This is a genomic window from Halomonas sp., from assembly GCF_034520545.1.
Taxonomy (GTDB): Bacteria; Pseudomonadota; Gammaproteobacteria; order Pseudomonadales; family Halomonadaceae; genus Halomonas.
In genome coordinates, this window is sequence record NZ_JAXHNN010000010.1 from 1,022,728 (window position 1) to 1,078,607 (window position 55,880).

The window sequence follows — 55,880 nt, forward strand, 5'->3', positions numbered from 1 at the left end:
GGTCCATCAGGGTCAGCGCCATCATCGCCTCGGCAATGGGCGTGGCACGGATGCCCACGCAGGGGTCGTGGCGCCCCTTGGTGACCACCTCCACCGGGTTGCCATGGACATCGATGCTGCGCCCCGGGGTAGTGATGCTGGAGGTGGGCTTGAGTGCCAGGTGGGCGATAATCGTCTGACCGCTGGAGATGCCCCCCAGCACCCCACCGGCATGATTCGAGAGAAAACCCTGGGGCGTCATCTCGTCGCGATGCTCGCTGCCACGGCTTGCCACGGCGGCGAAGCCGTCGCCGATCTCCACGCCCTTCACCGCGTTGATGCTCATCAGGCCGTGGGCCAGCTCCGCATCCAGACGGTCGAAAACCGGCTCGCCCAGTCCCGGCGGCACCCCCTCGGCGACCACGCTGATCCTTGCCCCTACCGAGTCCTGGTCTCGGCGCAGCTGGTCCATGAAAGTCTCGAGCTCTGCCACACGGCCCGGGTCGGGGCAGAAAAAGGGATTCTCGTCCACGGCCTCCCACTGCTTGAAGTCGATATCGATGGGACCGAGCTGGCTCATGTAGCCGCGAACGGTGATCCCCTGCGCGGCGAGGTACTTCTTGGCGATGGCCCCGGCCGCCACCCGCATGGCGGTCTCCCGTGCACTGGAGCGCCCGCCACCGCGATAGTCGCGAATCCCGTACTTATGGTGGTAGCTATAGTCGGCGTGGGCTGGGCGGAACTGGTCCTTGATCTTCGAATAGTCCTTGGAGCGCTGATCGGTGTTCTCGATCATCAAGCCGATGGTCGTCCCTGTGGTCACACCCTCGAAGACGCCGGAGAGGATTCTCACCCGGTCGGGCTCGCGCCGCTGGGTGGTATGGCGGGAAGTGCCGGGGCGACGGCGATCCAGGTCGTGCTGCAGATCCGCCTCGGTCAGCGGCAGTCCCGGCGGGCAGCCATCGACGATGGCCCCCAGTGCGGGGCCGTGGCTCTCGCCGAAGGTGGTGAGGGTGAACAGCTTGCCGAAGGTGTTGCCGGACATGGGCGCTCCTCCTGGGACGGGAGATGAGAATCAGGCGAAGGACGCCGCATGGGCGTCGAGTTCTGCGGCGGTCAGGGCAAACACACCCTGGCCACCGCGCTCGAATTCGAGCCACAGGAAGGGCACCTCGGGGAAGGCAGCCTCCAGGTGATGATCGGAGTTGCCGACCTCGACGATCAATACGCCCTCAGCGGTGAGATGCTCGCGGGCCTCGGCGAGGATGCGGCGCACGATGTCCAACCCATTCGCACCGGCACCCAGCGCCAATGCCGGCTCGTGGTGGAACTCGGCGGGCATGGTGGTCAGGTCGCGGGTATCCACGTAAGGGGGGTTGGAGACGACCAGGTCATAGCGTCTCCCGGCGAGCCCCGCGAAGAGATCGGATTCCACGGCACGCACCCGCTCGCCCACATCATGGCGCGAGATGTTCTGGCGGGCTACGGCCAGGGCCTCGGGGCTGATATCGGCCAGGTCGACCTCGCAGCCGGGCAGATGCAGTGCCGTGGCGATGCCGATGCAGCCCGAGCCTGCGCAGAGGTCGAGCACCCGAGCCGGCGGCTCGAGGGGGAACCAGGCGGCGAAGCCATGCTCGATCAGTTCGGCGATGGGGGACCGGGGAATCAACACCCGCTCGTCGACGCTGAAGGGGACACCGGCGAAGAAGGCCTCGCCCAGCAGGTAGGGGAGCGGGCGGCGGGTCTCGATACGAGCGCGCACCAGGGCCACGATGCGGGTGCGCTCCATGGGCAGCAGCCGTGCCTCGAGTACCGCCGGGTCGACGTTCCAGGGCAGATGCAGGGCGCCGAGGGTCAGTGCCACGGCCTCGTCCCAGGCGGAATCGGTGCCGTGGCCGAAGAAAAGGCCCGCCAGATGGAACTCGCTGGCAGCCCAGCGCAAGCAATCGAGCAGGGTGACCAGGCCATCGGCAAGGGCCTCATCACTCATGACGAGGGTGGAGGAAGATGCATCAGCGAGAAAATCAGCCACAGGACATCCTGGAGTCGGGGAGCTCAGTTAACACAAGTGCCGATTGTAACCGGACCCGCGGTTCACAGCCACGGCAGGGAGGGTATACTGGCACTTTGCTTCACAAGCCGAATGCCCCATGAGCCGTAATCGCCACCCTCCCGACGAGGACGAGATCAGCACCTTTCGCCAGGCCTTGCGAAACGCTGGTGTCCGCCCGATCGCCCGCAACCGGGCGGACCCCGGACGTCGGCGCCGGGTAGACCCCGCCGAGGCTGCGCGAAGAGCCGCCGCGACTGCGGCTACCGATGATCTCGCGGCGGTCGGTCGCACCTCGGACGGTAGGGTGGAGCCCGTACGGCCCTCCGAATTTCTCGACTTCGCACTGCCCGACCTGCCCTGGCGAACGCGTCAGCAGCTCAAGCGCGGAGCCATCGGTTGGGAGGCAGGACTCGACCTGCATGGGCATACCCTCGAAGAGGCCCGCGAGGAACTGGAGGCCTTCCTGCGTGATGCCGCAAGCCGCCGGCGACGCTGCGTGCTGATCGTGCATGGCAAGGCCTGGGGTACCACCAGCGACTATCCGATGATCAAGAGCCACGTGAATGCCTGGTTGCGGGAGTGGCCCAGCGTGCTGGCCTTCTGCTCGGCAACCACGACCGATGGCGGCACCGGGGCGGTCTATGTACTGCTAAGGCGGCGCGGCGGTCGAGCCTGACATTGCTCAGGATGCACGCTCCTCTTCTTCCCCTTCTTCCCCTTCTTCCCCTTCTTCCCCTTCCTGACCTTTCTTGGCCGGCGCCTTCACGCGGATGGAAGGCCCTCCCCCGCCGGGTCTGACACGTCCCTCGAAGCGGTCCAGCGCCTCTTCGGCCAGATGCCTGCCGAGGCTGATAAGCGCCTTGGCACGGTGGAACTCGTAGGCATCACAGACCGTCTTGGGCACCTCTATGAGTACATCCGGCGGATAACCCGCCACCTTGTACTTGGCCAGGGCCGCCTGGGTGATATCGAAGGAGGCCAGCACCATGTCCATCCGCCCCCACTCGCGACGACCACCTTCCATGGCCTCTTCCACCTCGCTCTTGTCGGCGCTGCCGCTCTCGTTTTTGCCATCGGATCCAACGAAGAGCCGTCGGGTGGCCCCGCGAACCTTGTCAATCCAGTTGGCGAAGCCGGTACCACCATCGTCCCGGGATTCCTCCCGCGCCTGCTCCTCGGCAGCTTCTTCGGGGGGCAGCAGCTCCTCCAGGGTTACCGGGCGCGGGGTATGGGCGGTGGCATTCACCGCCAGCACGAAATCTGCCTGGGCCGCCACTGTCGGGATGATCGGCAGCGGGTTGAGTAACCCGCCGTCCACCAGTACCTGGTCACCGCGATGCACCGGGGTGATCACCCCGGGTATGGCAATGGACGCGCGAATCGCCTCGAGCAGCGGTCCATCCTGGAACCACACCTCGCGCTGGCGGGTGATATCGGTGGCCACAGTGGTCACGGGAATTTCCAGATCCTCGATGCGGGTATCGCCGATCAGGTTCTCGAGCTTGTCCATGATCTTGCTGGCCTTCATGGCCCCCATGGGATTCCAGGTGACATCGACCAGCTTGAGCACGTCGAAATAGTCCAGCTGGCAGACCCAGTCACGGTACGCGGCCAGCTTACCTGCCGCGTAGACGCCGCCTACCAGGGCGCCCATGGAACAGCCGGAGATCGCCACCACTCGGTAGCCCCGTGCCTCGAGCTCCTCGATCACCCCGATATGGGCATAGCCCCGTGCTCCCCCGCTGCCAAGCACCAGCGCCACGCGCTTGCCTTGTGTGTCCTCGGCTTCCCCTTGCTGGCTCATCACCCGCTCCCCCTCTTGACTCCCATGATCAGTTTTCATGCCACCTCACGATAGTCTCCGCCACCACGGCGGCAACCGATGGCTCCAGGTGCAGGTGGTGCCCGCCCGGCAGCACGCAACGGGTCAACCTCGTCACCGCCGCCCGGGCATGGCGTGCCCGAGCTCGCTCTCCCAGAATGCCGGTTTTCCCTTCCACCAGCAGCACCGGGCAACGGATCGCCTTCAGCATGGCCCCCACCTGTTCGGGAGCGAGCCGCACCAGGGACGGGCGCAGCAGGCGTGCATCGGTACGCAACTGCACATGACCATCGGGTAACGCTTCTAGGTTGCGTGACACCAGCGGGCGCGCCGTTTCGGCATCAATGGGCGTCGCCCCACCTGCCACCCGGGCCGCCACGGCGGTCTCACTATCAGGATAACGCGGTGCCGGCGAGAGGGGGCGTCGATCGGCGAGAAGACCCTTGCGCAGTTGGGCAGGCGCCTCCCCGGCCTCGGTGGTCAGGGCCCCCAGGCCGTCTATCAGTATTAGTGTCTCGACGCGCTCCGGCAGCGCAGCGGCCGTCAGGCAGGCCACGCCGGCTCCCATGGAGTGGGCCAAAAGCGTCACCCGCGTGAGACCCAGGTGGTCGCAAGCATCGATGAGATCGTGACAGTAGTCCCACAACGCATAGTCGCCGCGACGGTGGTGGGACAGGCCATGGCCGGCGAAGTCGATGGCCACCACTCGGATGCCGAGCGCCGCGACCAGTCGGGGCGCCAGGCGCGAAAAACTGGCGGCATTGTCCAGCCAGCCGTGCAGCGCCAGCCAGGTTGGGGCCTGCTCATCGCCCCAGGCCAGCGCCGCCAGGCGACCTCCGGCCAATCGCAGGGGTCGGGGTTCACTCATGCTGGCGACTCCAGCAGGTCATCGAGCATGGCCAGCAGGGCCGAGCGAGTCTGATCGGGAAACTCCATAGGGAACATGTGTCCGCCGGGGGTCTCCGCCACGCTAACGCACCGCCGTGCCAACTGGCGACGTCGCCGCGGCGTGAGCAGGTCGGATTCGGTACCGGCCAGAACCCCCAGCGGCACCCTGACCCGACCGGGCAGGTCGCCAAGATGGTCCGGCAGGTGGCGAAATATCTGCACCTCGATATCGGGGTCGTAGAGCAGTACCACGCTACCGTCATCCAGCTCCCGGGTACCGCCGTCCACGTAGTCGTGCAGGGCGGCCTCGGTGAAGCGCCGGAAGAGCCCCCGCCGACGCAGATAGTGGAACATGGCCTCCTGGCTGGGCCAGCTGTCACGACGCCCCAGGGTTCTGCCGGCTGGAGTGATGTGATCGGCCAGCCCCAGGCGCTTGGCCGCCTTCATGACCCAGGCCGACAGGCCCAGCATCAGCGGTGGGTCGAGCATCACCACGCAGCGGAACCGCTCGGGAGAGTACTCGGCGGCCATGGCCATCAGTACGCCACCCATCGAGTGGCCCACCCCGACTACCGGGGCCGGGAGGCGGGCCAGGTGGTCGAGCAATTCGTCGCGCAACGCTAGCCAATTGTGGCCAACGGGAAAGTCGGGGTGATGGCCCAGACGATCCAGCGGATGCAGGTCGAACCGCTCGGCCAGCGGCGCCAGAAAGCTGCGGTAGCTCTGCCCCGGGAAGCCGTTGGCGTGGGCGAAGACGAGGGGAATGGGTGAGGCGTGGTCGGATCTGCTCATGAACTCTTCCGGCTGGCGGGCACCTGGCCGGCACCCTTCTGGCGATAGCAGGCTAACGGGATTATCATGATCCGCCAAGTCGCCCGGCGCCGACAGGCCAATCGACAGGAGCCCCTCGTGGAAGACCCCCGACAGCCCCCTCGTGATACCCGCACCCGCAACCGTATTTTCCTGGTAACCGTAATAGCCGCCATCGTTGTCGGCTTCTGGCTGACGCGCTAGGCGACCCCCATGGAGCTCTCCGCCCTCTTCCTGCAGACCCTGGAGACCACCCTGCCGGTCTTCGCCATGGTATTCATCGGCCTCGGTCTGAAGCGCGCCGGCTGGATCGATCAGGCCTTCGTCGCCACCGCGTCGATGCTGGTCTTCAAGGCCACCCTGCCGACGCTGATCTTTCTCAGCATCATCCGTGCCGACCTGGCGGCCACCCTCAACCCGGCGCTGCTCGGCTTCTTCGCCCTGGCGACCCTGGGCAGCTTCCTGTTCAGCTGGGGCTGGGCGATCCTGCGCGTGCCTCGTGAGGAGCGCGGCGTCTACGTCCAGGGCGCCTTCCGCGGCAACTGTGGCATCGTCGGCCTGGCACTCGCCGCCGGCATGTACGGTGACTACGGGCTATCCGCCGGCGGCATGCTGCTGGGGGTGGTGATCCTCACCTACAACGCCTTCTCGGTGATCGCCCTGGCCAGCTACCAGGAAGGCCGGCGTACCGACTGGCGCAGCATCCTTTGGAATATCATCACCAATCCGCTGATACTCGCCGTGGTCGCTGCCGTGCCAGTGGCCGCCGTGGGGTTGCTCCTGCCCGGGTGGCTGATGACATCCGGCGACTATTTTGCCTCGCTAACCCTGCCGCTGGCCCTGATCTGCGTCGGTGCCACCCTGTCGCTGGGCGAGATCCGCGACTCGGGCCGGCTGGCGGTCAGTGCCAGCCTGATGAAGATGGTCACCCTGCCAGCCTTGGCCACCGGCGCCGCCTGGGGAGTCGGCTTCGAGGGACGCGAACTCGGGGTGCTGTTCCTGTTCTTCGCCAGTCCCACCGCCGCCGCCGCTTTCGTGATGGCCAAGGCGATGGGCGGAAATGCCGCCCTCACAGCCAACATCATCGCCCTGACCACCTTGATGGCCAGTCTGACCATCACCCTGGGGGCCTTCGGGCTCAGGGCCGCCGGGCTTATCTAGGCTCGGTTGGTCTAAGCCCGGCTGGACTCGTGAACCCGCGAAGCCGGGCACAGCCTGCCGCCCACACCTCGGACTCGAGCTCGGCCACGGCGGCCGTGGGGAAGCCGGGCCCACGATCGCCACGCCCTTCCACCAGCAGGCCGGCGAGAGCCGCGACCAGCGGCATATGGCTGATCAGCATCAGGGGGTGTCCCTCCGGCTGCTCCAGCAGCCACTCCACCACCCCTTCGGGCGGCTCGTCGGGGGTGATGATCGGCAGGGGCTCGATCACAAGCCCCAGGGGCTCGGCGATCCGCACCGCCGTCTGTCGAGCCCGCACATAGGGACTGGCCAGCAGTCGCAGGCGAGTGAGGTCCCGGTCCTCGCGGGCAGCGAGCCAGCGGCCCATGCACCGCGCCTCCTCTTGCCCGCGCGCAGTCAGCTCCCGCTCGTGGTCAGGGCGGCCGGGTGCGGCCTCGCCGTGACGCATGATCAGCAGCCGCTCAGTCATGACGGTCGCCTCCGTCGCGGCGGTCCTGCTGCACATCCTTGCGCGGCAACACGAATTCCACGTCGCTGCTCTGCTCACCGAGCATCAACAGCCGTGCCATGTCCCGGGCCGGCACACCCTTGAACAGCACCTGATAGAGACCCTCGGCCAGCGGCATGTAGACGCCGTCCTCGTGGGCCTTGTCGCGCACCAGGCGCACGGTGTTGACCCCCTCGGCAACCTGGCCCAGTGACTCCACCGCCTCGTCCAGGGTCTTGCCCTCACCCAGGGCCTGGCCCACCCGATAATTGCGCGAGAGCGCCGAGGAACAGGTGACGATCAAGTCGCCCACTCCGGCCAGTCCCAGGAATGTCATGGGGTTGGCCCCCTGGTCCACCGCGAAGCGACTCATCTCGGCCAGCGCCCGGGTCATCAGCATGCTGCGGGTGTTCTCGCCCATGCCCAGCGCCGCCGCCATACCGGCGGCAATGGCGTAGATGTTCTTGAGCGAACCGCCCAGTTCCACACCATAGCGGTCATTGCTGGCATAGACCCGGAAGTAGTCGCAGCCCAGCGCGGTCTGAACGAAAGTGCGGGTCTGCGGATCGTCGCTGGCGATCACCGTGGCGGTAAGCTGCTTGTCGGCGACCTCCGCGGCCAGGTTCGGTCCCGAGATCACGCCGATATGTGGAAAGCCGGTCTCCTCCTCGAGGATCTGGCTCATCAACTTGAAGCCCTCCTCCTGGATGCCCTTGGTGGTGCTGACCAGTATCTGCCGTTCATGCAGATAGGGCCGTGCCTGGCGCACCACCTCGCGGAAGGCCTTTGAGGGGATGGCCACCAGCACCAGCTCGGCGCCCTCGAGGACCTCGGCCATCTCGGTGGAGGCCACCACCGCGGCATTGATGGCGTAGTCGGGCAGGTAGCGGCCGTTACGGTGCTCGCGGGTGATCTGCGCCGCCAGACGGGCATCGCGCATCCACTGGCGCACCTGGGCCCCGTTGTCGGCCGCGATACTGGCCAGGGCAGTACCGAAGCTGCCACCGCCCAGCACCGCCACTCGCAGGGATTCTTCAGGCATGATCGTCTCTGAAATTGGAAGCCGTCAGAAGAGTGTAACGAATAACGCCCCTGACGAATAACGCCCCTAAAAAGGGGCGTTGTAGAAGGGGCTGAAACGCCCCAGCCCACGAGAGTGGGCTGGAGCTTAGCCTTCAGTCGAGCAGATGCAGCAGGGAATCGATGCTTTCCCGAGCATCACCGTAGAACATCCGGGTGTTCTCCTTGTAGAACAGCGGGTTCTCGATACCCGAGTAGCCGGTTCCCTGACCACGCTTGCAGACGAAGACCTGCTTGGCCTCCCAGACCTTGAGCACCGGCATGCCGGCGATCGGGCTGTTGGGGTCTTCCTCGGCGGCCGGGTTGACGATGTCATTGGAGCCGATGACGATCACCACGTCGGTGGTGGGGAAGTCGTCGTTGATCTCGTCCATTTCCAGCACGATGTCGTAGGGCACCTTGGCCTCGGCCAGCAGCACGTTCATGTGCCCCGGCAGGCGACCCGCCACCGGGTGGATACCGAAACGCACCTCCTTGCCCGCGGCACGCAGCTTGCGGACCAGGTCGCTAACGGCATTCTGCGCCTGGGCCACCGCCATGCCATAACCGGGCACGATGATCAAGCTGTCGGCGTCATTGAGGGCACTGGCCACGCCGCCGGCATCGATGGAGACCTGCTCGCCTTCCATCTCGGCCGCTTCCCCGGTGCTCTTGGTTCCGAAGCCACCCAAGATGACGCTGATGAAGTTACGATTCATCGCCTTGCACATGATGTACGACAGGATGGCACCGGAGGAGCCCACCAGGGCACCGGTCACGATCAGCAGGTCATTGGAGAGCGTAAAGCCGATGGCCGCCGCCGCCCAACCCGAATAGCTGTTGAGCATCGACACCACCACCGGCATGTCGGCGCCGCCGATGCCCATGATCAGGTGGTAGCCGATGAAGAAGGCCAGCGCCGCCAACACTACCAGGGTCCAGAAGCCGGCTCCCATCAGGTAGGCGATGGCCAACAGCAGACTCAGACCTGCGGCACCTGCATTGAGCAGATGCCCACCCGGGAGCTGCTTGGACTTGCCGTCGACCTTTCCGGCGAGCTTGCCGAAAGCAATCACCGAACCGGTGAAGGTCACCGCCCCGATAAAGATGGCAAAGACCACCTCGATCTGGAGGACGGTCAACTCATCCGGCGCCTTGGTCGCGACCAGGGCGGCGAAGGCCGAAAACTGCTCGGTCGCTCCTTCCACGGCCTGAACGGCCAGCACCCGGCGACGCTCCAGGTCCGCGTTCCAGGCCACGAAGACCGCAGCCAGGCCGACGAAGCTGTGCAGCGCCGCCACCAGCTGCGGCATCTCGGTCATTTCGACCTTCTTGGCCACATACCAACCGGCCACCGAGCCGATGATCATCATAGGAATCATCACCCAGTAGCCACCAATACCCGGCCCGAGTGCCGTGAAGATGACCGCCACGGCCATGCCCACGATGCCATACCAGACGGCTCGCTTGGCCTTTTCCTGATTACTCAAGCCCCCCAGTGAGAGGATGAACAACACACTTGCCGCAATCGCCGCGGCAGATACGAAACCTTGACCCAACATGTCGTGTCTCCGCCGCTCAGGATTTCTGGAACATGGCCAGCATCCGGCGTGTCACCAGGAAGCCACCCACGATATTGATGGAAGCGATCAACACCGAGATCGCCGCGAGTATCAGCACGATCGCGCTGCCGGAGCCGATCTGCAGGACAGCACCAAGAATGATGATGCCCGAGATCGCGTTGGTCACCGCCATCAGCGGCGTATGCAGCGAATGACTCACCCCCCAGATCACCTGGAAGCCGACGAAACAGGCGAGCACGAAGACGATGAAGTGCTGCATGAAGGACGTCGGGGCCACCTGGCCGAGCAGCAGCATCAGCAAGCCGCCTACACCCAGCAGAGTGACCTGTCGCTTGGTCTGGGCCTTGAAGGCGGCATGTTCTGCGGCCTTCTTCTCTTCCGGCGTGGGCTCCTTGACCTTCTCTTTCGGCTTGGCAGCCGCGATGGCCTTGACCTTGGGAGGCGGCGGCGGGAACGTCACCTCGCCCTCATGGGTGACCGTGGACCCACGGATCACGTCATCCTCCATGTTGTGAACGATCTTGCCATCCTTCTCGGGCGTCAGATCGGTCAACATGTGGCGGACGTTGGTGGAATACAGTAGGGAGGCCTGGGTGGCCATGCGCGACGGGAAATCGGTATAACCGACGATGGTCACACCGTTGTCGCTGACCACCTTCTCGTCGGCCTTGGTCAGGTCGCAGTTGCCGCCCTTCTCGGCCGCCAGATCGACGACCACCGAACCCGGCTTCATGGCCTTGACCATGTCCTCGAGCCACAGCTTGGGCGCGGGACGACCGGGAATCAGCGCCGTGGTGATGACGATATCGACATCCGGCGCCTGCTCGCGGAAGCACTCGAGCTGCTTTTCGCGAAACTCGGGGCTAGACGGCGCCGCATAGCCACCGCTACCGGACCCATCCTGGCTCTCGTCGAAATCCAGGAACAGGAACTCGGCACCCATGGACTCGATCTGCTCGGCCACTTCTGGGCGAACATCGAACGCCCTCACGATGGCGCCTAGGCTGGAAGCCGTGCCGATAGCCGACAAGCCGGCCACACCGGCACCAACGATCAATACCTTGGCCGGCGGTACCTTGCCGGCGGCCGTGACCTGGCCGGTGAAGAAGCGGCCGAAGTTGTTGCCGGCCTCGATCACCGCGCGGTAGCCGGCGATGTTGGCCATGCTGGACAGGGCATCCATCTTCTGGGCACGCGAGATACGCGGCACCATGTCCATGGCGATCACGGTAGCCCCCTGAGCCTTGCACAGCTCGAGCATTTCCTCGTTCTGAGCCGGCCAGAAGAAGGCAATCAGAGTCTGGCCCTCGCGTAGTCGACGCGCCTCATCCTCGGAAGGCTCGCGAACCTTGATGACCACCTCGGCCTGGGTCCACAGCGCCTCAGTCCCGTCGACGACGGTGACACCGGCCTCGCGGTAGACGTCATCGTTGAAACCCGCGGCCACACCGGCCCCGGCCTCGATAAGGCATTCATGTCCCAGCTTCTGGATCTGCTTCGCGCTCTCGGGGGTCAGCGCGACACGCGCTTCCCCCCGGGCACTCTCCTTTGGTGCACCAATTTTCACGTTGGATCTCCTTGCTCAAGTCCGCCTGGGCGGCACCACTATGATCGAACCGGTGTCTGACACCCGGTGCCCAGAACCATGACGCTATAGAGCACCACACCGCAGCCATTGGATCAAGGCCGCTTAGCGTGCCTCTCGCCAACGATGGCCCCTACCGGGCCCTGAAAAAAGAAAAGCCCCGCCGGCAGAGAGGGCCGGCGGGGCGTGGTCGCTTACCGCGAAACTGCGATGGCGCTGCGGATCAGGCGCTCAACAGGGCGTTGAGACGCTTGACATAGGCGGCGGGATCATCGAGATGACCGCCCTCGGCGATGATTGCCTGGTCAAGCAGGATACGCGCCAGGTCCTCGAAGCCATCACCCTCGACACCCTCGAGGCGCGCTACCAGCGCATGGTCGGGGTTGAGCTCGAGGATCGGCTTGACCTCAGGCATCTTCTGGCCAGCCGCCTCCATGATGCGGCGCATCTGGAAGCCCATCTCGTGCTCGGGCAACACCACACAGGCCGGGGAGTCAGTCAGGCGATGCGTCACCTTGACCTCCTGGACCTCGTCGCCCAGCGCCTCCTTGACGCGCTTGACCAGGTCTTCCTTGGACTTGGCGGTTTCTTCCTGGGCCTTCTTCTCCTCCTCGTCCTCGACGTCACCTAGATCGAGATCGCCCTTGGCGACGTCGACAAAGTGCTTGCCCTCGAACTCATCGAGATGACTCATCAGCCACTCGTCGATGCGGTCGTGCAGCAGCAACACCTCGATGCCCTTCTTGCGGAAGATCTCAAGATGCGGGCTCGACTTGGCCGCATTGAAGCCCTCGGCGACGATGTAGTAGATCTTCTCCTGCCCTTCCTTCATGCGCGAGACGTAGTCGGTCAGCGACTGGTCCTGGGTGGCGCTGTCGGTATGGGTGGTGGAAAAGCGCAGCAGACCGGCGATCTTCTCGCGGTTGGCGAAGTCCTCCGCCGGACCTTCCTTGAGCACGCTGCCGAAGGTGTTCCAGAAGGTCTGGTAGGCCTCATTGTCCTTGGACAGCTTCTTGAGCATATCCAAAGCGCGCTTGGTCAGGGCGGCCTTGATCTTGTCGACCTGCGGGTCCTTCTGCAGCAGCTCGCGGGAGACGTTCAGCGACAGGTCCCGCGTGTCCAGCACGCCCTTGATGAAGCGCAGGTAGAGCGGCAGGAACTGCTCGGCGTCGTCCATGATGAAGACGCGCTGCACATAAAGCTTCACGCCGCGGGCACCGTCTCTCTCGTAGAGATCGAAGGGCGCGCGGCCGGGCACGTAGAGCAGGCTGGTGTATTCGAGCTTGCCCTCGACCTTGTTGTGACTCCAGATAAGTGGATCGCTGAAGTCGTGCGCCACGTGCTTGTAGAACGCCTTGTACTCGTCGTCGCTGATCTCGCTCTTGGGCCGTGCCCAGAGGGCGGTGGCCTCGTTGACGGTCTCCCAGGTAGTGGTTTCACTGCCCTCGATCTCGTTGCCGTCCTCGTCCTTGGCGGTCTCGACCTTCGGCATGCGCACCGGCACCTCGATATGGTCGGAATACTTGCGCACCAGACTCTTGAGGCGGAAGTCGTCGGCGAACTCCTGGGCATCCTCCTTGAGGTGCAGCACGATCTCGGTGCCGTGGACCTCGTGCTCGATGTCGGCAACGGTGAACTCGCCTTCACCCCTGGAGTGCCATTCGACGCCTGCGGTCTTGTCGCTGCCGGCCTTGCGGGTTCGCACGGTCACCTCATCGGCGACGATGAAGCTCGAGTAGAAGCCGACACCGAACTGGCCGATCAGCCGGGCATCCTTCTGCTGCTCACCGGAGAGCTGCTTGAGGAACTCGGCGGTGCCGGAGCGCGCGATGGTGCCCAGGTTCTCGATCACTTCGTCGCGACTCATGCCGATACCGTTGTCGCGCACGGTCACGGTGCCCGCCTCGGTGTCGTGGTCGATCTCGATGCGCAGCTCGCTATCGCCTTCATAGAGCGCGTCGTTGTCCAGCGCCTGGTAGCGCAGCTTGTCGCAGGCATCGGCGCCGTTGGAAATCAACTCGCGCAGGAAAATCTCCCGGTTGGAATACAGGGAGTGGATCATCAGATGCAGCAGCTGCTTGACCTCGGTCTGGAAGCCGAGGGTTTCCTCATGAGTGGCTGTGGTCATGTAGCGTGAACCTCTCTTTCGACGTGCCATGGTGGCAAGAACCACCGGTTCGGAACTGACGTCGATATGGGGCCCGATAGCGGTTTTTCAAGCGCCTCCTTCGGCAGGATCTCCAAGCACGAAGTGCAGGCGGGCGGTGGCCACCGGCACCACCTCACGCTCCTGCCAGGCACAGACCCGCACATTGCCCATGCGTCTCCCTTCGCGCATCAGGCTGCAGCGGGCCAGCGTCGGCGTCACTCGCGCAGTGCGCAGGTAGTCGATGGAGATATCAACGATGCGCGGCAGTCGCGGTGCACGAGTGGCAAGCATCAGGTCCAGCGTCGCCGCGGTCTCCATGAAGGCCGCCACCACGCCGCCATGCAACGCCGGCAACAGGACATTGCCGACATTGCCTGCGCAGGGGTCGAGGCGGAACAGCAGGCCCTCGCCCTGCGGGTCCGGGAGCGTGGAGACACCGATGCGCCGGGCATAGGGCATCAACGCCAACCAGGCCTCGACATCTCCCTCGGCGCGAGTCCTCGCCAGCCACTCGAGATCGCCGAAGCCCTCACGCATGGTCGTCCTCCCTCGCAAAGAGTGCCTCGGCGAAGCCTTCGGGGGTATTGCGCGGCCCCAGCCGCACGAAATTTCCGATGCCCCGCGCCAGCGGTCGGCCCGCTTCCTGCCACAGGGTTCCCTCGGTAAACACCACCGAGTCTGTAACCCGGACCACGCGAGCCTCGGCGAAAATGGCCTGCCCAGCCACCCCCGGCCGGAAATGGTCGACCCGCAGGTCCAGGGTCGGGCAGACCTCCGGGGCCGGCAGGGCCGGCAACACCGCCGAGCCGCAGACGGTGTCCAGCAGCATGGTCAGCACCCCGCCGTGCACCAGCCCCCGGGTGGTATCGCCGAGCAGATCGTCGCACCAGGGCAGATGCATGGTGGTCATCTCGGGGGTCACCTCGAGCACCTCGAGGCCCAGTTCACGGGTATGGGGGATCACCGTGACGAAGCGCGTCAGGGCACGACGCCAGTCGGGATCGCTCGGGGTGTAACCGTGGCTCATCCGGTCCTCTCAGGCAGCAGCAGGAAAAAAATCGATTAAAACGATCGTATCAAGACGGCGGCTTCACGTCGCCTCGACCTTCGCCTGAGGGCGTCTCGCCACCCTCCCGACGGCCCCGCCAGGCACGATAGCCGGCCAGATGCCGGTCGACCCGCGTCAGCAGCCAGCCGACGATCACCACATCATCCAGCAACCCCAGCAGCACGAGCATGTCGGGAATCAGGTCAAGTGGCGAGACCAGGTACGCCAGGGCCACCAGCATCCACAGCAAGGCGCCCCAGGGCACCGGGCGGTAGCGTCGCAGCAGCACATCGCGGATCATGGGCAGGAACAGTCGCAGGGCACGCCCCATCTGCCTCAGTACGCGAGCGCGACGCCGCAGGCGCTGCATCAAAACACCACCACCGATTCTGGCCATCTCGAACTCCTTGCCGACAGGCGGGAATACCGCTACACGATAAGGTATCCCCTCCCTGACGGACAGCCGCTGCCCATCGGGCAGAGGCAACACTACTCAAGTGCCCTGCCATCGGCCACCATGGCTGTTTGACGACCGCGAACCGCAAGAGGTCAAGATATGCTCCTGTCACTCGGCCACTGCAAGACCCTCATCGCCGCTATCCTTTGCAGCCTGCCTCTGGCCGGCCAGGCCGACGACCGCGCCATGCGAGAAGCCCTGGAGGCAGCCCGCAACGCTCAGTGGGAAAAGACCGATCGGGATGCCATCGAGGACCATGTTCTCGCCGGCTACGTCGACTATCACCAGTTGCGCCAGCGCCTGCCGCAAATAGACGCCGACCGGGTGCAGTCCTACATCGAACGACATGAAGATTCTCCACTCAGCGACTGGATGCGCGGCCAGGCCATCGCCGAGTATGGCAAAGCCAGGCGCCCGGCCAGCCTGTTGGCGGTCGCCGACGGTGTTCCCGACGGGACCGCTCGCCAGTGCTACTACTACACGGCGCTACTCGATCGCATGCCGGAAACCGCCGCTCAGGGCGGACGCGATCTCTGGCTCGTCGGCCGCTCCCAACCGGATGCCTGTGACTCTCTCTTCGACACTCTGCGCGCCCGTGGAGAGATCGGCCAGGCCCATATCTGGGAGCGCATGATGCTCGCCTGGCAGGCCGGGGAGACAGGCCTGATGAACTATCTGGGCCGACAGCTGAACGCTGACTGGCACTCCGCCAGAACCAGCCTCGAGCGGCTCCGCAAGGACTATGCGGCCGTGACCCGAGTCCCTGCCTGCACAGGGCCAGGCTGCCAGGGCAGCGGGCCGTTGTTCTCCGCGGCCATGCACGGCTTCACGCGAGCCGATACCGAAGCGGCACTGGAGGCTTGGCGCAAGATCGACCCTCATCTCTCGCTGGAGGCCCGTCACCGCGATGCCATAGAGCGTGACCTGGCCTTCTACGCCATGGTGCGCGACATCGATCAGCATGGTGGCTGGCGCGACCAGGTCGTGGCGCGCCTCGGTGATGCCGAACTGTTGGAGCTTCGCGTGCGCTCGGCCCTTGCCGAGCGTGACTGGCCGGGCGTCATCGACTGGGTGCATCGCATGCCCGACGAGACCCGCCAAGAGGCTCGCTGGCAATACTGGGTGGGCCGCGCCCTGGAACAGCAGGGCGACCCGGCCACCGCGGAAAAGGCCTATGCCGCGGCCGCCGGTGAACGCAGCTTCTTCGGCTTTGCCGCCGCCGATCGCCTGGATCGCCCTTATGCCCTGAATCTGGAGCGCAACACCATCGACGCGGCAACCCGACGAGAAATCGCCGACTGGCCGGCGGTGCAACGCACCGAGGCGCTGAGACGGATCGACGAGCCCGGACTGGCCAACAGCGAATGGTATCGGGCCGTAGCCCGTGCCACCCCGGAGGAGGCCCGGGCGCTGGCCGACTACGCCGCGCAGCGAGGTTGGCTCCCCGAGCTGGTGCAGACCACCATCATCGGCGGGATGTGGGACGCCCTGTCGTGGCGCTTCCCCGAGGCCTATCGCGATGACTTCCTGCACTGGGGCGACGTCGCCGGGGTCGACCCCTATCTACTGATGGGTATCGCACGGCGCGAGAGCGCCTACAACCCCTCGGCCCTCTCACCCGCCGGCGCACGGGGGCTGATGCAGTTGATGCCGGCCACCGCCGCCCAGCTCGGCCGGGGCCAGGGCATTGGTGATCCCGGCCCCTACGGCGTCCTCGAACCCGAAGTGAATATCCGCCTGGGGAGCATCTACCTCGGCGAGCTGATCGAGCGCTACAGCGGCAACCGTCTGGCTGCCACGGCTGCGTACAATGCCGGCCCCGGCCGGGTCGACCGCTGGCTGCTCGACGCGCCGGAAGCGTTCGACCTCTTTGTAGAGAGCATCCCCTTCCGCGAGACTCGCAACTATGTGCAGGCCGTACTCGCCTATCGGGTGATCTTCGAGAGTCTTTCCAGAGGGGGCGAAAGCGCGGGTGTGGAGATGTTGAGCCCGGCAGAGAAGACCTTGCGCTATGATCGTTCCTTGCTGGCCAGGAACTAACCCGGCTGACGCGTCAGTGCAAGCTTGATGCCGAAACCGACCAGCACCGCGCCGGTGATGCCATTGAGCCAACGCGAGAACGCCGGACTCGCAAGCCAACGGCCGGCGCTGCCCACCATCAACACGATGGTCACCTGCCACAGGTTAGCGACCACGAAGTGCACCCCGGCCAGCCACAGCGACTTGACCAGTGCCGGATCACCGTGCGCGATGAACTGCGGCAGGAAGGCCATGTAGAAGACCACCGTCTTGGGGTTTAGCACGTTGGAGAGCAGCCCCTCGCGAACGGACCGCCACAACGCCACGGGCTGCCGCTCGGCCTGCACACCGCTCACGGGAAGCCCCTGCCCCCGCCGGGCGGAGCGCAGGCTGTTGACACCCAGCCATACCAGGTAGGCGGCACCGGCCACCTTGAGCAAGTTGAACGCCCAGGCAGACTGCAGCAGGATCAGCGAAATGCCCAGCGCCGAGACAGTCGCGTGCACGAATAGCCCGCAGCAGATGGCCAGACTGGTGGCCACGCCGTCTCGCCAGCCGCCGCGGGTGGTATTGCGAATCACCAGCAGGGTGTCGACCCCCGGGCTCATGCTCAGCAGGGTGATGGCCACCAGGAAAGGCCAGAACTGTGCATCGAAGAACATGGGGGTCAGCCGTTGAAGATGCCGCGACGGGCATGGCGAAGGGAGATCTGGTCGTTGAGCGTCCAGAAGTCGTAGAGAACCCCGAGACCGAAGAGCCCGAAGGTAAGCAGGTAGAGAATCCCGGTCGGCCACTTGCCTAGATAGAAGCGATGGATGCCGAATACCCCGAGGAAGGTGAGCAGTAGCCAAGCCAGGGTGTAGTTGATGGGGCCGGCCTGGAAGCGCAGGCCGGCCTGGCGGTCCATGGACGGGATAAGAAAGAGATCGATCAACCAGCCGACGCCCAGCAGCCCCAGGGTGAAGAACCAGATCGTGCCGGTAACCGGCTTGCCGTAGTAGAAGCGGTGGGCACCGAGAAAACCGAACAGCCACAGCAGGTAGCCGATCAGCATGCTATGTGTGTCCCAGGAGGCGATACGAGTATGGGTCATGAGTCTCTCTTCCATGGGTGAAACGGTTGGTATGGAGGCTGGACGCTCACCGGCTTTGCATCTACATTGATCATGCGGGCGCAGCGCCAGTCTCTCTGTGCCGCTCTGTTGACGCAACTCTGGCGCTGTTGCACTATCAGCTGCGTTGGTCAGCAAGTAGAAAGTCGTCAGTTGTACTCCGTTACATCCGGTGCGCACTTCCTTCTTGCAATGCCTACGCACTACGGGTCTGCAGCGAGGACACGCCTCGTTCAACCCAGCACCATTATTTAGTTAGTTAAGGAAATCGACGATGGCAACTGGCACTGTCAAGTGGTTCAACGACACCAAAGGCTACGGCTTCATCTCCCCGGACGACGGCGGTGATGACCTGTTCGCTCACTTCTCCGAGATTCAGGCTGAAGGCTTCAAGTCCCTGCAGGACGGCCAGAAGGTCACCTTCGAAGTGACCCAAGGCAAGAAAGGCCTTCAGGCCTCCAACATCCGGCCCGCCGACTGATCCTAGGTTGTCCGGAAGCGATCGATCGCCCATGACGATCGGTTGCCAAGAGAAAAGCCCACCATTCGGTGGGCTTTTTTCATACCGGGCTTTGTCATACCGTGTCTCGGGAAACAACGCCTCAGTTGCCGGAGCCGTCCGTGTTATCGAGCTCGAGCGAATCACTGTCCGACGAAGTGCCTGGAGCCTGACGCTCGGCTTCCTCGAACTGCTCCTCGATCCTGCGGCTCGCCTCCTGGAAGCGCTTCTCGGTTTCCTCGAGAATGGCCTCGATATCCGAGCTGGTACTCTCCCCTGGCATTGCCTCTCGTTCATCCAGATCGCTGCCCGGCACCTCGTCGAGACTGATATCCGAATCATAAGCAGGCGTCTCCATGGGCTCGAATTCGGGCGATGCCTCCATGGGCTCTAGCTCAGGCGAGCCCTCCTCGGCGCTCTCGAACTGCTCGTCGATGCGACGGCTGGCTTCCTCGAAGCGCCGCTCCGTTTCCTCGATGATGGCATCGACATCGGAGTGGGTCGTCTCGCCGGGCAGGGCCGCGCCCTCCTCCAGGGTATCGGCCGGTGACTCGCCCAGTGTCTCGGCCTCGGCATCCACATCACCCTCGGCCTCGAGGTCTACCTCACTCTCGGCGTCGACATCCATCTCATCCGCGACATCCACCTCATCCGCCGTGGCAGGCTGAGCTTCCGTGGGCGATTCGGCTTCCTCGGCGGCCGGTTGTTCTTCCGCGTCGGCAACCGGCTGAGAGGGCTCTTCCTGTGTCTCCTCGACCTCGGCCGGAGCAGGCTCATCATCACCGTTGCCACAGCCGGCCAGCCCGACGACCAATGTCATGGCTGCGACCAGCGGGATCCAGGGTTTCATTGCCATTTTCTTGCTCCTGACGAAAGGAACGACATTGCACCAGAGCGCCCCTGCTCTCGCAAGGCGACGTAGCGCCTCAGGTGGCAAACAACTGGCCGGCGATGTCGCGGAATGCCTTGAATTCGATCGCATTGCCGCTGGGGTCGCGGAAGAACATGGTGGCCTGTTCGCCGGGTTCACCATGAAAGCGGATATAGGGCTCAATCTCGAAGCGCACCCCCGCCGCGGTGAGGCGGTCGACCAGAGCCTCCCAGTCGGCCATCTCCAGCACCACTCCGAAGTGTGGCACCGGTACACCATGACCATCCACCGGGTTGCGGTGATCGTCGATACCCTTTTCCCCCAGGGCAGGGTTCAGGTGACAGACGAACTGGTGGCCATAGAGGTTGAAGTCGACCCAGGTATCGCTAGCGCGTCCTTGCGGACAGCCCAGCAGTTCACCGTAGAAGCGCTGCGCCTCGGCCAGGTCACGGACCTGTACGGCCAGATGGAAGGGAGTAAGCATCAGGGAGTCCTCCGATTGGTGAGCGGGTCAGGGCAGGGGCCTTCATCATGCCGTCCCGTTATCCGCCTGGCCAGCAGAGCGTTCCGTTGATGGCAGCGGACAACCCAGGGTCCAGGCCACGGCACTCAACAGCTCTGCCTCCTCGGGATCGATCCGGCCGTCGTGCTCTACACAGCAGCTCATGGCCACCAGCAAGGGTCGCCGCTCGGCCTGAACCAGGCGCACCAGTCGTGCCATGGCCCAGTCAAGGTCGCTGGCGAGGGCCGGCTTGCCGACGAAGTCCAGACTCACGCCCAGTGCCGAAGAAAGCCGCTCGACGGCGGACCGGGCCTGATCTTCGTCCTGCTGGCCGGCCCGCGCCAGCGTCGAGAGCAGCAGTGACAGCGGCCCGGCCAGGTCCCCGAGGTGACGATCGCGACGGGCACGCCGCTCCCCCTGAACACCCTGGATCACCAGCCGGTGAAGGGCCCACTGCAGGGCACTGGCTTGCGTTTCCAGGGCCATCAGTCGGCGCAGGCAGGCCTGGAAGCGGGCATGCTGGGCTGTAGAGAGCTGACGAAGTGACGGGAGCGCCAGCTCGATCAGCGGCAGGCGCTGTCCGGGCGCCAGCTCGGCCAGGGAGGCGTCGAGGGTCTCGAGCTCTCTGAGCACCTCGGGCAGTGCCTGGCCTTCCAGGGCCTGGCGCTGCGCCTCGCGGCTGCTAGGGTCGGCTCCCATCAGGATGCCGTAGACCAGCGCCCGGGCGGCAAAGGGTTCGTGGGCGGCCTCCAGCAGGCGCTCGTCGATCTCGCCGAGGCGCCGTCGAGCACGGGTGATATCCTCGGCACTCGGCCGACCCACACTGGCCACCACCGCGGCGGCCAGCCCCGCCGAGGTCTGAGGAGAGCTTCCCTGCATCCCGCCGGGTGAGGGAGTGGCGGCCTGTCGAGGCTGAGGCGAGCGGATTTCCGGCGGAGGCGGCAGGCTACCGTCCCAGCGGGGCAGCACACGGCGAATCCGCGTTTCCAGAGGGGGATGGGTGGCGGTCAGACCTGACAAGGCGCGCACACCGCTGCCGAAATAGAGGTGGCTGAACTCCGCGGCATGAGAGGCCAGTAAGCGCGAACCGAGGCGGTGCGCGGCCAGCACCTTCAGCGCCCCGCCGATTCCCTCGGGGTTGCGGGTGTACTGCACGGCGCTGGCATCGGCCAGGAATTCGCGCTGGCGACTCACCGCTGCCTTGATCAGGTTGCCACACAGGGTACCGGCATAGCCCACCACCATCAGCCCCACCCCCAGGCCCAACACCGCGGCATGCCCCCTACCTCGTCGAGAGCGCATGCGGCGACCACTCCCTGAGGCATGCAGCAGCATGCGACCGATCAAACCGATCATCAGGATTCCGTGAAGCAGCGCTACCAGCCGCAGGTTGATTCGCATGTCACCGTGGAGAATATGGCTGAACTCATGGGCAATCACCCCCTGCAGCTGATCGCGATCCAGCGCCTCGATGGCGCCACGGGTGATCCCGATGGCCACATCGTCGAGCTCGTATCCTGCAGCGAAGGCGTTGATGGCCGGATCCTCCAGCAGGTAGACCAGCGGGACCGGCATGCCGGAGGCAATAGCCATCTCTTCCACCACGTTGAGCAACCGCCGCTCGTCCGCATCACGGGTCTCCAGATTGAGCGGGCGGCCGCCCAGGGCTTCGGCCACCACACTGCCTCCCGCCCGCAGCTGCAGATGCCGAGCGAGACTCCCCAGCCCCACCACCAGGATTACCGCCGTCGCCACCCCGGTGAACAACTGCGGCTGCAGGGCTCGCTCCAGGGGCTCGCCGGTTAAGGGGCCGCCATCGAACAGCACCACCGCAAGGGCCACCACTAGCGAGGTGACCATGATCAGCGCCGCTACCGCCAGCCCCAACAATAGGACCAGCCGGCCGGTCAGCCGCCGGGCGCGATCCTGGGCCGTGAAGAAGTCCATTAGGGTCGACTCAGAAGCTTACCCGGGGCGCCGACTGGATCTCAGCACTGTCGGCGAATTCCAGCAGAGCCGCATCCTGCTTATGCCCGAAGGAGCCGGCCAGGATCACAGGAGGAAAGCTCTGGCGATAGGTGTTGTACTGCATCACCGCGTCGTTGAAGGCCTGTCGAGCGAAGGCCACCCGATTCTCGGTACTGGTGAGAGTCTCGGAGAGCTGCTGCATGTTGTCGGAAGCCTTGAGGTCCGGGTAGGCCTCCATCACCACATTGAGGCGCCCGAGAGCCGCGCCGAGTGCACCTTCGGCATTTGCCAGCTCGGCCATGGCCCCGGGCTCACCGGGGTGCGACGCGGCTTGCTGAAGGCCGACCTCGGCAGCGTTGCGCGCCTCGGTCACCGCTTGCAGGGTCTCGCGCTCGTGGCTCATGTAGGCTCGGGCTGTCTCCACCAGATTGGGAATCAGGTCATGGCGACGCTTGAGCTGCACCTCGATCTGGGCAAAGGCATTCTGGTAGCGATTCTTGAGTGTTACCAGCCGGTTATAGATGGCGACGCCGTATACCAGCAGGGCGCCCAGCAGCACGACGGGGATGATCAGCGAGAGCTCCATGGTGCCGTGACTCCTAATCAGAGAAAAAATACGCCAGGGGCGGTTGCCGTTAACCTTAGGCCTGACCGCGAGACATTGCCTCATTGCGGTTGCGAGAAAAGCGGACACCCTTGCGGGGCTGCCAGCGCCAGCGCAGCGGGGCTGATGGCCACTTTGAACCCACGCCGATGCACGGGCTCGCCATCCAGGGTCACCGGTAGCTCCTCATTCGCCTCCAAGGCGAGCCAGTCCGTGCGGAAGGCATCGACATAGCGGCCCCGTGCGGGACGCGACGCCAGCTCGTGACGCATGTCCCGCAGCCGTGCCAGGGAGGTGACGTCATGCAGCAGCAGCACGTCGAGCAGACCGTCGTCCAGCGTGGCCTTTGGCGTCAATGCCTGACCACCGCCCGACTGGCGCCCATTGCCGATGGCCAGCATGAAGACCTCGGCGCGGCGCTCACCGTCCTCCCAGTGCAGGACCCCGGGATAGTGTCGAAAACCCCAGGCCTTGAAGGCACCGATCAGCGAGTAGGCACCACCACCGAGCAGGCGCTTGAGGGCCTTGGGGGTAGAGGAGGTGATCTCCGCGCCGAAGCCACAGGTGGCCATGTTGAGGTAGTGCCAGTCATCCAGCCTCGGCACGTCGACATACTGTTCGGGCAGATGAAGGGCCGAGGCCAGGGCAGATTCGCAGGCCATCGGCAGCCCCAGCGAGGTGGCCAGATCATTGGCGCTGCCCAATGGCAGGATTCCCAGGATGGGCCGCTGCTCAGAAGAGAGCCTCATCAAGCCGTTGACCACCTCGTTGACCGTGCCATCACCACCGCCGACGATCACCCGTTCCACACCGTCGCGGCCGGCCTGCTCCGCCATGCAGGCGGCATCGCCCTGCTCCCAGGTGACACTGACCTCGATGTTGTCCCCCGCTTTACGGCGGGTGTACACCGCCTCCCTCACCGCCGGCAGCTGCGCCGCCTTGCCATTGAGGATCAACCTGGCCATTCGCGCTCCTCTCGCCTGCTTCGCCCATTCCAAGCATGACATCGGCACCGAATATAACGGCATGCGCCGAATCATCAATGCCAATTAGCTTACGACTTCCCTACACTATCTGTCCTGCTGAAGCGTGCGGAACAGGGAGTGTGCATGATCGATCCGGCCTTTCTTCTGGCGGCCTTCGTCGGTGGCTTCGTCGCAATGGGGCTAAGGCTACCGCCCCTGGTGGGGTTTCTGGTTGCCGGCTTCGCTCTCAACATGCTGGGCTACGACAAGACCCCGCTGCTCGAGACCCTGTCCGGCATCGGCGTCACGCTGCTGCTATTCACCATCGGCCTGAAGCTCGACGTACGCACCCTACTGCGCCAGGATGTCTGGGGAAGCGCTTCCCTGCACATGATGGCATCGACGCTGCTGATGGTGGCCTTGCTGTCGCTGATCAAGTGGATGGGGCTAGGGTTGGGCCTGCTGGACAGCGCTGGATGGCAGACGCTCCCCCTGCTGGGCTTTGCCCTGAGCTTCTCCAGCACTGTCTTCGTGGTCAAGATTCTCGACAAGCGCAGCGAGAGCCAAACCGCCTATGGCCGCCTGGCCATCGGCGTACTGATCATGCAGGACATCTTTGCCGTCTTCTTCCTGACCGCTTCCACCGGCGAGCTGCCGAGCCCCTGGGCCCTGGGCCTGGTGCTGATGATTCCCCTCGCGCCGGCGCTGCGGGTCCTGCTCGACCGGCTCGGCCACGGCGAGATGCAGATACTGTTCGGCATGCTGCTGGCCCTGGTGCTGGGCTATTCCCTCTTCGAATCGGTTGGCGTCAAGGGCGACCTGGGGGCCCTGATCATCGGCCTGCTGCTGGCACCGCACCCCGCGGCGCAGACACTCTCTCGCTCGATGTTCAACCTCAAGGAACTGCTGCTGGTGGGCTTCTTCCTGAATCTCGGGTTGACCGCCATGCCGAACTGGACACACCTCAGCATGGCCCTGATGCTGGTAGTGGTACTGCCACTTAAGAGCCTGCTCTATCAGCTCATCTTCTTGCGATTTCCCATGCGCAACCGTACCTCGCTGCTGGCTACTCTCAGCCTGTCCAACTACTCGGAATTCGGCCTCATCGTGGGCAGCATCGCCGTGGCCAGTGGCTGGCTGGACGATCAGTGGCTGGTCATCCTGTCGCTTGCCGTGGCCATCAGCTTCGCTGCTTCGGCCATCCTCAACAACTACAGCGAAGCTCTCTATCGGCGGATCGCTCCCAGGTTGCCGCGACGCGACCCACAGCGCCTGGCTCCCCGCGACCGGCCCATCGAAGTCGGTGATGCCGAGGCCGTGGTGCTGGGCATGGGCCGCATCGGCCGCAGCGTTTATCGGCGCCTGCAAAAGGAATACGGCCTGCGGATACTGGGCATCGACAGCAACCCCAACACCGTAGAGACCCTCGGCAAACGGGGCTTCAATATCGTCGAAGGCGATGCGGTCGACTCGGATTTCTGGGACAAGTTGTTGATGTCCCATGGCGTAAAGATAGTGGTGCTGGCCATGCCTCACCATGCCGGCAACCTCTTCGCCCTGAAGCAGCTGAAGTCACGAGCCTTCCGGGGAAGCATCACCGCTATCGTCGAATACCCCGAGGAGATCGAGCCGATCATGGCACTCGGCGCGAATGCAGTCTTCCATGTCTATGACGAAGCGGGCCGGGCCCTGGCCGACAGCGCCGCCGAGGAGGCCGGCGTCGAATCCATGAGGGACCAGCTGGGCTGATAGCAAGCAGAGACATCTTGATCCATATCAAGCTGACTCTGCCGGCTGGCAAGTTATTGATGGTAGATTGTTCTCCGTAATGCCTCGCCCCGGCCGGGCAGGTGGGCAATCAACAGGGAAACCAGGGGGTCGGTCTTGGCTGAACCGTTCAGGGACTTCGCTTACGCCCTGCTTCATGCACTGCGCAACCTGATGCCCATCATCCTGGTGGTGGTGGCCTTCCAGGCGCTCCTGCTGCGCCATTGGCCGGAAGGTGGCCTGGCAATGGCCGGCGGTCTGCTGATCGTCGCCCTAGGCGTGGCGCTCTTCCTGAGGGGACTCGAGCTAAGCATCTTCCCGGTGGGCAAGCGTCTGGCCAACCAGTTCACCCGCCGGGGTTCCATGCCACTGCTGATGCTGTTCGGCTTCGCCATGGGGTTCTCGGCCGTAGTGGCAGAACCCGCCCTGATCGCCGTGGCGGAACAGGCCAAGGAGATCAGCTCGGGACGCATCGACGCCCTTACCCTGCGCCTGATCGTCGCCACCTCGGTTGGGCTGGTCATGGCGCTAGGTGTCTTCAGGGTGATCCTGGGCCACCCCCTGCACTGGTACATGATCATCGGCTACGTGCTGGTGGTCATGATCACCTTCTTCGCTCCCGAGGAGATCGTCGGCCTGGCCTACGACTCGGGCGGTGTGACCACCAATATCGTCACCGTGCCGCTGATCGCAGCCCTGGGCATCGGCCTGGCGTCATCGATCCAGGGGCGGAACCCGTTGATCGACGGCTTCGGTCTGGTGGCACTGGCGGTGATGGTGCCGATGATCAGCGTGCAGCTCTACGGCATCCTGGTCTTTGGCGACACGGCCAGCGCGGTGGGGAACGCCGTGCTGATTGACACCCAGGCGAAGGTCGATGCCCCGGGAGGCATGCTGGCGATGATACTCGAGCTGTTCGCCATGCTACGTGACGTGCTGCCGATCATCCTGGTGATCCTGTTTTTCCAGTACCTCATTCTCAAGCGCCCGATGGCCAACCCCCTCAGGGTAGCTACCGGCTTCGCCCTGGTGATCGTCGGGCTCTATGCGTTCGTGATAGGCCTCAAGCTGGGGCTCTTCCCGATCGGCCGCAACATGGCGGGGCAGTTGATCGCCCTGGACTCCTGGTTGTGGGTCTATCTGTTCGCCTTCTGTATCGGTTTCGCCACCACCATGGCCGAGCCGGCCCTGCTCGCCGTGGGCCAGCAGGCCGAGGAAGCCGCCGCGGGCAAGATCCAGGGCAGTGTCATTCGGCTGCTGGTGGCGCTGGGGGTGGCCATCGGCATCACCCTCGGTGTGCACCGCATCATCAGCGGTGACTCCATCCATCACTACATCATCGGCGGCTATCTGCTGGTGATCGTGCTTACTTTCCTGGCACCACGCTACATTGTGGCGCTAGCCTTCGACTTGGGAGGCGTGACCACCTCCGAGGTGACGGTTCCGCTGGTGACCGCACTGGGCATCGGCCTGGCCAGTCAGATCGAGGGCCGCAACGTGCTGATCGACGGCTTCGGGCTGATCGCCTTCGCCTCGATCTTTCCTATCGTGACCGTAATGGGCTATGCCATTCTGATGGATAGAGTGGCCAAGACGAGAGACAAGACGCCATGAAATTTTCCCTGCTTGTCGCCATCGTTCCTGAGGAAATGGAGAAGGAGTGCATCGACGCCGCCACCCACGCGGGAGCCGTGGGCATGACCCTGATGGCGGGGCGCGGTATCGGCGGCGAACGCAAGAAGACGTTCTTCGGCCTGACCTACGAAGGCAGCCAGAGCGTGATGTTGATGACCCTCGAGAAGGGCCTGTCGCTCAAGGTGCTCAAGGCCATCAAGCACCTCCTCAACCCCACGGACGAAGATTCCAAGGGCCTGGTGATGACGCTGCCCGTGGAACACCTAGGCGGCATCGACATGTCACAGATCAAGCGCTTCGAGGAACGCCTCAGGCATGAAGCCTGACCTTTCTTCCACCGACGGAGTAACGCGATGCTGGTCAAGGACATCATGATGCGCGACGTGGTGACGGTGTCACCCTTCGCGACCCTGCGGGACGCCTTGAGCCTCATGAAACAGCACAACCTCAAGAGCCTGGTAGTCGAGCAACAGGATCCCCACGATGCCTGGGGACTGATCACCTATACCAACATCCTCAAGACGATCGTCGCCGAGAACGGCGACATCGACCTGATCAATGTCTACGACGTCTGCGCCAAGCCTGCCCTAGGCGTTGGCCAATCGCTGGACGTGCGACATGTCGCCGGGCTGATGACCAGCAACGTCGTCAAGCGGGTACTGGTGCTGGACGACAACCGGCTCCTCGGGCTGGTCACCATGGATGACATCGTCGGCACCGTTCTCGACATGATCGAATAGGAAGGCCGGCCTCATGGAAGATGTCTTCGCCTTCATCGGCAACGCCTTCGGAGAGTTCATCCGCTTTATCGTCGATGGCCTCACCAGTTTCTTCGCCAACATCGGCAACGCGGCCCGCAGCTTCATGCAGGGCCTTTCCGAGTCGCTGGGCATTCCCCTTACACTGATCAACCTGGTGGTACTGGTGATCGGCCTGTGGCTGCTGTGGAAGGGCGTCGCCGCGCTGATGCGAACTGCCATCGTCGCCACCCTGGTCTGGTGGCTGTTGGGGGTGACGGTACTCAGCTGGCTGATCCGATGACTTCCCCCTGCCCCGACGCAAGAGCGCCGCCCCGTGGGGCAGAGCTCTGCTCTTCAGGCAACATGAATCACGTGTCTGCCTCAGGCGAGGGCTTTTTCAACCACCTCATACACGTTCGGCGAGAGCTCCTCGGCGCGGATACGCTCTAGCTCGCCCTTCATCAGCTCCTGGCGCGCCTCGTCGAAGCGTGCCCAGCGCGTCAGCGGGGTAATCATGCGGGCGGCGATCTCCGGATTGAGGCGGTTCAGCTCGATCACGGTGTCGGCCAGCAACCGATAACCTGCCCCGTCGTCACGGTGGAAATTCACCGGGTTCTGATTGGCGAAGGTACCGATCAACGCTCGCACCTTGTTGGGATTCTTCAACGAGAAAGCCGGGTGCTCCATCAGGAACTTGACGCGGTCGAGCACGTCCGATTGCGGGCGGGTCACCTGAATGGCGAACCATTGGTCCATCACCAGCGGATCGTGGGCCCACTTAGCGCCAAAGGCCTTTAGGGCCGGGTCGGCGATGTCACCGCGCGAACTGTGCACCAGCAGGGTCAGGGCGTGACGCACGTCAGTCATGTTGTGGTCGGCCTCGAACTGCTCACGGGCCAGCTCGAGACCCGCCTCATCCTCGATGGCCATGAGGTAGGAGAGTGCCACGTTACGCAGGCTGCGCGCGGCGATCTGCTCGGGCTCCGGCGCATAGGGAGCGTCGTCCTGGTTCTCGTGATAGACGCGCAAGAAGTCATCCCGCAGCGCCAGGGCTAGGCGCTGCTTGACGAAGGTGCGGGCGGCATGGATGGCATCCACGTCGACCAACGGCTGTTGCTCGGCGATATACGCTTCGGAGGGCAGCGTCAGCATCTGGGCCAGCACTGCCTTGTCGTCGATCTCCGCCGCCAGCAGGCTACGGAAGGCCTCGACCACCCGGGGGTCCATCACCTTCTCGACGCCATTGCGATGGGCCGCGATCAGGTCGTCCATCGCCAGCAGGGCCAGGCGCTGCCCGGCGTCCCAGCGGTTGAAGCCGTCGGAGTCCTTGGCCTGCAGGAACGCCAGGTCCTCGCGGCCGAAAGGGAAGTGCAGCCTGACCGGTGCCGAGAAGCCACGCAGCAATGAAGGTATCGGAGCCTCACTGACATCGGTAAACAGGAACTCCTGCTCTTCCTCACGCAGATGGATCACTGCATCGCTGCCCAGCGACTCGCCATCCAGGGTCAGCCGCAGGTCGCGGCCGGACTTGGTACCCACCAGCCCCAGGCGCACCGGAATGTGCAGGGCCCGCTTGTCCGGCTGACCCGGCGTCGCCGGAGTCCGCTGGCGCAGGATGAGCCGATACTCGGCGTTGGCGTAGTCATACTCGCCGTGGGCATCGATCTCCGGCGTCCCCGCCTGGGAGTACCAGAGCATGAACTGGGCGAGGTCCTGGCCCGAGGCCTCGGCCATGCAATTCACGAAGTCCTCGATGGTCACGGCCTGGCCATCGAAGCGCGCGAAATAGAGGTCACTCCCGCGGCGGAAGGCCTCCTCCCCCACCAGGTTCGAGAGCATACGCACGATCTCGGCCCCCTTCTCGTAGATGGTAAGGGTGTAGAAGTTGCCGATCTCGATGTAGTGGTCGGGCCGCACCGGATGCGCGGTGGGGCCGGCATCCTCGGCGAACTGGGCGGTGCGGAAGAAGGAGACGTCTTCGATGCGCTTGACCGGCGCCGAGTTGGTATCCGCCGAGAAGCACTGGTCACGGAACACCGTGAAGCCTTCCTTGAGAGAGAGCTGGAACCAGTCACGACAGGTGACCCGGTTGCCGGACCAGTTGTGGAAGTACTCGTGAGCAACGATGCCCTCGACACGCTGGAAGGCCCCATCGGTGGCGGTGTGGGGGTGGGTCAGCACCGCAGCCGAGTTGAAGATGTTGAGGCCCTTGTTCTCCATGGCGCCCATGTTGAAGTCATTGACCGCCACGATCATGAAGAGGTCCAGGTCGTACTCCCGGCCATAGGCCTCCTCGTCCCACTGCATGGCACGTTTCAACGAGGCCATGGCGTGGTCGGTCTTGTCGAGGTTCTCCTCCTCGACCCAGATCTGCAGGGTCACGTCACGCCCGCTCATGGTGGTGAAGGAATCCTCGACCTTCTTCAGGTCGCCGGCCACCAGGGCGAACAGATAGCTGGGCTTGGGATGCGGGTCTTCCCAGGTGACGAAGTGGCGACCGCCGGGCAGCTCGCCGCGTTCCACCGGATTGCCATTGGAGAGCAGCACCGGCTCCTGCTCTGCGCTACCGATCACCGTGGTGGAAAAGGTGGCCATGACGTCGGGGCGATCCGGATAGAAGGTGATGCGACGGAAGCCCTCGGCCTCGCACTGGGTGCAGAACATGCCGCTCGAACGGTAGAGCCCCGACAGCGCAGTGTTACCGTCGGGTGCGACCTCGACCTCGGTGTCGAGCTGGAAGGCCTCCGGCACGCGATGCACGACCAGATTGGCCTCGCCGACCTCGTACTCGTCCGGCTCCAGCGGCTGACCATCGATGGCGATGGCCTTGAGCGCAAGCTGTTCGCCGTCCAATTCCAGGGGAGCACCGGCCTCGCGCTCCGGGTGGCGCTCGATGTGCAGGCACGCCTTGACCCGGGTAGCGTTCGGATCGAGGTCGAATGTCAATTCGGTACGAATCACACGGTAGGCGGGCGGACGGTAGTCACTCAGATAGGTCGGCTGCGGTTCTGACATCGAGGATGGCTCCTGTCGGTGATAGCCGGCCATTGTACGGCGCCACGCGCCTGGAGCTCAAAGTAATGCGACGAACGCACTCGATCAACGGGCGACGACGGGCTCGGGACGCGACAGGATCCAGGCGCCCACCAGGCAGAGTCCGGCAATCAGCGACAGCTTGAGCCACCAAAGGCTCACGGTGAGCGCCAGCACCAGCATCGAGACGGCCAGCATGGCGGAGGCAAGCCACTTGGCATGGCGGGGAATCGCTCGCTCGCACTCCCAGGCGACCACGGCGGGGCCGAAGTGCGGATGCTCGCGAATCCACAGGGCGAATCGCGGAGATCCCTTCGTGGCCGCCCATACCGCCAGCAGCATGAAGCAGGTGGTCGGCAGCAAGGGCAGGAAAGCACCTACTACGCCCAGCCCGAAGCTGACCCAGGCCAGGGCGAGGAAGGCGATACGACGAACGATGGGCATCAATCGCTCACTCCCGAACATCAGGTATTCACCTCATTTAAGAGCATTCTGCCACGCCGTGCCAATCACAAACGGCTATGGACAACATCGGGCTGACCTGAATCAAGGCGCCACGACGGCCGTCAGTCGCGGAAGTTGTCGAACTGTAGTGGCAGGTCGGGGCCGCCCTCACCCCGCAGGAGGGCCATGACGGCCTGGAGATCATCGCGTTTCTTGCCGGTTACCCGGACCTTTTCGCCCTGAATCTGGGCCTGGACCTTCAGCTTGCTGTCCTTGATGCGCTTGACAACGTCCTTGGCCTCCTTCTGATCGAGCCCCTGCTTGAGCGTCACCTCCTGGCGAGCCCGAACCCCGGAGAGCACCGGTTCCTGAACATCCATGCAGCGGGCGTCGATGCCGCGACTGATCAGCTTGTTGCGCAACACGTCGAGCATCTGCTTGAGCTGGAAATCGACCTCGGCTTCGAGGGAGACGGTCTCGCCATTGAGCTCGAAGCTCGCCGTGACGCCCTTGAAATCGAAACGGGTCTGGATCTCACGATTGGCCTGATCCACGGCGTTGCTGGCTTCGTGCTTGTCGAACTCGGAAACGATATCGAAGGAGGGCATGAGCATATCCCGGTAGATGGTTGATCGGTGGTGCAGGGTGACGAATGGCGTGATTCTATCAGCCCTCAGAGGCCTGCGCGGCCCCTTGTTCGGGCAGCAGCGGTTTGGCCATCTGCCAGCCCGCACAGCCGTCCTCGTAGTAGTCGCTCAGCCAGCGCTCCGGGCGAAAGCCCATCCGTCGATAGAGTCCCAGAGCCACGCGATTGTCGACGCGCACTTCGAGGCCCAGCACCTCGGCATCACGCGCTTTTGCTTCGGCCTCCAGAGCCTCCAGCAGCCTGCGGCCCAAGCCGCTGCCCCGAGCGTCCGGATGCACGCAGAAGGAGTAGAGCCGGGCACGACGGGTCCCGCGACGAAACAGCAAGGTGCCATAGCCCAGCAGCCTCATTGGGGAGAGATCCTCGGCGTCACGCTCCGCGACCAGGGTCAGGGCATGCGCGCGATTGAGCAGGTGCCAGAGCTGTCGACGACTGAAACGGTCGCCGGTGAAGGCCACCTGCTCCAGGCGGTACAGCGCATCCAGGTCATGAGAGAGGGCCTGGCGCAGAGTGACGGTCATCTCGAATCTCCCGAAATCTCGGCACGATTGTGATCATGGTCATTATCGCTGTCAGCGGCGTTGACCATGAAATCTTTTCACTCGAATCCTGACTTGTCCGGGAGCGGGCTCAGGAGCATGCTGGCCGCATTCCGGCGGCGCCCCGCCGCCCAGCACGGAAGCCCTAACATGTGTCCGCTGCGCATCGTCGTCGACCGACTGGAAGACTGGCAGCCTTACTATCCCTCCGAAGACCTGATCACCGCCGATGACTTCCTCGCCCAGGACCGGCAACACCGCATCGCCGACGTTCAGAATCGCACCACCCATGTGATCAACCTGTGCAGCGAGTTCGACTATCTGGGCATCGGTTACTATGTCTCACTGCTGGCCCAGGCGCGGGGACAGCGAGTACTGCCCACGGTCGAGACCCTCAACGCGCTGGGCCGCAAAACCCTGGTCGATCTTCAGCTCGACGGCCTGGCCCCGCTGCTCGGCGACCTGGCTCGCCAGGGCACCCTGCCCGGTGACCAGTTGACCCTGCGCGTGATGTTCGGCGAGTGCCGAGAGCCGGGGCTGGCGAAGCTGGCCCGCCGGCTCTTCGAGCGACTGCCCTGCCCGTTGCTCGAGGCCCGCCTGGTGCGTCGCCACGATGCATGGCAGCTGTCGCGCCTGCGGCCACTGCACCTGCGCGACTTGGCACCGGAGGAGCAGGGTCTGTTCGCCACGGCCCTCAACCGTCACTCCCGCAAGGTATGGCGCACGCCCAAGGCGCGTCGCCGTTACCGCTTCGACCTGGCGGTCCTGGTTGATCCACAGGAAGCTCTGCCCCCCAGCAATCGCGGTGCGCTGAAGGCCTTCATCCGCGCCGGACGCAAGCTGGGTATCGATGTCTCGCTGGTCACCCGCAAGGATGCCGGCCGACTCGCCGAATTCGACGGCCTGTTCATCCGTGAGACGACCGCCCTCGACCATCATACCTACCGCCTGGCCCGGCTGGCGGAACACGAAGGGCTGGTGGTGATCGATGCCCCCCGAGACATCCTGCGCTGTACCAACAAGGTCTACCTGCACGCCCTGCTGCGGGCCCGAGGCGTTCCGGCGCCGTCGGGTATCCTGCTCAAGCGCGGCGACCGCCGCCCGCTGGATGAACAGATCTCGGGCCTCGGCTTCCCGCTGGTGCTGAAGATTCCCGACGGCGCCTTCTCCCGGGGCATCGTCAAGATCGAATCGACAGAGCAGCTCGAACGCGAGGCCAACAGGCTGTTCGCCACCTCGGCCCTGCTGCTGCTCCAGGAATGGCTACCCACAAAATACGATTGGCGAATCGGCGTGCTCGACGGCCAGGTACTGTTCGCCAGCCGCTACTTCATGGCCCGCGGCCACTGGCAGATCTACGACCACTCCGGCGGCCGGGTGAAGAGCGGCGGCTTCACCACCCATCATCCCGCCGAGGTCCCGGCGACAGTCATCAAGGCGGCACTCAAGGCCACACGACTGATTGGCGACGGTTTCTACGGCGTTGATCTCAAGCAGGCCGGCGACCGGGTGGTGGTGATCGAGGTCAACGACAACCCCAACGTGGACGCCGGCATCGAGGATGCTGTGCTCGGCCACACGCTCTACGAGCGCATCATGGCGGTCTTCCTGGCACGCATGGAGGAAAGGGTGCGCGAGCGGTCGTAAGCCACGGGATGCTGACGCTCATCCGGTTCTGGCGTATGCTGACGCCTTCCTGAACAAGCCTTGTACAAGAGTTGGAGCCAAGATGAGCGATCGCGACACCCGCCACCAGCAGGCCATGCAGAAACTCAAATCCCGCGTCGACGAGAAGGTCGCCGAGGCAACCGAACAGCGCGGGCTGCTGCTGGTCTTCACCGGCAACGGCAAGGGCAAGACCACTGCCGCCTGGGGCACCGTAACCCGCGCCCTGGGCTACGGCTACAAGGCTGGCGTGGTGCAGTTCATCAAGGGGCTTTGGGAGTGCGGCGAGCGCGAGCGGCTGGTCGAGGATCCCAACCTCGAGGTAGCCATCATGGCCACCGGCTTCACCTGGGATACCCAGAACCGCGAAGCGGACACTGCCGCTTGCCGCGAGGTGTGGGCCGACGCCGAGCGGATGCTCGCCGACCCTGAGGTCTACCTGGTGGTGCTGGACGAGATCACCTACATGCTCAAGTTCGGCTACCTGGACATCGAGACGGTGAAGCGCGCCATCGATAACCGCCCGCCGGAGCAGACGGTGATCATCACCGGGCGCAACGCCCACCGAGATCTCATGGCCATGGCCGACACCGTCACCGAGATGCAGGAGGTGCGCCACGCCTTCAACAATGGCGTCCAGGCGCGGCGCGGCATCGACTATTAAGCCTGCTGGCGCTCAGCCCTCGAAGGGATTGCGCAGCACGATAGTCTCGTTGCGGTCCGGTCCGGTGGAGATGATGTCGATGGAGGTACCGACCTTCTCTTCCAGGAAGCTGATGTAGGAGCGCGCATTGGCGGGCAGGTCCTCGACACGACGTACCCCCAGAGTCGACTCGCTCCAGCCTGGCAGATCCTGATAGAGCGGCTCGATGGCCTCGTAGCCTTCGGAGTCCACCGGGGTGTCGAGCACTTCGCCATCCTTGCTGCGATAGCCCACGCAAACACGAATATTCTCCAGGCCGTCGAGCACATCGAGCTTGGTCAGGCAGATACCTGACACCGAATTGATCTGCACAGCATGACGCAGCGCCACGGCATCGAACCAGCCACAGCGACGCGGGCGGCCGGTGGTAGCACCGAACTCGTGGCCCTTCTCGGCCAGGTGACGGCCGTGATCGTCGAATAGCTCGGTCGGGAAGGGACCGGAGCCGACCCGGGTGGTGTAGGCCTTGGTAATACCCAGCACATAGTCCAGGTAGAGCGGCCCCACCCCCGAGCCAGTGGCGGTGCCACCGGCGGTGGTGTTGGAGCTCGTCACGAAGGGGTAAGTGCCGTGGTCGATATCAAGCAAGGAGCCCTGGGCTCCCTCGAAGAGTATGTTCTCTCCGGCGCGACGCATCTCGTGAACCAGGCCCACGGTGTCGCAGACCATGGGGCGCAGCTCCACGGCAAAGGCCATGGCCTGATCGAGCACCTGCTGGAAATCCACCGGTTTCTCGCCGTGATATTGAGTCAGCACGAAGTTGTGATAATCCAGCACCTCGCCGAGCTTGGAGGCGAAACGCTCGCGGTGAAGGATATCGCCGAGACGCAGGCCCCGCCGTGCCACCTTGTCCTCATAGGCCGGGCCGATGCCACGGCCGGTAGTGCCGATCTTGGCGATGCCGCGGGCCCTCTCGCGGGCCTGATCCAGGCGCACGTGATACGGCAGGATCAGCGGGCAGGCCGGCGACAGACGCAGGCGCTCTCGCACCGGCACCCCCTTGCCCTCCAGTTCGCGGATCTCCTCCATCAGTGCCTCGGGGGACAACACCACGCCGTTACCGATCACGCAGATCTTGTCATCGCGCAGAATACCCGAGGGGATCAGGTGCAGGACGGTCTTCTCGCCATCGATGACCAGGGTATGCCCGGCATTGTGCCCGCCCTGGAAGCGCACCACTGCAGAGGCGGATTCGGTGAGCAGGTCGACTACCTTGCCCTTGCCTTCGTCACCCCACTGGGTGCCCAATACGACTACATTCTTGCCCATTGTGCTCTCGTCTCTCGTTGCGGCACCGCGCCCGTGTCCAGGCCCAGGGCCGAGGTCATTGCCAACGGACCCTCAGGCCCGGTCCTGTGGCGTCTCCAGGAAGCGTGGCTCCCAGCGACCATCGATACGTTCCAGCCGGCGGTCGCAGCGGTGTTCCGCCGGACCGGTGCGCTGCCCGGGTAGCGCCTGGACTACCCTCTCACCTCGCTGGCGAAGTACCTGGAGGGCCTCCGCCAAACCCTCTCCCTCGGCCGGTGCCCAGATGCCATCCGGCTCGGGCTCGGCGGGGTCCAGGGTGGCCAGCAGCTTGAGATCCATCGAGAAGCCGGTGGCCGGCCGGGCCCGGCCGAAGGCGCGGCCAGTATCGTCGTAGCGCCCACCCTTGGCCAACGCCTGGCCGTAGAGCGGCACATAGGCGGCGAACATCATGCCGGTGTGGTACTGATAGCCCCGCAGCTCGGCCAGGTCGAAGTAGGGTTCGACCCCGGGGTACTCGGCGAGCACGCCGTCAACCAGGGAACGCAGCTGGTCAAGCGCCGCGCCCACCGGCTGGGGAGCCTCCTCGAAAGCCTCGCGGGCCGCATCCAGCACCTCGATTCCCCCGTGCAGGTCACCCAGGGCATGGAACATCGCCGCCAGCCTCGGATCGTCCACGCTATCCTCCACCCGCGCCGCCAGTTCGCCCGGCGACTTGAGGGCCAGCGCGTCGAACAGTGCGCGTTCCTGGTCGGCATCGAGGCTCGCGGCCTGCACCAGGCTACGGTAGATGCCGATATGGCCCAGCGCCAGGTGGATCTCCCGAGCCCCGGCGGTCTCGAGACTGGCCAGTGCCAGGCACAGGATCTCGAGGTCGGCCTCCAGGCCGGCATGACCGAACAGCTCCACGCCGACCTGCACCGGGCTGCGCCCGCCCTGATACTGGTCCGCCTTGGCACGCAGCACATTGGTGCAATAGCAAAGCCGCACCGGCCCCTGACGACGCAAGGAGTGCGCATCCATGCGCGCCACCTGGGGGGTGACATCGGCGCTCACGCCCATCATTCGGCCTGTCATCTGGTCGGTGAGCTTGAAGGTCTGCAGATCGAGTTCGGTACCAGTGCCGGTAAGCAGGGAGTCCAGGAACTCGACCGGGGGCGGCATCACCTGGTCGTAGCCCCAGCGGTGATAAAGATCGAGCAACGCACGGCGCAGTTCCTCCATGCGACTGGCCTGAGGCGGCAATACTTCATCCATGCCGTCGGGAAGCAGCCAGCGGTCAGCGATGGTCATGTCGTTAATCCTGCAAGACGATGGTTGGCCTGCGACGACACCCGAGTCGTGCTGGCGAACGGGTGCGCCGGGAGTGAAGAGGCCACAAAAAAACCGGGCCACGCCCGGTTTATGGATTCTACCACGATTGCTAGCCGGTTGAACCCCGGCGGGCGGCGCACCGCCCACCAGGAGATCAGTCGCTCGTGCCCTGCGGGCTCTTGAGGTACTGGAAGAAATCGCTGGAGGGATCCAGCACCAGCACGTTGTCGTCACCCGCGAAGCTGTCGCGATAGGCGTTGAGACTGCGCCAGAAGCTGAAGAACTCCTCGTCCTTGCCGTAAGCATCGGAGAAGATCGCAGCGGCCTCGGCGTCACCCTCACCGCGCAGGGTCTCCGAGCGGGCACGGGCCTGGGCCAGCAGCACCTGGCGGCGGCGGTCGGCATTGGCGCGGATGCGCTCGGCCTCCTCCTGGCCCTGGGCCCGCCACTCACGGGCCTGGCGCTCACGCTCCGAGCGCATGCGCTCGTAGACCGCCGAAGAGACATCCTCGGGCAGGTCGATGCGCTTGACCCGGATGTCGCGAATCGCCACGCCCAGCTCATCGCGCATCAACGCATCGAGGTCCTCAGTGGGCCCTGTCATCAGATCATCGCGACGCTCGGCAATGATCTGCTGAAGGTTCAGGCGACCGAACTCGTTACGCAGGCTCTCGTCGACCCGCGGTTGGATGAGTCGACTGGCCATCAGCTCGTCGCCGGCCGTGGCCTCGTAGTAACGGGTCGGGTTGACCACCTGCCACTGGACGTAGGAGTCGACGATGACCGCCTTCTGCTCCAGGGTCAGGTAGCGACTGGGATCGGTATCCAGCGTCAGCAGCCGGGTATCGAAGGTCCGCACCGTCTGGGTGATCGGTACCTTGAAGTGCAGGCCGGGCTGGATGTTCTCCTCGATGACCTCGCCGAAGCGCAGCTTGACCGCACGCTCGGTCTCGTCGACCACGTAGAGGCTGTTGCTGGCAAGCCACGCCACGGCGGCCAGGCCACCGACGATGAGCAGGGAACGATTATTGATCATTTAGCGGCCCTCCCTGCTGATACCACTGTTGCTGTTACTGCTGTTACTGCTGTTCGACGACTGGCTCGAGCGCATGCGCTCGAGCACGCGGGGATCCAGCCCATCGTTGCTACCCGACTGGTCAGCTGCACCGGATGTACCGGCGCTACTGAGACGTTCCAGCGGCAGGACCATCAGCGGGCTGTTCTCGGACACGTCGACCATCACCTTGGCGGTATTGCCGAACACCTCGCTGAGGGCATCGAGATAGAGACGCTCACGCATGATCGACGGGGAATCCTCGTACTGGCCGAGCAGCGCATTGAAGCGGTTGGCCTGGCCCTCCGCCTCGGCGACCACGGATTCGCGATAGCCCTGGCCCTGCTCGACGAGACGCTGGGCCTGGCCCTGAGCCTCGGGGATGATGGCGTTGGCGTAGGCGATGCCCTGGTTGATGGTGCGCTGGCGATCCTCGCGGGCCCGAATGACATCGTCAAAGGCATCCTGGACAGCGTCGGGCGGCGCAGTAGACTCGACGTTGAGCGTCTGCAGCAGGATGCCGGTGCCGTAGTTGTCCAGGTAGGACTGCAGGCGACTGGACACCGAGCTGCCGAGGATCTCGCGACCGGAGGTCAGGATGTCGATCATGTCGGTCCCGCCGACCACATGCCGCAGCGCCGAGTCCAGGGCGTTCTCGAGGCTGAGCTCGGGATTGCGCACGTTGAGCACATAGTCGCGCGGATCGGCAACCTGATACTGAGCCGACATCTCGACGGAGACGATGTTCTCGTCCTGGGTCAGCATCGACTGAGTCTGAGTGACGGAGCGCACACGCGTCACGTTGACCATGCGCACGTCATCGATCAGCGGCGGGTTCCACTGCAGGCCGGGAGTGACCACTTCCTGGAACTCGCCAAAACGCAGCACTACCCCGCGTTCTGACTGATCGACCAGGTAAAAGCCTGAGGCCGCCCAGATCGCCAGGGCGACTACGATCAGCAGACCTGGCAGGGTAAAGGCATTGCGCGGCTTGCTACCGCCGCCCTTACCGCCGGAACCTCCTTTCTTGCCCCCACGGCCGCCGAGCATGTTGTTGAGTTTGTCCTGAAACTTCTTCAGGGCCTCGTCGAGGTCGGGCGGGCCCTGATTGCCACCGCCCTTGCCTCCACCACCACTACCACCGCCGCCATTACCACCGCGGCCACCCCCGCTCCAGGGGTCGTGCTGGTTGCCACCACCAGGCTCATTCCAGGCCATACGTCGTCTCCACTATGCATTGCATTCCGCCACCAAGCGCTACAGCGACGGATATCGGTTGCGAACCTGCGGGTATCGCCCGGCACAGCCCGGCGGCCCTGTCATCGTGTTGAGGTTGCTGACCTGACTGCCAGCAGACCGATCTTCTCATGTCATGCTTCCCACACAGGCGTCGCCTGCAGCGCCAGCGGCAGATAGTCGTCAGCGCGCTCGCCCAGTCGCGCCATCAGTTGCAGGAAATCGCGCCGTGGCGTGCGCACTTCAAGCAGGGTATGTCCCTGGTCGTCGAAGCGCTCATCGCGTACCACCCCGAGATCGTGCAGCCCGGCTCGAAGCCTGCCCTGCTCAGGGGCCAGGCAGAGCTCGAAGTCGATGATGTCATCGGCCAGGCACTCCGAGAGCGCCTGTTCCAGTAGCTCAAGTCCCTTGCCCTCGCGAGACGATAACCAGACCACCTCGGGCCTGCCCTCCCCATCGCGCTCGATACGCGGTGAGCTGTCGAGCAGGTCGATCTTGTTCATCACCTTGAGGGTCGGTACCTCGAGGGCCCCGATCTCGTCGAGCACCGCCTCGACCTGAGAGACGTTGAGCTCGCGATCCGGGTCGGCGGCATCGATCACGTGCACCAGCAACGAAGCCTCGGCGGCCTCCTGCAGGGTGGCGCGGAAGGCTTCGACCAGCTTGTGGGGCAGGTGACGGATGAAGCCCACGGTGTCGGCCAATACCACCGGCCCCACGTCCTCGATCTCCAGACGGCGCAGCGTGGGGTCGAGGGTAGCGAAGAGCTTGTCGGCCGCATAGACCCTGGCGGACGTGAGGGCGTTGAAGAGCGTGGACTTGCCGGCGTTGGTGTATCCCACCAGCGAGACGCTGGGGATCTCCGCTCGGGAACGGGCCCGACGATTCTGGCTACGCTGGCTGCGTACCTTGTCGAGCCGCTTATGGATCGCCTTGATGCGCGCGCGCAACAAGCGGCGATCGGTCTCGAGCTGGGTCTCACCCGGGCCCCGCAGACCGATACCGCCCTTCTGGCGTTCCAGGTGAGTCCAGCCGCGCACCAGCCGGGTCGACATGTACTCGAGCTGGGCGAGTTCCACCTGGAGTTTGCCCTCATGGGTCCTGGCACGCTGGGCGAAGATGTCGAGAATCAGACCCGTGCGATCGATTACCCGGCACTTGAGCTCACGCTCCAGATTGCGCTCCTGGGAGGGGCTAAGGCTGTGGTTGAAGATCACCAGCTCGGCCTGATGCGCAGCCTTCGCCTCGCGCAGCTCTTCGAGCTTGCCCGACCCCACGAAAGTGCGAGAATCGGGCCGCTTGCGACTGCCAGTGATCAGTGTGGCCGGCTCCGCACCGGCCGAGCGCACGAGTTCCAGGAATTCACCGGCATCCTCGCGCTCCTGCTCGTCCTGAAAATCCACATGGACGAGGATCGCCGTTTCGCCGGCGTCGGGACGTTCAAAAAACAATCAATACCTCACGCGTCAGGATCCGGCTGCGCATCCGGGGCCGGCAGGCGCACGTTGCGCGAGGGCACCACGGTGGAGATGGCGTGCTTGTAGACCATCTGGCTGACGGTGTTGCGCAGCAGAATGACAAACTGATCAAAGGACTCGATCTGACCCTGCAGCTTGATGCCGTTGACCAGGAAAATCGATACCGGAATGCGCTCCTTGCGCAGGATGTTCAGGTACGGGTCTTGAAGGGACTGCCCTTTGGACATGTTGCTCTCCCTGAAGTCTCTCTGGGGGTTGATGTTATGTCGATCTTGGTCGCTCCCGCCAGGGGGCAACGCTGAATACGCCGAGGGGCCTGTCGAGCTAGCCACTAAAAGGGTTATCTTACGCTAAGTGCCGAATTCGCGCACGAGTTTCAAAACCTCGCTCAGGGGATCGAGGCCCAGACTATCGACCCAACGAAGCGCCGGCCAGCTGCGCATCCAGGTCAATTGACGCTTGGCCAGCTGGCGGGTCGCGATGATGCCCCGCCTTTCCAACTCGCCATGCCCATACTCCCCCTCGAGATGAGCCCATGCCTGGCGATAGCCCACGCTCTTCATGGCGGGTAACGACGCATCGAGATCGTCGCGGTCCCTCAGAGCCGCCACCTCATCGATGAGCCCGGCATCGAGCATCGTCGTAAAACGCTGCGCGATGCGTGCATGAAGCGTTGCGCGGTCAGAAGGTGCAAGCCCTATCGACAGCGTGCGCCAGGGAAAGGTTTCACGGTGCTGCTCGTCCCAAAGTTCACTAAGGGAGCGGCCTGTCAGCCGATAGACCTCCAGCGCCCGCATCAGTCGCTGGGGATCATTGGGATGGATCCGCGCCGCCGAGCGCGGGTCGACCCGACTCAGCTCCTCGTGCAGCACCCCCAGGCCATGGCGCGACCTCCTGTGCTCCAGCTCGATGCGCACCGCAGTATCCGCTGCCGGCAAGTTGGCTACCCCTTCGAGCAGATGCTTGAAGTACATCATGGTGCCACCCACCAACAGTGGCGCCTTGCCGGCGTCGCTGATTCGGCGCATCTCGCTCAGGGCGTCTTCGCGAAAGTCGGCGGCGGAATAGGGCTCGGACGGGTCACGGATATCGATCAGCCGGTGCGGCGCCCGAGCAAGCTCCTGCGGCGAAGGCTTGGCGCTGCCGATGTCCATGCCGCGGTAGACCATCGCCGAATCGACGCTGACCAGCTCGCAGCCCAGTCGCTCGTGCAGCGCGATGGCCAGGTCGGTCTTGCCGGCGGCGGTAGGCCCCATCAGCAGGATGGCGGGGGGGCGCTCATCGACCATGGATCTATTGCCCGCGCATGAAGAGGCGGTCCAGCTCCTTCATGCTCATCTCGGTCCAGGTAGGGCGGCCGTGGTTGCACTGGCTACTGCGCTCGGTGCGTTCCATGTCACGCAACAGGGCGTTCATCTCCTCGAGCCCGAGTTGGCGATTGGCCCTCACGCTGCCGTGGCAGGCCATGGTCGAAAGCAGCTCGTTGATGTGCGCCTCGATCCGGTCGGAGCGGCCATAGCGCTCCAGGTCGGCAAGCATGTCACGTATCAATGGCTCTACGTCGGCATCGGCGAGCAGCACCGGTACCTGGCGCACCAGCAGGGTCTCGGGGCCGGCAACGTCGAGCTCCACGCCGAGTCGCGCGAAGGCATCATGATCGGCTTCGGCGGTGGCCACCTCGGCAGGGCTTGCCGCCAGCGACACCGGCACCAGCAGCGGCTGGGCCTGCAATCCTCCTTCACTCCCGCCACCGCCGTGGACCTGGGTCTTCATTCGTTCGTAGACGATGCGTTCGTGAGCGGCATGCATATCCACTATGACAAGGCCACGCTCGGTCTGGGAGAGGATGTAGACCCCGTGCAGTTGGGCCACGGCATAGCCCAGCGGCGGCGCGCGGGTTGTGTCCTGCTCGGGCATCGCCGGGCGCGGGCTCCGAGCCGTCGACGAGGCGCGACGCTCCTCGAAGGCCACGCCCGCGGCACTACCGCCGGGGGCCGGGGCAGCCGGCTGTGGCGTCAGCAGGCTCTCCTCATGCTCGGGATGCAGTGCCCGATAACCTTCCATAAAGGCCCGCACCCGGTTCGGCGTCACTCCGTCACGAGCCCCGTCACCGGCCCCTTCCCCCTGCCCCGGCAGCGACATCGGCTGCTGCTGCCAGGCGGGCGCCGCCTCGCGAACGCCATCTTCCGCCTGCGGCGCCTCGGCGGCGGCATCGCGTTCACCGCCCTCGCCGGCTCGGGCCTCGCCCAGCGCACGATGCAGGCTAGAGAACAGGAAATCGTGGACCATGCGACCGTCGCGGAACCGCACCTCATGCTTGGTGGGATGAACGTTGACATCCACGACCCTGGGGTCGACCTCGAGGTAGAGCACGAACACCGGATGGCGGCCGTGGAATAGCACATCGCGGTAGGCCTGGCGGATGGCATGCGCGACCAGACGATCGCGCACCACACGGCCATTGACGAAGAAGTACTGCTGGTCGGCCTGGGCCCGGGAGTGCGTGGGCAGCCCGACCCAGCCCGACAGGCGCAACCCCCCCACCTCCAGGTCCAGGTGCAGGGCATTCTCCAGGAAGGCCTTGCCGAGCAGGGACTGGAGGCGGCGTTCCCGAGCCACCGGTTCATCGCCGGGCGGCAACTGATGGAGGGTCTTGTGGTTGTGGCGCAGCACCCAGCCGATGTCGAAGCGCGACAGCGCTTGACGTCGGAAGGCCTCCTCTACGTGGCCGAACTCGGTCTTCTCGGTACGCAGGAACTTGCGACGCGCCGGGGTGTTGAAGAAGAGGTCACGCACCGTCACCGAGGTGCCGCGCGGATGCGGGGCCGGGGTCACACGAGGTTCCATGCGCCGCCCCTCGGCCACCACTCGCCAGCCACTGCGCGGGTCCTCGTCGGTATTCGAGGTAAGCTCGAGGCGCGCCACCGAGCTGATCGAGGCCAGGGCCTCGCCGCGGAATCCCAGGCTCGCCACTTCCTCGAGTTCTTCCAGTGAGACAATCTTGCTGGTGGCATGGCGCGACAGCGCCAAGGGCAGGTCGGCCTCGCCGATGCCGCTCCCGTCGTCCCTCACGCGGATCGTCCGGGCACCGCCATTTTCAAGCTCGACCTCGATGCGCCGGCTGCCGGCATCGATGGCATTCTCTACCAGCTCCTTGACCACCGAGGCAGGACGCTCGACGACCTCGCCGGCCGAGATCTGGTTGGCCAGGCGAGGATCGAGTATCTGGATATGTCGCTTCTCTGACATGTTGCTCCATGCAAGCTGTAAGCCGCAGCCGTACGCCGCTAGCCGTAAGAAGTAAGATCGGACGCTTCAGCGCCTGGAAGAGTGCAAGAGGAACACCTATCTGCGCTTCCATCTTCCAGCTCTCCGAAGGGTCAGGATCGGGGAATCCGCAGCACCTGTCCTACCCGGATGATGTCACCATTGAGTTCGTTGGCCTGCTTGATCTGAGTGACCGGCACACCGTGACGGGCGGCGATCTCGGAGAGGGTGTCGCCGGGCTGGATGCGATACTCGTTGCCCCCGGGGCTGCGGTTACGGTCACGCTGCCAGGCCAGCAAGCTGGCCGGCGGTGGATTGCGCTGGAAGTGGCCACGGATGCCGCCGAAGATGGCCTGAACCACCTTCTGCTGATAAGCACCGTCGCGAAGCCGTCGCTCTTCATCGGGATTGGAGATGAAGCCAGTCTCGACCAGCAGCGAGGGGATGTCCGGCGACTTGAGTACCATGAAGCCGGCCTGCTCGACGCGTGACTTGTGAAGCCGGTTGACCCGCCCGAGCTGGTCGAGCACCTGGCCGCCGATGGTCAGAGAGTCGTTGAGGGTCGCGGTCATGGTCAGGTCGAGCAGCACGCCACGCAGCACCTCGTCCTTGTCATCCAGCGACAGGCTGCCGTCGACACCACCGATCAGGTCGGCCTCATTCTCGCTGGCGGCCAGCCACTGGGCGGTCTCCGAAGTGGCCCCCCGCTGGGACAGGGCATAGACCGAGCTGCCGTTGGGCCGCGGGCTGTTGAAGGCATCGGCATGAATCGACACGAAGAAATCGGCCTTCTGCTCACGGGCGATCCGGGTCCGCTGGCGCAGTCCGATGTAGTAGTCGCCATCGCGGATCATCACCGCCCGAAAGCCCTCCGCGGCATTGACCAACCGCGCCAGGCGCTTGGCCATCTCCAGCACCACATCCTTCTCACGAGTCCCCGCCGGCCCGATGGCACCCGGGTCCTCGCCGCCATGCCCGGCATCGATGGCGATGATGATATCGCGCTTGGGGTGCGCCTTGGCCGATCCCAGGACCTCGGCGGCCGTGACGTCGGCCGGGTTGCGACCCTGGGCCACCGCCTCGCTGCGGGCGCGATCGGCGGCGATCTCCTGTTCGCGGATCATCGCCTCGATGGGATCGATGGGGTCCTCCACCGCGCTCTCGCCGGGATACTCCAGATCCACCACCAGGCGATGGCCATACTGGTCGTTGGGCGCGAGGGTAAAGTGGCGGGGCTCGACCTCCCGCTTGAGTTCCAGCACCACCCGCAGGCCATTGCCGTCACGCACGCCGGTGCGCAGGGTACTGATGGCACTCCCCTCGAGGTCCAGCCGGTCGACGTTGGCATTGAGCTGGCTGTCGTCCAGATCGATCACCAGGCGACGCGGGTTATCGAGGCTGAAGACATTGGCTCGGGCTGGCGAGGAGAGGTCGAAGACCAGGCGAGCATGGTCGGGTGCCGCCCAGAGGCGAAGGTTGTCGACGCTGGACGCAGCGGCCAGGCCACTGGCCAACCACAGCAGCAGTCCCCCTAGCCCGACCAGCAGGCGTCCAAGCCGTATCATGCGTGTCATCGCGCTGCGTCACCTTCTGTGTCCAGGCCACATCTGGCCAGCGACGGCATCGCCGTCAGGCGCTCGAGTACCGCTCGGCCATTTTCGCTGCGGGCCTCGAGCGTCGCCTCACGACCACTGTCGGCCAGTCGGAGGGTCACCTCAAGATCCGGAGCAGGTAGCCACCCCTCTCCCCGCTCAGGCCACTCGATCACGCAGAGCGCATCCTCGGCGAGCAGGTCACGGCCGCCGATGAACTCAAGCTCTTCGGGATCCCCCAGGCGATAGAGGTCAAAATGATGCACAAGGACACCGTCCAGCTCGTAGGGCTCCACCAGCGTATAGGTGGGGCTCTTGACTGCACCCTGGTGGCCACAGGCGCGCAGGATGCCGCGAGCAAGGGTGGTCTTGCCGGCCCCCAGCTCGCCGGTCAGGTACACGCGACCATGACCCTCCAGGGCTCGCCCCAGGCACTCGCCGAAGGCAACCTGGCAGTCTTCGTCATCGAGTCGCAGCTGCATCGTTCTCGCCCATCGTCGGGTTGACCAGAATTCGTGCACAGGATGCCAGATCGCCGGCCAGCAGGCCACGCTCGCCCGCTTGCCGAGCCGCCATGTCGCCAGCCAGGGCATGCACCAGCACGCCCAGCCGGACCGCCGGCTCGAGGGGCAGCCCCTGCGCCAGCAGCGCTCCCAAGATACCCGAGAGCGCATCGCCCATGCCGCCGCTGGCCATGCCCGGATTGCCCGACGGGCAGACGGCAAGACCCTCGGGGCCGGCAACCAGGCTGCCGGCGCCCTTGAGCACCACCACGCCGCCATAGCGTCGTTGCAGGGCCAGAGCCGCCGCGGGCCGATCGGCTTCGATCTCAGCGGCAGAAAGACCCAACAGCCGGGCCGCCTCGCCGGGATGCGGCGTAAGGACCCAGTTCTCACGATATTGGCCGTTGTAGTGTGACGCCAGGAGGTTGAGGGCGTCGGCGTCCACCACCAGCGGCCTGTCGGTCGCCAGTGCCACCTGCAGCATGCCCTGCCCCCAGCTCCCCTGGCCGAGTCCCGGCCCGACCACCAGCACACCGGCATGTTCCGGCAGTTCGCCGAGATCTCCGGCACCGCGCACTCCATGAACCATCACCTCGGGGCGACGCACCAGGCTCGCCGTCACATGCTCGGGAGCCGTGGCGAGGCTCACCTTGCCGGCGCCGAGCCGCGCACACGCCTCGGCGGCGAGCAGTGCCGCCCCGCCGAGGCCGGGGGCCCCACCCAGCACCAGCGCATGGCCGAAGTCGCCCTTGTGGGCGCTGCGTTCCCGCGGCGGCAGCCAAGCCCCGATCATGCCGGCATCGAGCAGGCGTGCCGCGGGCACGAGGTCTGTCTCAGCCTCGGCATCGACGCCCAGGGCACGGAAGTCGATCTCCCCCGCCTGAGCCGGCGCTGCCCCGGTATGCAGGCCCAGCTTGTCGCCAATGAAAGTTACCGTCCGCACGGCCTGCACCGCGACTCCCAGAACCGCGCCGGTATCGGCATGCAGCCCCGAGGGAATATCGATGGCCAACACCTGCTGGCCGCCGGCATTTATGGCCTCGATCGCTTCTCGGGCCTCGCCGCGAACCTTGCCACCCAGGCCGGTACCCAGCAGGGCATCGACTATCACCTCACCCTCGAGGGTGAGACCGGATCGCCAGGGCACAGCCTCGACACCCGCCGCCGTGGCCATGTCGGCGGCGCGTCTGGCATCGCCGGACAGCTCCTCGAGCGGCTTGAGCAGGATGCGCTGAACGGCAAGCCCCTCGGCGGCGGCCAGCGCCGCCAGTACGTGGCCATCGCCGCCGTTGTTGCCGCCCCCGCAGATCACGCTCAGCGAGCGCACCCCGGGCCAGCGGGTCTTCAGGCTCTGCCAGGCGGACGCGGCCGCGCGCTGCATCAGGGCAAAGCCCTCGATGCCGGCGGCGATGGTACGTTGATCGAGTTCGCGCACCTGGTCGGCGCGAAAGAGCGGCCGACAGTGCGTAGCTGGGGGATTGGCTTCCCGGGTCATGCGATGTCTCCTCGTTCGGGATGCTTTATCATACGAGTGTAAATTCTCTGCGCCCCACGCCAAGCTTCGGGGCCGATCTGCATGGTGTTTTCTCGATAATGACTTCTGCGTCCACTCCAGGTGACGAACCCGACATGACCGGCCTCGCCGAGCGGATCAAGACCTGGGGCCGCGAGCTCGGATTTCAGGAAGTCGGCATCACCGACGTCGACCTGACCAAGGACGAGCAGCGCCTGGCGGATTGGCTCGCAGCCGGACACCACGGCGAGATGGGCTTCATGGCCAAGCACGGCACCAAGCGCACCCGGCCGGCGGAGCTGGTCCCGGGCACTATGCGGGTGATCTGCGTGCGCCTGGACTACCTGCCCGCCGAGGTGGAAACGACGAAGGTGCTGGGCCAGCCGGAAACTGCCTACGTCTCCCGCTATGCCACCGGGCGCGACTATCACAAGCTGATGCGCAAGCGGCTGGCCACCCTGGCAAAATGGATGGAGGTCGAGGTGGGCTCCTTTGGCTACCGCGCCTTCGTCGACTCGGCACCGGTAATGGAGCGAGCCCTGGCCCGCAAGGCGGGGCTGGGCTGGTTCGGCAAGAATGCCATGTTGCTCAACCCCAAGGCAGGCTCGCTGTTCTTCCTGGGCGAACTTTACACCGACCTGCCGTTGCCGGTGGATGCCCCCTTCGAGGGCGACCACTGCGGCAGTTGCAGCGCCTGCCGAACCGCCTGCCCCACCGGCGCCATCGTCGAGGATCGAGTGGTGGATGCCCGAGCCTGCATCTCCTATCTGACCATCGAGCTGTTCGGGGCCATTCCCGAGCGCTACCGGGAGGCCATGGGCAACCGGGTGTTCGGCTGCGACGACTGCCAGCTGGTCTGCCCCTTCACACGCTTCACCCGGGTCTCCCATGAGGCCGACTTCGCCCCGCGCCATGACCTGGACCGCGCGAGTCTCGTTTCGCTCTTCGCCTGGGGCGAGGAAGAGTTTCTGGAGAAGACCGCCGGCAGCCCGATACGCCGCATCGGTTACGAACGCTGGCTGCGCAACCTCGCCGTGGGGCTCGGCAACGCCCCGTGGAGCGAGGCCGTGGAAGCCGCCCTGATGGCCCGGCTGCCCTACCCCTCCGACCTGGTCCGCGAGCACGTACGCTGGGCCCTGACCCGCCAGCGGCAGAAGCGCCAGCAATTGATTGCCAGCAGCTGAGCCGAGTGGAAGGTTCCGGCACAGCCGCCGAATGCCGGCAACGCTGCCGATGCCTCCAGCATCGATGCCTCACGCCATAACCGGCGCCGCCGCTAGGGCCGCGATAATCGACATTCCGCCAGGCGCCGACTCCTTAGCGCTCGCGTTCGCACTTTGGCCTCGAAGAGGCCTCACTCTTCTTCGTCGCGCTCGTCGTCGGCCAGGCGGAGAAAGGTGCCACGGTAATGCGCCAGCTCGGCGATGGACTCCTTGATGTCGTCCATGGCGAGATGAACGTTGCGCTTCTGGAAACCGACCAGCGCCCCAGGATTCCAGCGCTTGGCCAGCTCCTTCAGGGTCGAGACATCCAGGTTGCGGTAGTGGAAGAAGGCCAGCAACTCGGGCATCTCCCGCTCGAGGAAGCGACGATCCTGGTGAATGCTGTTGCCGCACATGGGCGAGGTGCCGGGCGCGACATGCTCCTTGAGAAAGGCCAGCGTAAGCCGCTCGGCCTCGGCGGTGTCGACCAGGCTATCCTTGACACGTTTGACCAGGCCGGAGGCACCATGAGTCTTGGTGTTCCAGTCGTCCATCGCCTCGAGAAGGGCACCGGACTGCTGCACCGCGATCACCGGCCCCTCGGCGACGACATTGAGCTCGCTGTCGGTGACCAGGGTCGCCACCTCGATGATCCGCTCACGGTTCGGGTCGAGACCGGTCATCTCCAGGTCGATCCAGACCAGTCGGTTCTGGCGCGGGTCCTGGGTGTTAGGGGTCTCGGACGAAGAGTGCTCTGCCATGGGGGTTCCTCGCATGATGCCCGCTGACGACAGCGACCACCTTAGGTGAGTACAATGAGCCCCATTGTAGCGAGCTTCAGGCCCCCATGAGCAAACGCAATTTGAGCCGCCAGCAGCGCTGGCGCGTCGACAAGGTCCAGGCCGAGCGCGCCCGGCGTGCCGACCGGCGCGACTCCCGGGATGGCGAGAAGCTGGCCGCAGGCGAGTACGGACCCGAACAGGGCGGCCGAGTGATCGCTCACTTCGGCCGCACCCTGGATGTGCGCCCCGAGCAGGGCGGCAAGGCCGTGCGTTGCCACCTGCGCGCCAACCTCGAGGGGCTGGTAACCGGCGACCGAGTGATCTGGCGCGCCGCCCACGACGCCAATGACGGCGTAGTGGTGGCGCGGGGCGAGCGCGACAGCGTCCTGGAACGACCCGACGCACGCGGCCAGCTCAAGCCGGTGGCCGCCAACATCGACCAGATCATGATCGTCTTCGCGGTGGAACCGGCACCCCATGCCAACCTGATCGACCGCTACCTGGTGGCCGCCGAGGCCACCGGCATCGCCCCGGTGCTGGTGCTCAACAAGATCGATCTGCTTCCACGGCATGGTGGTGAACTGCGCGACCTGCTGGCCCGCTACGAGGCACTGGGCTATCCGGTGGTCACCACCACCACCGAACGTGCGGATGGCCTCTCGGCCTTGCACGCCCGGCTGGCCGGGCGCACCTCGGTATTCGTTGGTCAGAGCGGCGTGGGCAAGTCCTCGCTGATCGACCGCCTGCTGCCGGACGAGGAACTTCGTATCGGGGCGCTGTCGAAGGATTCGCGCAAGGGCACCCATACCACCACCACCGCGCGACTCTACTCCCTGCCGAGCCCCACCTCGGACGCCGCCGCAGAGGCCAGTGGCGGCGAGTTGATCGACTCGCCGGGGATCCGCGAGTTCGGCCTGGGACACCTGAACGAGCAGGAAGTCGCCGAGGGCTTCGTGGAGTTTCGCGACCTTCTGGGCCACTGCCGCTTTCGTGACTGTCGCCACCGTCATGAGCCGGGTTGCGCCCTGCTCGCCGCAGTGGAGCGTGGCGACGTCCACCCCGAACGCTTTGCCAGCTACCGACGCATCCTCGAGAGTCTCGGGGAAACGTGAATCGAGGAGCCTGAATCAAGGGGCCGAATATAAGGAGAGTGCACCATGAGTTCCGAAGACAATCTGCTCCCCCTGATCATCGAGCCCGAGCAGCTCGCCGACCACCTGGACGAGCCGTCGCTGCTGGTCATCGACGTGCCGCTCAGGGCCGAGAGCTATGGCGAGGGACACGTCCCCGGGGCCGTCTTCCTGGATCATCGCCTGCTGATGCGCGGCGAGGATCCGGCCGGTTGCTGCGTACCTAACGACGTGCCTACGGTCGAGGCGCTCTCCCGGCTGTTCTCGTCGCTCGGCCTGACTCGCGACACCCATGTGGTCGCCTACGATGACGAGGGTGGCGGCTGGGCCGGCCGCCTGCTCTGGACCCTGGAGCTGATTGGCCACAACCGCTACTCCTATCTCAACGGCGGCATCCATGCCTGGCGGGCGGCCGGTCAGCCTGTTTCCACCGAAACCGAGGCTCCCAGGCCCAGCGACTACGAGGCAGAGATTCTGCATCCCGAGGCCGCCATCGACCGCCTAGAACTCCAGGAACGCCTGGACGAGAAGGGATTCGCGATCTGGGATGCCCGCTCCCCCGAGGAGTACCGTGGCGAGAAGGGCGACAATACACGTCTCGGCCACATTCCCGGTGCGGTGAACATGGAGTGGACCGATGCCATGGACAAGGAGCATGCTCTGCGAATCCGCGACTATGCGGAGCTCATCACCGAGCTCGAGGCCCTGGGTCTGACCCCGGACATGGAGGTGGTCACCCACTGCCAGAGCCACCATCGCAGCGGCTTCACCTGGCTGGTGGGCAAGGCGCTGGGCTTCGAGAAGATCCGTGGCTATGCCGGCTCCTGGAAGGAATGGGGCAACCGCGATGATACGCCAGTAGAGAAGCCGTAAGCCGCAAGACGCGGCTGTGCCCAGTTCATTTCGCCATTGAGGAACAATTCCTTCGTGTCCCTAGCCAAGCTGTTTTCCCTGATCCAGTACCCCATCCCCCACCATCTGCTCTCGCGACTGGTGGGCGGGCTCGCCGAGTGCCGACTGCCCTGGCTCAAGAATGTCCTGATCAAGGCCTTCATTCGGCAGTTCCGGGTCGACATGGACGAGGCCATCGAGCCCGATCCGACGGCCTATGCCACCTTCAACGAGTTCTTCACCCGTGCCCTGGAGGAGGACGCCCGCCCCATCGGCGAGGGCCTGGCCTCTCCCGCCGATGGGACACTTTCACAGTTCGGCGCCATCGAGGCCGGACAGCTCCTCCAGGCCAAGGGGCACCGCTTCTCGCTGATGGAGCTGCTCGGCGGCTACGGCGAGGCGGCCCGCCGCTACCTCGGTGGCAGCTTTGCTACCATCTATCTCTCGCCGAGTGACTATCACCGGATCCACATGCCGCTCTCCGGCACCCTGAGAGAGATGGTCTACGTGCCGGGTCGGCTGTTTTCGGTCAATGCCGCCACCACCAAGCATGTACCCAATCTTTTCGCCCGCAACGAGCGGCTGGTTTGCCACTTCGATACCGAGCAGGGCCCTATGGTGGTGGTGCTGGTGGGGGCAATGATCGTCGCCGCCATCGAGACGGTATGGGCCGGCCAGATCACGCCCCTGCCCCGAAGTGGCGTGCAGCGGATCCGCTTCGATACCCCGGTACGGCTGGAAAAGGGCGAGGAGATGGGACGCTTCAAGCTAGGCTCCACGGTGGTGATGGCCTTCGCCGAGCCGGCCACTTTCACCGACGCCCTCGAGCCCGGCGCCAAGGTGCAGATGGGACAGTCGCTGGGAAGCTTCTAACAACGCGGCGTGGCGAAGGCCATGACCTCCGCCACACTCTGCTTGCCCAGCGCCAGCTGGATCAGCCGGTCGAGGCCGAGCGCCACGCCGCTGCCTTCGGGCATGCCATGCGCCAGCGCCGCCAGCAGGCGCGCATCCACGTCGACTTCGGGCAAGCCCGCAGCACGCCGGGCGGCGTTGTCCGCTGCGAAGCGCGCTGCCTGTTCGTCGGCATCGGTGAGCTCGTCGTAGCCATTGGCCAGCTCCAGCCCCTCGAGATAGAGCTCGAAGCGCGATGCCACCCGGGCGCCGTCCTCGGGGTCGCGATGGTGGCGAGCCAGTGCCGCCTGACTGGCCGGATAGTCCACGACCACATCGAGGCCAGCTGCCGAGGTGGGGCTCGATCTCGAGGCTCATCAACAGGTCGAGACATCCGTCGCGATCACTGTCGGCCATGTCCAGGCCACCCCGCCGCCCGGCCAGGCGCCGCAGAGCATCGAGGGGTGCCGTGAAAGGGTCAGTGGCCAGGGTCTCGCGGAACAGCTCGCGGTAGCGAAGCCGGCGCAGCGGGCCCGGCTCACGGCCCAGCACGTTGCTCACCAGCGAACCGGTCTCCTCGATAAGCTCATCGAGACCCCGCCCGGGGCGATACCACTCCAGCATGGTGAACTCGAGGTTGTGGCGCCGGCCCACCTCGCCATCGCGAAAGCTCCTGGCCAGTTGGAAGATCGGCCCGCTACCGGCGGCCAGCAGCCGCTTCATGTGGAACTCCGGGGAGGTCTGCAGCCAGAGCCGCTCGCGCCCGGCCGAGGTGGTGGCCTGGGCAGAGAGAGAGGCCAGGTGCACCTCGGTACTGCCGCCGTGACCCAGCACCGGCGTCTCCACCTCCAGTACTCCGCGTTCGGTGAAGAAGGCGCGCACTCTCGCCAGCAGCCGGGCACGCTCGCGCAGTGTCTCGATGTCGGCGGTCGGCTGCCAGTCTACCTCCATCCGTCGACTAGGCCCGGCTGACGTACTCACCGGTGCGCGTATCCACCTTGAGAACTTCGCCCTCCTCGATGAACAAGGGGACCTTGACCACCGCGCCTGAAGAAAGAACTGCTGGCTTGGAGCCCCCCTGGGCGGTATCACCCTTGAGGCCTGGATCGGTCTCGGTCACCTGCAGCTCGATGAAGTTCGGCGGGCTGACGTTGATCACGTTATCGTTCCACAGCGTCACGGTGTAGGGAACCTGCTCCTTGAGCCACTTCTCGGTATCTCCCAGGGCCTTCTTCTCCACGGCATACTGCTCGAAGGAGCCATCGGTCTTCATGAAATACCACATGTCACCATCGGTGTAGAGATACTCCATTTCCAGCTCGAGGACGTCGGCGGCCTCCAGGGAGTCGCCTGACTTGAAAGTTCGCTCCCAGACGCGGCCGGTCATCAGGTTGCGCAGCTTGACGCGGTTGAAGGCCTGCCCCTTGCCGGGCTTGACCAGCTCGTTCTCGACGATGCTGCACGGGTCACCGTCCAGCATCACCTTCAGCCCGCCCTTGAATTCGTTGGTAGAATAATTGGCCATGATGACTTACCCATATTCGAGCGCGCCACCGGCACTGGCCGGGGGCGCGCGTAAGCAGATGAAGTTCAACGGGGCGCTCGTCCCCGTTCGCATTGACTGGTGTAGCGCATGATAACCCGAAGCCCGACCCCTTTGCAGCGTCATGACCGGGAGTCCCAGCTACTGCCCATCCAGACCCCCTGGCAGACCCAACTGGCCAGGGCGATCCGCGACCCTCGCGAGCTGTGCCGTCGCCTGGGGCTCGACGAGGCATGGTGGCCTGGTGCCGAGGCTGGCCATACGCTGTTCGAGGTGCGCGTGCCCGAGGCCTATCTGGCGCGCATCCGCCCTGGCGACCCGTTCGACCCCTTGCTGCACCAGGTGCTGCCGCTGGCCGAGGAAGCAATGCCGATGGCAGGCTACGTGACCGACCCCCTGGCCGAGGCCGAGCATGCGCCCGCTCCGGGGCTGATCCACAAGTATGCCGGCCGGGTACTGCTCATCGCGAGCCCCGCCTGCGCGGTTAACTGCCGCTACTGCTTTCGCCGCCACTTCCCCTACGAGGAAAATGCTCCCTCGCGCGCGCAGTGGGAGACCACCCTCGATCACCTGCGAGCCGACACCACCATTCACGAAGCCATCCTCTCCGGGGGGGACCCCCTGGCCGCCAGCGACCGCCAGCTGGCCTGGCTGGTCGAGCGTCTGGAGGGAATTCCTCAACTAAAGCGCCTGCGAATCCACACCCGCCTGCCGGTGGTGATCCCCGAGCGCATCGACGACGCCCTGCTCGGCTGGCTCGGCGCCACCCGCCTGCAGAAGGTGATGGTGCTGCACATCAACCATGCCAACGAGATCGACGAGGCTGTCATAACGGCATGCGGCAGGCTGAGCGCTGCGGGCGTGACCTTGCTCAACCAGAGCGTGCTGCTACGCGGGGTCAACGATGCTATAGCGCCCCTCGCCGAGCTTTCCGAGCGGCTATTCGAGGCCGGCATCCTGCCCTACTACCTCCACGTGCTCGACCCGGTGGCCGGGGCGGCGCACTTCGACGTGGCCGACGACGAGGCTCGCGACCTGGTCGCGAGCCTGCGGGAGGTGCTGCCGGGCTTCCTGATGCCGCGGCTGGTGCGGGAGATTCCCGGCGAGGCGAGCAAGACGCCGCTGTAAGCCGGAAGCTTGAAGCTTTAAGCCGTAAGAAAACCCAACCCCATGCCGACTGATCGACATGGGATTGGGTTTCTCGGGGTTTCTTAAAGCTTCCAGCTTATGGCTTCAAGCTAAGGTGTCGGCGGTCACATTGGGCGCCGGGGCCTGGGTGGACAGGTGGCGATTGAGAGCGCTCATCACCGCCTTCATGGAGGCACTGGTGATGCTCTCGTCGGTCCCGACGCCGAACACCGCCTCGTTGCCCGCGCGTACCTCCACGTAGGCGATCGCCTCGGCGTCGGCGCCCTGGCCCCGGGAG

At 64.9% G+C, this 55,880-nt stretch carries 54 protein-coding genes and 1 pseudogene (2 of these 55 only partly in view); 16 read left to right on the plus strand and 39 right to left on the minus strand.

Annotated features, from left to right (window positions below; all coding sequences use genetic code 11):
• Together aroC and prmB are read right to left on the minus strand one after the other, a co-directional pair.
• Positions 1–1,024, minus strand: the 5' portion of a protein-coding gene (gene aroC, locus U5L98_RS13460; RefSeq protein ID WP_322558776.1) for a chorismate synthase. It extends 62 nt beyond the left edge of the window; 1,024 of the gene's 1,086 nt are visible here — the first part of the coding sequence; the start codon lies at positions 1,022–1,024; its stop codon lies off the left edge, out of view.
• 30 nt (positions 1,025–1,054) lie between these two features.
• Positions 1,055–1,969: a 50S ribosomal protein L3 N(5)-glutamine methyltransferase gene (prmB, locus tag U5L98_RS13465; protein ID WP_322558777.1), complete on the minus strand. Its 915-nt coding sequence runs from the start codon at positions 1,967–1,969 to the stop codon at positions 1,055–1,057.
• Between the two features lie 160 nt (positions 1,970–2,129).
• Here prmB and U5L98_RS13470 point away from each other — a divergent pair, with 160 nt between their 5' ends.
• Positions 2,130–2,708, plus strand: coding sequence for a Smr/MutS family protein (locus U5L98_RS13470; protein ID WP_322558778.1), 579 nt, complete (start codon positions 2,130–2,132; stop codon positions 2,706–2,708).
• A gap of 6 nt (positions 2,709–2,714) precedes the next feature.
• Here the strand turns inward: U5L98_RS13470 and U5L98_RS13475 are convergent, their stop codons facing one another.
• Genes U5L98_RS13475 through U5L98_RS13485 form a run of 3 tightly spaced genes read right to left on the minus strand, consistent with a single transcriptional unit; the run spans position 2,715 to position 5,534 of the window.
• On the minus strand, positions 2,715–3,836 hold the full coding sequence (locus tag U5L98_RS13475; protein ID WP_322558972.1) for a patatin-like phospholipase family protein: 1,122 nt from the start codon (positions 3,834–3,836) through the stop codon (positions 2,715–2,717).
• 28 nt (positions 3,837–3,864) lie between these two features.
• Positions 3,865–4,722 (minus strand): alpha/beta hydrolase, encoded by an 858-nt coding sequence (locus U5L98_RS13480; protein ID WP_322558779.1) that lies wholly within the window; start codon positions 4,720–4,722, stop codon positions 3,865–3,867.
• Positions 4,719–5,534, minus strand: a complete 816-nt coding sequence (locus U5L98_RS13485) for an alpha/beta hydrolase (RefSeq protein WP_322558780.1) — start codon at positions 5,532–5,534, stop codon at positions 4,719–4,721. Before U5L98_RS13485 ends, U5L98_RS13480 begins: the two co-directional genes overlap by 4 nt.
• Positions 5,535–5,765: 231 nt before the next feature.
• Here U5L98_RS13485 and U5L98_RS13490 point away from each other — a divergent pair, with 231 nt between their 5' ends.
• Positions 5,766–6,713, plus strand: a complete 948-nt coding sequence (locus tag U5L98_RS13490; protein WP_322558781.1) for an AEC family transporter — start codon at positions 5,766–5,768, stop codon at positions 6,711–6,713.
• On the opposite strand, the gene U5L98_RS13495 is transcribed toward U5L98_RS13490, so the two are convergent.
• From U5L98_RS13495 to U5L98_RS13530, 8 genes are all read right to left on the minus strand, one after another.
• The gene (locus U5L98_RS13495; RefSeq protein ID WP_322558782.1) at positions 6,706–7,203 is read right to left on the minus strand and encodes a SixA phosphatase family protein; all 498 of its coding nucleotides are present in this window, start codon (positions 7,201–7,203) and stop codon (positions 6,706–6,708) included. The two genes, U5L98_RS13490 and U5L98_RS13495, sit on opposite strands and share 8 nt — an antisense overlap.
• Entirely contained in the window at positions 7,196–8,263 is a 1,068-nt protein-coding gene (locus tag U5L98_RS13500) for an NAD(P)H-dependent glycerol-3-phosphate dehydrogenase (protein WP_322558783.1), read from the minus strand. Before U5L98_RS13500 ends, U5L98_RS13495 begins: the two co-directional genes overlap by 8 nt.
• 133 nt (positions 8,264–8,396) lie before the next feature.
• Positions 8,397–9,842, minus strand: a complete 1,446-nt coding sequence (locus U5L98_RS13505) for an NAD(P)(+) transhydrogenase (Re/Si-specific) subunit beta (RefSeq protein WP_322558784.1) — start codon at positions 9,840–9,842, stop codon at positions 8,397–8,399.
• 16 nt (positions 9,843–9,858) lie between these two features.
• The gene (locus tag U5L98_RS13510; protein WP_322558785.1) at positions 9,859–11,430 is read right to left on the minus strand and encodes a Re/Si-specific NAD(P)(+) transhydrogenase subunit alpha; all 1,572 of its coding nucleotides are present in this window, start codon (positions 11,428–11,430) and stop codon (positions 9,859–9,861) included.
• Positions 11,431–11,671: 241 nt separating this feature from the next.
• Complete coding sequence (gene htpG / locus U5L98_RS13515) at positions 11,672–13,576, minus strand: molecular chaperone HtpG (protein WP_322558786.1); 1,905 nt, start codon at positions 13,574–13,576, stop codon at positions 11,672–11,674.
• Between the two features lie 87 nt (positions 13,577–13,663).
• Positions 13,664–14,134: a PaaI family thioesterase gene (locus tag U5L98_RS13520; protein ID WP_322558787.1), complete on the minus strand. Its 471-nt coding sequence runs from the start codon at positions 14,132–14,134 to the stop codon at positions 13,664–13,666.
• Entirely contained in the window at positions 14,127–14,624 is a 498-nt protein-coding gene (locus tag U5L98_RS13525; RefSeq protein ID WP_322558788.1) for a PaaI family thioesterase, read from the minus strand. The genes U5L98_RS13520 and U5L98_RS13525 overlap by 8 nt, the downstream gene beginning before the upstream one ends.
• 49 nt (positions 14,625–14,673) lie before the next feature.
• A complete protein-coding gene (locus U5L98_RS13530; protein ID WP_322558789.1) occupies positions 14,674–15,042 on the minus strand; it encodes a YkvA family protein in 369 nt (122 codons plus the stop codon).
• Positions 15,043–15,201: 159 nt separating this feature from the next.
• Between U5L98_RS13530 and U5L98_RS13535 the strand changes: the two genes are divergently transcribed.
• A complete protein-coding gene (locus U5L98_RS13535; protein WP_322558790.1) occupies positions 15,202–17,142 on the plus strand; it encodes a transglycosylase SLT domain-containing protein in 1,941 nt (646 codons plus the stop codon).
• Here the strand turns inward: U5L98_RS13535 and U5L98_RS13540 are convergent.
• Together U5L98_RS13540 and U5L98_RS13545 are read right to left on the minus strand one after the other, a co-directional pair.
• Positions 17,139–17,783 (minus strand): LysE family translocator, encoded by a 645-nt coding sequence (locus U5L98_RS13540; RefSeq protein WP_322558791.1) that lies wholly within the window; start codon positions 17,781–17,783, stop codon positions 17,139–17,141. The two genes, U5L98_RS13535 and U5L98_RS13540, sit on opposite strands and share 4 nt — an antisense overlap.
• A 5-nt stretch (positions 17,784–17,788) precedes the next feature.
• Positions 17,789–18,214, minus strand: coding sequence for a TM2 domain-containing protein (locus tag U5L98_RS13545; RefSeq protein WP_322558792.1), 426 nt, complete (start codon positions 18,212–18,214; stop codon positions 17,789–17,791).
• 292 nt (positions 18,215–18,506) lie between these two features.
• Between U5L98_RS13545 and U5L98_RS13550 the strand changes: the two genes are divergently transcribed.
• The gene (locus U5L98_RS13550; protein WP_023005630.1) at positions 18,507–18,713 is read left to right on the plus strand and encodes a cold-shock protein; all 207 of its coding nucleotides are present in this window, start codon (positions 18,507–18,509) and stop codon (positions 18,711–18,713) included.
• A gap of 121 nt (positions 18,714–18,834) precedes the next feature.
• On the opposite strand, the gene U5L98_RS13555 is transcribed toward U5L98_RS13550, so the two are convergent.
• The 5 genes from U5L98_RS13555 to yegS all read right to left on the minus strand — a co-directional run bounded on the left by U5L98_RS13555 (position 18,835) and on the right by yegS (position 23,641).
• Positions 18,835–19,587: a hypothetical protein gene (locus tag U5L98_RS13555; RefSeq protein WP_322558793.1), complete on the minus strand. Its 753-nt coding sequence runs from the start codon at positions 19,585–19,587 to the stop codon at positions 18,835–18,837.
• A gap of 70 nt (positions 19,588–19,657) precedes the next feature.
• On the minus strand, positions 19,658–20,086 hold the full coding sequence (locus U5L98_RS13560) for a VOC family protein (RefSeq protein WP_322558794.1): 429 nt from the start codon (positions 20,084–20,086) through the stop codon (positions 19,658–19,660).
• A gap of 45 nt (positions 20,087–20,131) precedes the next feature.
• On the minus strand, positions 20,132–22,051 hold the full coding sequence (locus U5L98_RS13565; protein WP_322558795.1) for a M48 family metallopeptidase: 1,920 nt from the start codon (positions 22,049–22,051) through the stop codon (positions 20,132–20,134).
• Positions 22,052–22,061: 10 nt separating this feature from the next.
• On the minus strand, positions 22,062–22,658 hold the full coding sequence (locus U5L98_RS13570; protein WP_322558796.1) for a LemA family protein: 597 nt from the start codon (positions 22,656–22,658) through the stop codon (positions 22,062–22,064).
• 80 nt (positions 22,659–22,738) lie between these two features.
• Complete coding sequence (yegS, locus tag U5L98_RS13575) at positions 22,739–23,641, minus strand: lipid kinase YegS (RefSeq protein WP_322558797.1); 903 nt, start codon at positions 23,639–23,641, stop codon at positions 22,739–22,741.
• A 144-nt stretch (positions 23,642–23,785) separates the two neighbouring features.
• Between yegS and U5L98_RS13580 the strand changes: the two genes are divergently transcribed.
• From U5L98_RS13580 to U5L98_RS13600, 5 genes are all read left to right on the plus strand, one after another.
• A complete protein-coding gene (locus U5L98_RS13580) occupies positions 23,786–25,390 on the plus strand; it encodes a cation:proton antiporter family protein (RefSeq protein WP_322558798.1) in 1,605 nt (534 codons plus the stop codon).
• 135 nt (positions 25,391–25,525) lie between these two features.
• Positions 25,526–27,022 (plus strand): DUF1538 domain-containing protein, encoded by a 1,497-nt coding sequence (locus U5L98_RS13585; protein ID WP_322558799.1) that lies wholly within the window; start codon positions 25,526–25,528, stop codon positions 27,020–27,022.
• A complete protein-coding gene (locus U5L98_RS13590; protein WP_322558800.1) occupies positions 27,019–27,369 on the plus strand; it encodes a P-II family nitrogen regulator in 351 nt (116 codons plus the stop codon). The genes U5L98_RS13585 and U5L98_RS13590 overlap by 4 nt, the downstream gene beginning before the upstream one ends.
• A 27-nt stretch (positions 27,370–27,396) precedes the next feature.
• Positions 27,397–27,783: a CBS domain-containing protein gene (locus tag U5L98_RS13595; RefSeq protein ID WP_322558801.1), complete on the plus strand. Its 387-nt coding sequence runs from the start codon at positions 27,397–27,399 to the stop codon at positions 27,781–27,783.
• Between the two features lie 13 nt (positions 27,784–27,796).
• A complete protein-coding gene (locus tag U5L98_RS13600; protein WP_322558802.1) occupies positions 27,797–28,084 on the plus strand; it encodes a hypothetical protein in 288 nt (95 codons plus the stop codon).
• Between the two features lie 80 nt (positions 28,085–28,164).
• On the opposite strand, the gene pepN is transcribed toward U5L98_RS13600, so the two are convergent.
• From pepN to U5L98_RS13620, 4 genes are all read right to left on the minus strand, one after another.
• Entirely contained in the window at positions 28,165–30,798 is a 2,634-nt protein-coding gene (gene pepN / locus U5L98_RS13605; protein WP_322558803.1) for an aminopeptidase N, read from the minus strand.
• Between the two features lie 84 nt (positions 30,799–30,882).
• Positions 30,883–31,260: a YbaN family protein gene (locus tag U5L98_RS13610; RefSeq protein WP_322558804.1), complete on the minus strand. Its 378-nt coding sequence runs from the start codon at positions 31,258–31,260 to the stop codon at positions 30,883–30,885.
• Between the two features lie 122 nt (positions 31,261–31,382).
• On the minus strand, positions 31,383–31,868 hold the full coding sequence (locus U5L98_RS13615) for a YajQ family cyclic di-GMP-binding protein (protein ID WP_151443101.1): 486 nt from the start codon (positions 31,866–31,868) through the stop codon (positions 31,383–31,385).
• A gap of 58 nt (positions 31,869–31,926) precedes the next feature.
• The gene (locus U5L98_RS13620; protein ID WP_322558805.1) at positions 31,927–32,427 is read right to left on the minus strand and encodes a GNAT family N-acetyltransferase; all 501 of its coding nucleotides are present in this window, start codon (positions 32,425–32,427) and stop codon (positions 31,927–31,929) included.
• 168 nt (positions 32,428–32,595) lie between these two features.
• On the opposite strand from U5L98_RS13620, the gene U5L98_RS13625 reads away from it, so the two are divergent.
• Entirely contained in the window at positions 32,596–34,092 is a 1,497-nt protein-coding gene (locus U5L98_RS13625) for a RimK family protein (RefSeq protein ID WP_322558973.1), read from the plus strand.
• Positions 34,093–34,174: 82 nt separating this feature from the next.
• A complete protein-coding gene (gene cobO / locus U5L98_RS13630; RefSeq protein ID WP_322558806.1) occupies positions 34,175–34,774 on the plus strand; it encodes a cob(I)yrinic acid a,c-diamide adenosyltransferase in 600 nt (199 codons plus the stop codon).
• Between the two features lie 12 nt (positions 34,775–34,786).
• On the opposite strand, the gene U5L98_RS13635 is transcribed toward cobO, so the two are convergent.
• From U5L98_RS13635 to U5L98_RS13685, 11 genes are all read right to left on the minus strand, one after another.
• Positions 34,787–36,082 (minus strand): adenylosuccinate synthase, encoded by a 1,296-nt coding sequence (locus U5L98_RS13635; RefSeq protein ID WP_322558807.1) that lies wholly within the window; start codon positions 36,080–36,082, stop codon positions 34,787–34,789.
• Positions 36,083–36,154: 72 nt separating this feature from the next.
• On the minus strand, positions 36,155–37,351 hold the full coding sequence (locus U5L98_RS13640; RefSeq protein ID WP_322558808.1) for an ATP phosphoribosyltransferase regulatory subunit: 1,197 nt from the start codon (positions 37,349–37,351) through the stop codon (positions 36,155–36,157).
• A 175-nt stretch (positions 37,352–37,526) separates the two neighbouring features.
• The gene (hflC, locus tag U5L98_RS13645; protein WP_322558809.1) at positions 37,527–38,408 is read right to left on the minus strand and encodes a protease modulator HflC; all 882 of its coding nucleotides are present in this window, start codon (positions 38,406–38,408) and stop codon (positions 37,527–37,529) included.
• Positions 38,409–39,644: an FtsH protease activity modulator HflK gene (gene hflK, locus U5L98_RS13650; RefSeq protein ID WP_322558810.1), complete on the minus strand. Its 1,236-nt coding sequence runs from the start codon at positions 39,642–39,644 to the stop codon at positions 38,409–38,411.
• 152 nt (positions 39,645–39,796) lie between these two features.
• The gene (gene hflX / locus U5L98_RS13655; RefSeq protein ID WP_322558811.1) at positions 39,797–41,113 is read right to left on the minus strand and encodes a ribosome rescue GTPase HflX; all 1,317 of its coding nucleotides are present in this window, start codon (positions 41,111–41,113) and stop codon (positions 39,797–39,799) included.
• 8 nt (positions 41,114–41,121) lie between these two features.
• Entirely contained in the window at positions 41,122–41,367 is a 246-nt protein-coding gene (gene hfq / locus U5L98_RS13660) for an RNA chaperone Hfq (RefSeq protein ID WP_106229908.1), read from the minus strand.
• Between the two features lie 123 nt (positions 41,368–41,490).
• Positions 41,491–42,429, minus strand: coding sequence for a tRNA (adenosine(37)-N6)-dimethylallyltransferase MiaA (miaA, locus tag U5L98_RS13665; RefSeq protein WP_322558812.1), 939 nt, complete (start codon positions 42,427–42,429; stop codon positions 41,491–41,493).
• 4 nt (positions 42,430–42,433) lie between these two features.
• A complete protein-coding gene (gene mutL / locus U5L98_RS13670; RefSeq protein ID WP_322558813.1) occupies positions 42,434–44,389 on the minus strand; it encodes a DNA mismatch repair endonuclease MutL in 1,956 nt (651 codons plus the stop codon).
• A 131-nt stretch (positions 44,390–44,520) separates the two neighbouring features.
• On the minus strand, positions 44,521–45,981 hold the full coding sequence (locus tag U5L98_RS13675; RefSeq protein WP_322558814.1) for an N-acetylmuramoyl-L-alanine amidase: 1,461 nt from the start codon (positions 45,979–45,981) through the stop codon (positions 44,521–44,523).
• Positions 45,978–46,481, minus strand: coding sequence for a tRNA (adenosine(37)-N6)-threonylcarbamoyltransferase complex ATPase subunit type 1 TsaE (gene tsaE, locus U5L98_RS13680; RefSeq protein ID WP_322558815.1), 504 nt, complete (start codon positions 46,479–46,481; stop codon positions 45,978–45,980). The genes U5L98_RS13675 and tsaE overlap by 4 nt, the downstream gene beginning before the upstream one ends.
• Positions 46,462–47,997 (minus strand): NAD(P)H-hydrate dehydratase, encoded by a 1,536-nt coding sequence (locus tag U5L98_RS13685; protein WP_322558816.1) that lies wholly within the window; start codon positions 47,995–47,997, stop codon positions 46,462–46,464. The genes tsaE and U5L98_RS13685 overlap by 20 nt, the downstream gene beginning before the upstream one ends.
• 134 nt (positions 47,998–48,131) lie before the next feature.
• Here U5L98_RS13685 and queG point away from each other — a divergent pair, with 134 nt between their 5' ends.
• Positions 48,132–49,199, plus strand: a complete 1,068-nt coding sequence (gene queG / locus U5L98_RS13690; protein ID WP_416208246.1) for a tRNA epoxyqueuosine(34) reductase QueG — start codon at positions 48,132–48,134, stop codon at positions 49,197–49,199.
• A gap of 170 nt (positions 49,200–49,369) precedes the next feature.
• Here the strand turns inward: queG and orn are convergent, their stop codons facing one another.
• Complete coding sequence (gene orn / locus U5L98_RS13695) at positions 49,370–49,978, minus strand: oligoribonuclease (protein ID WP_322558818.1); 609 nt, start codon at positions 49,976–49,978, stop codon at positions 49,370–49,372.
• Positions 49,979–50,064: 86 nt separating this feature from the next.
• Between orn and rsgA the strand changes: the two genes are divergently transcribed.
• The 3 genes from rsgA to asd are packed head-to-tail and all read left to right on the plus strand — an operon-like array spanning position 50,065 to position 52,893.
• Positions 50,065–51,111 carry a small ribosomal subunit biogenesis GTPase RsgA gene (gene rsgA / locus U5L98_RS13700; RefSeq protein ID WP_322558819.1) on the plus strand — a complete coding sequence of 349 codons (1,047 nt, stop codon included), beginning with the start codon at positions 50,065–50,067 and terminating at the stop codon, positions 51,109–51,111.
• Positions 51,112–51,156: 45 nt separating this feature from the next.
• Positions 51,157–52,002 (plus strand): sulfurtransferase, encoded by an 846-nt coding sequence (locus U5L98_RS13705; protein WP_322558820.1) that lies wholly within the window; start codon positions 51,157–51,159, stop codon positions 52,000–52,002.
• A 54-nt stretch (positions 52,003–52,056) separates the two neighbouring features.
• Complete coding sequence (gene asd / locus U5L98_RS13710) at positions 52,057–52,893, plus strand: archaetidylserine decarboxylase (protein ID WP_322558821.1); 837 nt, start codon at positions 52,057–52,059, stop codon at positions 52,891–52,893.
• On the opposite strand, the pseudogene epmA reads toward asd, so the two are convergent.
• Positions 52,890–53,862: pseudogene (gene epmA / locus U5L98_RS13715) on the minus strand (EF-P lysine aminoacylase EpmA). The gene asd and the pseudogene epmA overlap by 4 nt on opposite strands.
• Before the next feature lie 7 nt (positions 53,863–53,869).
• Positions 53,870–54,436, minus strand: coding sequence for an elongation factor P (gene efp / locus U5L98_RS13720; protein ID WP_151443081.1), 567 nt, complete (start codon positions 54,434–54,436; stop codon positions 53,870–53,872).
• Positions 54,437–54,544: 108 nt separating this feature from the next.
• On the opposite strand from efp, the gene epmB reads away from it, so the two are divergent.
• Entirely contained in the window at positions 54,545–55,582 is a 1,038-nt protein-coding gene (gene epmB, locus U5L98_RS13725) for an EF-P beta-lysylation protein EpmB (RefSeq protein WP_322558822.1), read from the plus strand.
• Between the two features lie 105 nt (positions 55,583–55,687).
• On the opposite strand, the gene leuA is transcribed toward epmB, so the two are convergent.
• Positions 55,688–55,880 carry the 3' end of a 2-isopropylmalate synthase gene (gene leuA / locus U5L98_RS13730; protein ID WP_322558823.1) on the minus strand. 1,514 nt of this gene lie beyond the right edge of the window, so 193 of the gene's 1,707 nt are visible here — the last part of the coding sequence; the start codon falls outside the window, past its right edge; its stop codon occupies positions 55,688–55,690.

Excerpts from the sequence above, each read along its gene's own strand:
- prmB (WP_322558777.1), bottom strand. The coding sequence starts at position 1,969 with ATGAGTGATGAGGCCCTTGCCGATGGCCTGGTCACCCTGCTCGATTGC.
- U5L98_RS13470 (WP_322558778.1), top strand. The coding sequence starts at position 2,130 with ATGAGCCGTAATCGCCACCCTCCCGACGAGGACGAGATCAGCACCTTT.
- U5L98_RS13475 (WP_322558972.1), bottom strand. The coding sequence starts at position 3,836 with ATGAGCCAGCAAGGGGAAGCCGAGGACACACAAGGCAAGCGCGTGGCG.
- U5L98_RS13480 (WP_322558779.1), bottom strand. The coding sequence starts at position 4,722 with ATGAGTGAACCCCGACCCCTGCGATTGGCCGGAGGTCGCCTGGCGGCG.
- U5L98_RS13485 (WP_322558780.1), bottom strand. The coding sequence starts at position 5,534 with ATGAGCAGATCCGACCACGCCTCACCCATTCCCCTCGTCTTCGCCCAC.
- U5L98_RS13490 (WP_322558781.1), top strand. The coding sequence starts at position 5,766 with ATGGAGCTCTCCGCCCTCTTCCTGCAGACCCTGGAGACCACCCTGCCG.
- U5L98_RS13495 (WP_322558782.1), bottom strand. The coding sequence starts at position 7,203 with ATGACTGAGCGGCTGCTGATCATGCGTCACGGCGAGGCCGCACCCGGC.
- U5L98_RS13500 (WP_322558783.1), bottom strand. The coding sequence starts at position 8,263 with ATGCCTGAAGAATCCCTGCGAGTGGCGGTGCTGGGCGGTGGCAGCTTC.
- U5L98_RS13505 (WP_322558784.1), bottom strand. The coding sequence starts at position 9,842 with ATGTTGGGTCAAGGTTTCGTATCTGCCGCGGCGATTGCGGCAAGTGTG.
- htpG (WP_322558786.1), bottom strand. The coding sequence starts at position 13,576 with ATGACCACAGCCACTCATGAGGAAACCCTCGGCTTCCAGACCGAGGTC.
- U5L98_RS13520 (WP_322558787.1), bottom strand. The coding sequence starts at position 14,134 with ATGCGTGAGGGCTTCGGCGATCTCGAGTGGCTGGCGAGGACTCGCGCC.
- U5L98_RS13525 (WP_322558788.1), bottom strand. The coding sequence starts at position 14,624 with ATGAGCCACGGTTACACCCCGAGCGATCCCGACTGGCGTCGTGCCCTG.
- U5L98_RS13530 (WP_322558789.1), bottom strand. The coding sequence starts at position 15,042 with ATGGCCAGAATCGGTGGTGGTGTTTTGATGCAGCGCCTGCGGCGTCGC.
- U5L98_RS13535 (WP_322558790.1), top strand. The coding sequence starts at position 15,202 with ATGCTCCTGTCACTCGGCCACTGCAAGACCCTCATCGCCGCTATCCTT.
- U5L98_RS13540 (WP_322558791.1), bottom strand. The coding sequence starts at position 17,783 with ATGTTCTTCGATGCACAGTTCTGGCCTTTCCTGGTGGCCATCACCCTG.
- U5L98_RS13545 (WP_322558792.1), bottom strand. The coding sequence starts at position 18,214 with ATGACCCATACTCGTATCGCCTCCTGGGACACACATAGCATGCTGATC.
- U5L98_RS13550 (WP_023005630.1), top strand. The coding sequence starts at position 18,507 with ATGGCAACTGGCACTGTCAAGTGGTTCAACGACACCAAAGGCTACGGC.
- U5L98_RS13555 (WP_322558793.1), bottom strand. The coding sequence starts at position 19,587 with ATGGCAATGAAACCCTGGATCCCGCTGGTCGCAGCCATGACATTGGTC.
- U5L98_RS13560 (WP_322558794.1), bottom strand. The coding sequence starts at position 20,086 with ATGCTTACTCCCTTCCATCTGGCCGTACAGGTCCGTGACCTGGCCGAG.
- U5L98_RS13565 (WP_322558795.1), bottom strand. The coding sequence starts at position 22,051 with ATGGACTTCTTCACGGCCCAGGATCGCGCCCGGCGGCTGACCGGCCGG.
- U5L98_RS13570 (WP_322558796.1), bottom strand. The coding sequence starts at position 22,658 with ATGGAGCTCTCGCTGATCATCCCCGTCGTGCTGCTGGGCGCCCTGCTG.
- yegS (WP_322558797.1), bottom strand. The coding sequence starts at position 23,641 with ATGGCCAGGTTGATCCTCAATGGCAAGGCGGCGCAGCTGCCGGCGGTG.
- U5L98_RS13580 (WP_322558798.1), top strand. The coding sequence starts at position 23,786 with ATGATCGATCCGGCCTTTCTTCTGGCGGCCTTCGTCGGTGGCTTCGTC.
- U5L98_RS13590 (WP_322558800.1), top strand. The coding sequence starts at position 27,019 with ATGAAATTTTCCCTGCTTGTCGCCATCGTTCCTGAGGAAATGGAGAAG.
- U5L98_RS13595 (WP_322558801.1), top strand. The coding sequence starts at position 27,397 with ATGCTGGTCAAGGACATCATGATGCGCGACGTGGTGACGGTGTCACCC.
- U5L98_RS13600 (WP_322558802.1), top strand. The coding sequence starts at position 27,797 with ATGGAAGATGTCTTCGCCTTCATCGGCAACGCCTTCGGAGAGTTCATC.
- pepN (WP_322558803.1), bottom strand. The coding sequence starts at position 30,798 with ATGTCAGAACCGCAGCCGACCTATCTGAGTGACTACCGTCCGCCCGCC.
- U5L98_RS13610 (WP_322558804.1), bottom strand. The coding sequence starts at position 31,260 with ATGCCCATCGTTCGTCGTATCGCCTTCCTCGCCCTGGCCTGGGTCAGC.
- U5L98_RS13615 (WP_151443101.1), bottom strand. The coding sequence starts at position 31,868 with ATGCCCTCCTTCGATATCGTTTCCGAGTTCGACAAGCACGAAGCCAGC.
- U5L98_RS13620 (WP_322558805.1), bottom strand. The coding sequence starts at position 32,427 with ATGACCGTCACTCTGCGCCAGGCCCTCTCTCATGACCTGGATGCGCTG.
- U5L98_RS13625 (WP_322558973.1), top strand. The coding sequence starts at position 32,596 with ATGTGTCCGCTGCGCATCGTCGTCGACCGACTGGAAGACTGGCAGCCT.
- cobO (WP_322558806.1), top strand. The coding sequence starts at position 34,175 with ATGAGCGATCGCGACACCCGCCACCAGCAGGCCATGCAGAAACTCAAA.
- U5L98_RS13635 (WP_322558807.1), bottom strand. The coding sequence starts at position 36,082 with ATGGGCAAGAATGTAGTCGTATTGGGCACCCAGTGGGGTGACGAAGGC.
- U5L98_RS13640 (WP_322558808.1), bottom strand. The coding sequence starts at position 37,351 with ATGACCATCGCTGACCGCTGGCTGCTTCCCGACGGCATGGATGAAGTA.
- hflC (WP_322558809.1), bottom strand. The coding sequence starts at position 38,408 with ATGATCAATAATCGTTCCCTGCTCATCGTCGGTGGCCTGGCCGCCGTG.
- hflK (WP_322558810.1), bottom strand. The coding sequence starts at position 39,644 with ATGGCCTGGAATGAGCCTGGTGGTGGCAACCAGCACGACCCCTGGAGC.
- hfq (WP_106229908.1), bottom strand. The coding sequence starts at position 41,367 with ATGTCCAAAGGGCAGTCCCTTCAAGACCCGTACCTGAACATCCTGCGC.
- miaA (WP_322558812.1), bottom strand. The coding sequence starts at position 42,429 with ATGGTCGATGAGCGCCCCCCCGCCATCCTGCTGATGGGGCCTACCGCC.
- mutL (WP_322558813.1), bottom strand. The coding sequence starts at position 44,389 with ATGTCAGAGAAGCGACATATCCAGATACTCGATCCTCGCCTGGCCAAC.
- U5L98_RS13675 (WP_322558814.1), bottom strand. The coding sequence starts at position 45,981 with ATGACACGCATGATACGGCTTGGACGCCTGCTGGTCGGGCTAGGGGGA.
- tsaE (WP_322558815.1), bottom strand. The coding sequence starts at position 46,481 with ATGCAGCTGCGACTCGATGACGAAGACTGCCAGGTTGCCTTCGGCGAG.
- U5L98_RS13685 (WP_322558816.1), bottom strand. The coding sequence starts at position 47,997 with ATGACCCGGGAAGCCAATCCCCCAGCTACGCACTGTCGGCCGCTCTTT.
- queG (WP_416208246.1), top strand. The coding sequence starts at position 48,132 with ATGACCGGCCTCGCCGAGCGGATCAAGACCTGGGGCCGCGAGCTCGGA.
- orn (WP_322558818.1), bottom strand. The coding sequence starts at position 49,978 with ATGGCAGAGCACTCTTCGTCCGAGACCCCTAACACCCAGGACCCGCGC.
- rsgA (WP_322558819.1), top strand. The coding sequence starts at position 50,065 with ATGAGCAAACGCAATTTGAGCCGCCAGCAGCGCTGGCGCGTCGACAAG.
- U5L98_RS13705 (WP_322558820.1), top strand. The coding sequence starts at position 51,157 with ATGAGTTCCGAAGACAATCTGCTCCCCCTGATCATCGAGCCCGAGCAG.
- efp (WP_151443081.1), bottom strand. The coding sequence starts at position 54,436 with ATGGCCAATTATTCTACCAACGAATTCAAGGGCGGGCTGAAGGTGATG.
- epmB (WP_322558822.1), top strand. The coding sequence starts at position 54,545 with ATGATAACCCGAAGCCCGACCCCTTTGCAGCGTCATGACCGGGAGTCC.